47 protein-coding genes (1 of these 47 running past the window's edge) are annotated in these 57,293 nt (G+C 60.2%); 20 read left to right on the forward strand and 27 right to left on the reverse strand.

Annotated elements, in window-relative coordinates; translation table 11 throughout:
* Window positions 1-94: 94 nt before the first annotated feature.
* Window positions 95-1,933 (forward strand): sigma-54-dependent Fis family transcriptional regulator, encoded by a 1,839-nt coding sequence (locus ACQ4OE_RS25385; RefSeq protein ID WP_430948308.1) that lies wholly within the window; start codon window positions 95-97, stop codon window positions 1,931-1,933.
* Window positions 1,934-1,995: 62 nt separating this feature from the next.
* Here the strand turns inward: ACQ4OE_RS25385 and ACQ4OE_RS25390 are convergent, their stop codons facing one another.
* The 3 genes from ACQ4OE_RS25390 to ACQ4OE_RS25400 form a co-directional block, all read right to left on the reverse strand.
* The gene (locus ACQ4OE_RS25390; RefSeq protein ID WP_430948309.1) at window positions 1,996-3,201 is read right to left on the reverse strand and encodes an MFS transporter; all 1,206 of its coding nucleotides are present in this window, start codon (window positions 3,199-3,201) and stop codon (window positions 1,996-1,998) included.
* Window positions 3,202-3,467: 266 nt separating this feature from the next.
* Window positions 3,468-4,850 (reverse strand): cysteine--tRNA ligase, encoded by a 1,383-nt coding sequence (gene cysS, locus ACQ4OE_RS25395; protein WP_430948310.1) that lies wholly within the window; start codon window positions 4,848-4,850, stop codon window positions 3,468-3,470.
* Between the two features lie 22 nt (window positions 4,851-4,872).
* A complete protein-coding gene (locus ACQ4OE_RS25400) occupies window positions 4,873-6,570 on the reverse strand; it encodes a glutamine--tRNA ligase/YqeY domain fusion protein (RefSeq protein ID WP_430948311.1) in 1,698 nt (565 codons plus the stop codon).
* A gap of 248 nt (window positions 6,571-6,818) precedes the next feature.
* Here ACQ4OE_RS25400 and ACQ4OE_RS25405 point away from each other — a divergent pair, with 248 nt between their 5' ends.
* Window positions 6,819-7,325 (forward strand): peptidylprolyl isomerase, encoded by a 507-nt coding sequence (locus tag ACQ4OE_RS25405; protein ID WP_430948312.1) that lies wholly within the window; start codon window positions 6,819-6,821, stop codon window positions 7,323-7,325.
* The gene (lpxH, locus tag ACQ4OE_RS25410; RefSeq protein WP_430948313.1) at window positions 7,322-8,074 is read left to right on the forward strand and encodes a UDP-2,3-diacylglucosamine diphosphatase; all 753 of its coding nucleotides are present in this window, start codon (window positions 7,322-7,324) and stop codon (window positions 8,072-8,074) included. Before ACQ4OE_RS25405 ends, lpxH begins: the two co-directional genes overlap by 4 nt.
* A gap of 117 nt (window positions 8,075-8,191) precedes the next feature.
* On the opposite strand, the gene ACQ4OE_RS25415 is transcribed toward lpxH, so the two are convergent.
* The 8 genes from ACQ4OE_RS25415 to ACQ4OE_RS25450 form a co-directional block, all read right to left on the reverse strand.
* Entirely contained in the window at window positions 8,192-9,721 is a 1,530-nt protein-coding gene (locus ACQ4OE_RS25415; protein WP_122590326.1) for a DHA2 family efflux MFS transporter permease subunit, read from the reverse strand.
* Window positions 9,722-9,887: 166 nt separating this feature from the next.
* Window positions 9,888-11,090: an efflux RND transporter periplasmic adaptor subunit gene (locus tag ACQ4OE_RS25420; protein WP_122590328.1), complete on the reverse strand. Its 1,203-nt coding sequence runs from the start codon at window positions 11,088-11,090 to the stop codon at window positions 9,888-9,890.
* 14 nt (window positions 11,091-11,104) lie between these two features.
* Complete coding sequence (locus ACQ4OE_RS25425; protein WP_430948314.1) at window positions 11,105-12,574, reverse strand: efflux transporter outer membrane subunit; 1,470 nt, start codon at window positions 12,572-12,574, stop codon at window positions 11,105-11,107.
* Entirely contained in the window at window positions 12,564-13,046 is a 483-nt protein-coding gene (locus ACQ4OE_RS25430) for a MarR family transcriptional regulator (protein WP_122590332.1), read from the reverse strand. The genes ACQ4OE_RS25425 and ACQ4OE_RS25430 overlap by 11 nt, the downstream gene beginning before the upstream one ends.
* A gap of 255 nt (window positions 13,047-13,301) precedes the next feature.
* Entirely contained in the window at window positions 13,302-14,621 is a 1,320-nt protein-coding gene (locus ACQ4OE_RS25435) for an HdeD family acid-resistance protein (protein WP_430948315.1), read from the reverse strand.
* 118 nt (window positions 14,622-14,739) lie between these two features.
* On the reverse strand, window positions 14,740-18,414 hold the full coding sequence (locus ACQ4OE_RS25440) for a translocation/assembly module TamB domain-containing protein (RefSeq protein ID WP_430948316.1): 3,675 nt from the start codon (window positions 18,412-18,414) through the stop codon (window positions 14,740-14,742).
* Window positions 18,411-20,138, reverse strand: coding sequence for an autotransporter assembly complex protein TamA (locus ACQ4OE_RS25445; RefSeq protein WP_430948317.1), 1,728 nt, complete (start codon window positions 20,136-20,138; stop codon window positions 18,411-18,413). Before ACQ4OE_RS25445 ends, ACQ4OE_RS25440 begins: the two co-directional genes overlap by 4 nt.
* A 66-nt stretch (window positions 20,139-20,204) precedes the next feature.
* The gene (locus ACQ4OE_RS25450; RefSeq protein WP_122590338.1) at window positions 20,205-20,855 is read right to left on the reverse strand and encodes a GNAT family N-acetyltransferase; all 651 of its coding nucleotides are present in this window, start codon (window positions 20,853-20,855) and stop codon (window positions 20,205-20,207) included.
* Between the two features lie 250 nt (window positions 20,856-21,105).
* Here ACQ4OE_RS25450 and xthA point away from each other — a divergent pair, with 250 nt between their 5' ends.
* Window positions 21,106-21,918: an exodeoxyribonuclease III gene (xthA, locus tag ACQ4OE_RS25455; protein WP_430948318.1), complete on the forward strand. Its 813-nt coding sequence runs from the start codon at window positions 21,106-21,108 to the stop codon at window positions 21,916-21,918.
* Window positions 21,919-22,108: 190 nt separating this feature from the next.
* Window positions 22,109-23,443, forward strand: a complete 1,335-nt coding sequence (locus tag ACQ4OE_RS25460) for a substrate-binding domain-containing protein (protein WP_430948319.1) — start codon at window positions 22,109-22,111, stop codon at window positions 23,441-23,443.
* A 131-nt stretch (window positions 23,444-23,574) separates the two neighbouring features.
* Here the strand turns inward: ACQ4OE_RS25460 and ACQ4OE_RS25465 are convergent, their stop codons facing one another.
* A complete protein-coding gene (locus ACQ4OE_RS25465) occupies window positions 23,575-24,804 on the reverse strand; it encodes an acyl-CoA dehydrogenase (protein ID WP_122590342.1) in 1,230 nt (409 codons plus the stop codon).
* Window positions 24,805-24,973: 169 nt separating this feature from the next.
* Here ACQ4OE_RS25465 and ACQ4OE_RS25470 point away from each other — a divergent pair, with 169 nt between their 5' ends.
* The 3 genes from ACQ4OE_RS25470 (at window position 24,974) to ACQ4OE_RS25480 (ending at window position 27,541) form a co-directional block, all read left to right on the forward strand.
* On the forward strand, window positions 24,974-25,903 hold the full coding sequence (locus tag ACQ4OE_RS25470) for a LysR family transcriptional regulator (protein WP_016986544.1): 930 nt from the start codon (window positions 24,974-24,976) through the stop codon (window positions 25,901-25,903).
* A gap of 196 nt (window positions 25,904-26,099) precedes the next feature.
* A complete protein-coding gene (locus ACQ4OE_RS25475; protein ID WP_093434160.1) occupies window positions 26,100-26,501 on the forward strand; it encodes a MerR family transcriptional regulator in 402 nt (133 codons plus the stop codon).
* Between the two features lie 140 nt (window positions 26,502-26,641).
* Window positions 26,642-27,541, forward strand: coding sequence for a hydroxymethylglutaryl-CoA lyase (locus ACQ4OE_RS25480; RefSeq protein ID WP_430948320.1), 900 nt, complete (start codon window positions 26,642-26,644; stop codon window positions 27,539-27,541).
* A 669-nt stretch (window positions 27,542-28,210) separates the two neighbouring features.
* Here the strand turns inward: ACQ4OE_RS25480 and ACQ4OE_RS25485 are convergent.
* On the reverse strand, window positions 28,211-29,908 hold the full coding sequence (locus tag ACQ4OE_RS25485; protein WP_430948321.1) for an AMP-binding protein: 1,698 nt from the start codon (window positions 29,906-29,908) through the stop codon (window positions 28,211-28,213).
* Window positions 29,909-30,205: 297 nt separating this feature from the next.
* Here ACQ4OE_RS25485 and ACQ4OE_RS25490 point away from each other — a divergent pair, with 297 nt between their 5' ends.
* Genes ACQ4OE_RS25490 through ACQ4OE_RS25505 form a run of 4 tightly spaced genes read left to right on the forward strand, consistent with a single transcriptional unit; the run spans window position 30,206 to window position 35,767 of the window.
* A complete protein-coding gene (locus ACQ4OE_RS25490; protein WP_007917237.1) occupies window positions 30,206-31,369 on the forward strand; it encodes an isovaleryl-CoA dehydrogenase in 1,164 nt (387 codons plus the stop codon).
* A gap of 12 nt (window positions 31,370-31,381) precedes the next feature.
* Window positions 31,382-32,989, forward strand: a complete 1,608-nt coding sequence (locus ACQ4OE_RS25495) for a carboxyl transferase domain-containing protein (RefSeq protein WP_430948322.1) — start codon at window positions 31,382-31,384, stop codon at window positions 32,987-32,989.
* A gap of 13 nt (window positions 32,990-33,002) precedes the next feature.
* A complete protein-coding gene (locus ACQ4OE_RS25500; RefSeq protein WP_430948323.1) occupies window positions 33,003-33,818 on the forward strand; it encodes a gamma-carboxygeranoyl-CoA hydratase in 816 nt (271 codons plus the stop codon).
* Window positions 33,818-35,767, forward strand: coding sequence for an acetyl/propionyl/methylcrotonyl-CoA carboxylase subunit alpha (locus ACQ4OE_RS25505; protein ID WP_430948324.1), 1,950 nt, complete (start codon window positions 33,818-33,820; stop codon window positions 35,765-35,767). The genes ACQ4OE_RS25500 and ACQ4OE_RS25505 overlap by 1 nt, the downstream gene beginning before the upstream one ends.
* Window positions 35,768-35,806: 39 nt before the next feature.
* Here the strand turns inward: ACQ4OE_RS25505 and ACQ4OE_RS25510 are convergent, their stop codons facing one another.
* The gene (locus tag ACQ4OE_RS25510) at window positions 35,807-36,466 is read right to left on the reverse strand and encodes an XRE family transcriptional regulator (protein ID WP_122590353.1); all 660 of its coding nucleotides are present in this window, start codon (window positions 36,464-36,466) and stop codon (window positions 35,807-35,809) included.
* 130 nt (window positions 36,467-36,596) lie between these two features.
* Between ACQ4OE_RS25510 and ACQ4OE_RS25515 the strand changes: the two genes are divergently transcribed.
* Entirely contained in the window at window positions 36,597-36,935 is a 339-nt protein-coding gene (locus tag ACQ4OE_RS25515) for a DUF6124 family protein (protein ID WP_122590355.1), read from the forward strand.
* Between the two features lie 143 nt (window positions 36,936-37,078).
* Here the strand turns inward: ACQ4OE_RS25515 and ACQ4OE_RS25520 are convergent, their stop codons facing one another.
* Window positions 37,079-37,390, reverse strand: a complete 312-nt coding sequence (locus ACQ4OE_RS25520; RefSeq protein WP_430948325.1) for a hypothetical protein — start codon at window positions 37,388-37,390, stop codon at window positions 37,079-37,081.
* A gap of 24 nt (window positions 37,391-37,414) precedes the next feature.
* On the opposite strand from ACQ4OE_RS25520, the gene ACQ4OE_RS25525 reads away from it, so the two are divergent.
* Window positions 37,415-38,566 carry a M14 family metallopeptidase gene (locus ACQ4OE_RS25525; RefSeq protein ID WP_430948326.1) on the forward strand — a complete coding sequence of 384 codons (1,152 nt, stop codon included), beginning with the start codon at window positions 37,415-37,417 and terminating at the stop codon, window positions 38,564-38,566.
* A gap of 98 nt (window positions 38,567-38,664) precedes the next feature.
* Here the strand turns inward: ACQ4OE_RS25525 and ACQ4OE_RS25530 are convergent, their stop codons facing one another.
* A complete protein-coding gene (locus ACQ4OE_RS25530; protein ID WP_430948327.1) occupies window positions 38,665-39,210 on the reverse strand; it encodes a cytochrome b in 546 nt (181 codons plus the stop codon).
* Complete coding sequence (locus ACQ4OE_RS25535; RefSeq protein WP_430948328.1) at window positions 39,207-40,313, reverse strand: catalase family peroxidase; 1,107 nt, start codon at window positions 40,311-40,313, stop codon at window positions 39,207-39,209. The genes ACQ4OE_RS25530 and ACQ4OE_RS25535 overlap by 4 nt, the downstream gene beginning before the upstream one ends.
* Window positions 40,314-40,470: 157 nt before the next feature.
* Between ACQ4OE_RS25535 and ACQ4OE_RS25540 the strand changes: the two genes are divergently transcribed.
* Both ACQ4OE_RS25540 and ACQ4OE_RS25545 read left to right on the forward strand, forming a co-directional pair.
* Window positions 40,471-40,977, forward strand: coding sequence for a sigma-70 family RNA polymerase sigma factor (locus ACQ4OE_RS25540; protein ID WP_430948329.1), 507 nt, complete (start codon window positions 40,471-40,473; stop codon window positions 40,975-40,977).
* The gene (locus ACQ4OE_RS25545) at window positions 40,974-41,711 is read left to right on the forward strand and encodes an anti-sigma factor family protein (protein ID WP_430948330.1); all 738 of its coding nucleotides are present in this window, start codon (window positions 40,974-40,976) and stop codon (window positions 41,709-41,711) included. Before ACQ4OE_RS25540 ends, ACQ4OE_RS25545 begins: the two co-directional genes overlap by 4 nt.
* A gap of 43 nt (window positions 41,712-41,754) precedes the next feature.
* Here ACQ4OE_RS25545 and ACQ4OE_RS25550 read toward each other — a convergent pair whose 3' ends face one another.
* The 7 genes from ACQ4OE_RS25550 to ACQ4OE_RS25580 all read right to left on the reverse strand — a co-directional run bounded on the left by ACQ4OE_RS25550 (window position 41,755) and on the right by ACQ4OE_RS25580 (window position 48,155).
* Window positions 41,755-42,690 carry a Csu type fimbrial protein gene (locus ACQ4OE_RS25550; protein ID WP_430948331.1) on the reverse strand — a complete coding sequence of 312 codons (936 nt, stop codon included), beginning with the start codon at window positions 42,688-42,690 and terminating at the stop codon, window positions 41,755-41,757.
* A gap of 26 nt (window positions 42,691-42,716) precedes the next feature.
* Complete coding sequence (locus tag ACQ4OE_RS25555) at window positions 42,717-45,077, reverse strand: fimbria/pilus outer membrane usher protein (RefSeq protein ID WP_430948332.1); 2,361 nt, start codon at window positions 45,075-45,077, stop codon at window positions 42,717-42,719.
* Between the two features lie 52 nt (window positions 45,078-45,129).
* Entirely contained in the window at window positions 45,130-45,918 is a 789-nt protein-coding gene (locus ACQ4OE_RS25560; RefSeq protein WP_430948333.1) for a fimbrial biogenesis chaperone, read from the reverse strand.
* A gap of 34 nt (window positions 45,919-45,952) precedes the next feature.
* Window positions 45,953-46,453, reverse strand: a complete 501-nt coding sequence (locus ACQ4OE_RS25565; RefSeq protein WP_430948334.1) for a Csu type fimbrial protein — start codon at window positions 46,451-46,453, stop codon at window positions 45,953-45,955.
* A gap of 4 nt (window positions 46,454-46,457) precedes the next feature.
* Entirely contained in the window at window positions 46,458-46,994 is a 537-nt protein-coding gene (locus ACQ4OE_RS25570; protein WP_430948335.1) for a Csu type fimbrial protein, read from the reverse strand.
* A gap of 18 nt (window positions 46,995-47,012) precedes the next feature.
* Window positions 47,013-47,546: a Csu type fimbrial protein gene (locus ACQ4OE_RS25575; RefSeq protein WP_122590375.1), complete on the reverse strand. Its 534-nt coding sequence runs from the start codon at window positions 47,544-47,546 to the stop codon at window positions 47,013-47,015.
* Between the two features lie 105 nt (window positions 47,547-47,651).
* Entirely contained in the window at window positions 47,652-48,155 is a 504-nt protein-coding gene (locus ACQ4OE_RS25580) for a Csu type fimbrial protein (RefSeq protein WP_122590376.1), read from the reverse strand.
* A 288-nt stretch (window positions 48,156-48,443) separates the two neighbouring features.
* On the opposite strand from ACQ4OE_RS25580, the gene zapE reads away from it, so the two are divergent.
* Window positions 48,444-49,574 (forward strand): cell division protein ZapE, encoded by a 1,131-nt coding sequence (gene zapE / locus ACQ4OE_RS25585; protein WP_430948336.1) that lies wholly within the window; start codon window positions 48,444-48,446, stop codon window positions 49,572-49,574.
* A gap of 92 nt (window positions 49,575-49,666) precedes the next feature.
* On the forward strand, window positions 49,667-50,980 hold the full coding sequence (locus ACQ4OE_RS25590) for a leucine-rich repeat-containing protein kinase family protein (RefSeq protein WP_430948337.1): 1,314 nt from the start codon (window positions 49,667-49,669) through the stop codon (window positions 50,978-50,980).
* 161 nt (window positions 50,981-51,141) lie between these two features.
* On the opposite strand, the gene ACQ4OE_RS25595 is transcribed toward ACQ4OE_RS25590, so the two are convergent.
* Entirely contained in the window at window positions 51,142-51,846 is a 705-nt protein-coding gene (locus ACQ4OE_RS25595) for a YebC/PmpR family DNA-binding transcriptional regulator (RefSeq protein WP_122590381.1), read from the reverse strand.
* 219 nt (window positions 51,847-52,065) lie between these two features.
* Here ACQ4OE_RS25595 and ACQ4OE_RS25600 point away from each other — a divergent pair, with 219 nt between their 5' ends.
* The gene (locus ACQ4OE_RS25600; protein ID WP_430948338.1) at window positions 52,066-53,466 is read left to right on the forward strand and encodes a type VI secretion system Vgr family protein; all 1,401 of its coding nucleotides are present in this window, start codon (window positions 52,066-52,068) and stop codon (window positions 53,464-53,466) included.
* Between the two features lie 4 nt (window positions 53,467-53,470).
* Here the strand turns inward: ACQ4OE_RS25600 and ACQ4OE_RS25605 are convergent, their stop codons facing one another.
* A complete protein-coding gene (locus ACQ4OE_RS25605) occupies window positions 53,471-54,862 on the reverse strand; it encodes an FAD-dependent oxidoreductase (protein WP_430948339.1) in 1,392 nt (463 codons plus the stop codon).
* A 73-nt stretch (window positions 54,863-54,935) separates the two neighbouring features.
* A complete protein-coding gene (locus tag ACQ4OE_RS25610; RefSeq protein WP_430948340.1) occupies window positions 54,936-56,261 on the reverse strand; it encodes an MFS transporter in 1,326 nt (441 codons plus the stop codon).
* A 282-nt stretch (window positions 56,262-56,543) separates the two neighbouring features.
* Between ACQ4OE_RS25610 and ACQ4OE_RS25615 the strand changes: the two genes are divergently transcribed.
* On the forward strand, window positions 56,544-57,293 hold the 5' portion of the coding sequence (locus ACQ4OE_RS25615) for a LysR family transcriptional regulator (protein WP_430948341.1). It continues 129 nt past the right edge of the window; only the first 750 of its 879 coding nucleotides appear in the window; the start codon lies at window positions 56,544-56,546; its stop codon lies beyond the right edge, outside the window.

Consider the following 57,293-nt stretch of genomic DNA (forward strand, 5'->3'; position numbering starts at 1 on the left):
GCGAGCAGGCTCGCTCCCACATGGGGATCTGTGTTTTGCTCAGCATTTGGGTTCATAACAACAATAAAAATCGCTGCATCAGAGGCCCACTGCCATGGCCGCACCTGCCCCGCCGCTGTCCCACGACGCGATCATCCAGACTTCCTGGCAACGTTGCCGCGCGTTCGGTCTCGACCATCAAAGCACCCCGGCCTTCGATCAGCTCCCAGCCGCCGGTATTGCGCAGTTGCTCGATAGCCATCATTCACTGGTGCAGACCACGCACCAGGAAGTCCTGCCCTATTACGAAAACATCCTCAGCAACTCCAACTGCCTGATCATGCTCGCTGACAATCAGGGCCGAGTCCTGACCTCGTGGGGCACGCAGCGTTTTATCGAACCGAATCTGGCCCGGGGCTTTCAGGCTGGTGCAAGTTGGGTCGAGCGCACCAGCGGCACCAATGCGATTGGCACGGCGCTGGCCTGCGAACAAGCGGTGCATATCGAACACGATGAACACTTTCTGAAAGCCAACCGCTTCATGACCGGTTCCGCTGCGCCGATTTTTGACGCCGAGCGCAAGGTAATCGCGGTGCTCGATGTGTCCAGCGACAGCTACCTGCCGCCCTCGCATACCTTGGGCATGGTCAAGATGATGAGCCAGACTGTGGAAAACCGGCTGATCCTCAACCTGTTCCACGGCCAACATTTTCAACTGACCTTCAACACCGGGTTGAACAACCTCGACAGTCAGTGGGCCGGGTTGTTGATCTTCGATGAGAGTGGGCAGGTGTTGTCGGCGAATCGCCGCGCGGACAATTTGCTCGGTGTGCGCTTGTCGCGGGTCAGCGTTGAAAGCCTGTTCAAGGTGTCGCTGCTGGAATTGATCAACCAACCGGACGGCTTGCCGTTTGCCTTGCAGACCTCCGGGCGCAACCGCTTTCAGTGTCTGTTGAAGCGGCCGAAACAGGCGCCGATTCAGGCCCGAGTGTTCGTCGCGGAAAACAAACCCGCCGTATCGAACGCGATCAGCCTCAACACTCTTCACTTCGGCGATAGTCGCGTGGAAAAAGCCGTGCGCCAGGCTGAACGGTTGCTGGAGAAAGACATTCCGCTGCTGATCCACGGCGAAACCGGCGTCGGCAAGGAAGTCTTCGTCAAAGCCCTGCATCAGGCCAGCTCGCGCAGCAAGCAGGCATTCATTGCCGTCAACTGTGCCGCGATCCCCGCCGAACTGGTCGAGTCCGAACTGTTCGGCTACGAGAAAGGCGCGTTCACCGGCGCCAATCAGAAAGGCAGCATCGGCCTGATTCGCAAGGCAGACAAAGGCACGCTGTTCCTCGATGAAATTGGCGATATGCCGTTGCCGACGCAGGCGCGGTTGTTGCGGGTATTGCAGGAGCGCTGCGTGCAACCGGTCGGTAGCAGCGAGTTGTTCCCGGTAGATTTGCGGATTATCTCGGCGACCAACCGTTCGTTGCGCGAACAGGTGCAATTGGGACGGTTTCGTGAGGATTTGTATTACCGCATTGGTGGGTTGACGCTGGAGTTGCCGCCGCTTCGTGAGCGCAGTGATAAAGAGGCGTTGTTTAAACGGCTGTGGGAACAGCATCGAGAACCGACGCAGTGGGCGGGGTTGAGTCAGGAGGTGCTGGAGTTGTTCAGCCGTCATCCGTGGCCGGGTAATTTGCGTCAGGTCAGTAGCGTGATGCAGGTGGCGCTGGCGATGGCTGAGGAGCAGCCGGTGCGGCCTGAACATTTGCCGGATGATTTTTTTGTGGATCTGGAGATGGAGCCGGTGGAGAGCGCGGCGCCGTTGGAGGTTGATTTGGACGATCTGGATGCGTTGAACCGGGAGTTGAAGGCCTCCGGGGGTAATATTTCGCATTTGGCGCGGCGGTTGGGGGTGAGCCGCAATACCCTCTATAAGCGATTACGGCAGTTGGGCGCATAGCAGCCAGGATCAATAGATCGCAGCCTTCGGCAGCTCCGACATGGAAATGCGATCTGTTGACCTTAAATGGCTGGCTCGACCTGCACAGCCGAAGCCGCCTCCAATGTCCGCAACCCCACCAGCACAACGACCACCATCATCAAACCTGCACCAATGGCCACCGCAAATCCCGCGCGCGCGCCAAACGCATCAATGACTGGCCCCGCCAGCATGCCGCCGAGTGCAACCCCCACGCTGATACCGGTAGTCATCCACGTCAGCCCTTCGGTCATCCGCGACGGCGGAATAATGATCGTGCCCATTTTCATGACCACGACCATCGTCGGCGCAAACGAGATACCGGCGATAAACAGCGCCGCGGTCAGCACATAAACGTCCGTTGCAAAAATGGGCAGCACGCCGGTGAACGCTGTGACCAATATTCCGATCAGAAACTGTTTTTCAATCGCCAGGGAAACCCTCATCGCACCAAACGTCAGGCCCGCCACCAGCGAACCGAACGCATAGGCGGCGAGGCAGAAGGTCGCAGCGCCCGGCCAGCCTTGCGCATTGGCGAAGGCGACGACGGCGACATCGATCGCTCCGCCAATGACGCCCATCGCCAACAGCGCCAGAACAATGGTGCGAACGCCGGGGATCAGCAAGGTCGAGCCACCATGGCTAGCGTGGCCCACGACAACCTTGGGTTCAGTCTGGCGTTGCAAGAGGAACGCCGTCACTCCGGCGGCCAGCAACCCGACCGCGACCAGTGGCCCGGCTTCGGCGAAAAAGCTCACACTCAAACCAATCGCCAGGGGCGGGCCGACGATGTAGGCCATTTCGGTGAGGACCGTGTCCAGGGAGAACGCTGTGTGTAATTGCGGCTTGCCCCGGAATAACTGTGTCCATCGGGCGCGAATCATCGACGGCATGCTCGGCATCGTCCCCGCCAGAGCCGCCAGAACAAACAGCAACGTGGCGGGTGCGCGCCAGTGGACGGCAATGATCAGCGCCAGCAGCATGGCAATACTGAACGCCGTGACCACGGGCAGCACGCGGCTTTGGCCATGCTGATCAACCAGTCTGGAGATGGGCGGGCCGAGCAGCGCGTTGGCCAGGGTGAACGTACCGGCGACGGCACCGGCCAGCCAGTAGACACTGGTTTGCTGGACCAGCATGGTGATGATGCCGATGCCGATCATTGCCTGCGGTAATCGGGCGATGGAACTCGCGAGCACTAACCCGGTGGCGCCGGGGGTCTTGAACAGTTCGCGGTAGTGATTTGCCATAATGTTGCCCTTCGATATTCTTCGCCGCTCAGCATCCTGCTAAACGCGTTGCCGACATAAAGACCTGCGCGAACGTCAAAAGCAACCTCGGCTGTGCAGCAGAAAAACAAAAACCCGCACAAGGCGGGTTTTGTTCTGATCGTTCCCACGCTCCGCGTGGGAATGCAGCCCGGGACGGTCTGCGTCCCTGCAAAGCCGAACGCGGAGCGTCCGAAGAGGCGTTCCCACGCAGAGCGTGGGAACGATCATCAAGCTAAACGCGGCAATCAGTCAGCCAGACGCCAGGTAGTCCCACCCTTGCCGTCTTCCAACACAACACCCATGGCGGTGAGCTGATCACGAATTCGATCCGACTCAGCCCAATTCTTCCCGGCCCGTGCCGCCAGACGCGCCGCAATCAGCGCATCAACTTCAGCCGCATCGACACGCCCTTCAGCGCCCGCCTGCAGGAAGTCATCGGCTTCAAGCTGCAACACACCCAGCACACTCGCCAGTTCTTTCAGACGCGCCGCCAGACCCGCCGCTGCATCGAGATCGCTCTCACGCAGACGGTTGATCTCACGCACCATCTCGAACAGCACCGCGCAGGCTTCCGGCGTGCCGAAGTCGTCGTTCATCACGGTGGTGAAGCGTTCAACAAACGCTTCGCCGCCAGCAGGCGCGACGGTCGGCAGGCCTTTCAACGCGTGGTAGAAACGCTCGAGTGCGCCCTTTGCGTCCTTGAGGTTGTCTTCCGAGTAGTTGATCGCGCTGCGGTAGTGGCTCGACACCAGCAGGTAACGCACGACTTCCGGGTGGTACTTTTCCAGCACGTCGCGGATGGTGAAGAAGTTGTTCAACGACTTGGACATCTTCTCGCCATTGATGCGAATCATGCCGCAATGCATCCACGCGTTGGCGTAGGTCTTGCCGGTGGCCGCTTCGCTCTGGGCGATTTCGTTTTCGTGGTGCGGGAACTCGAGGTCGCTGCCGCCGCCATGAATATCGAAGGTCTCACCGAGGCAGCAGGTGGACATCACCGAGCACTCGATGTGCCAGCCCGGACGCCCGGCGCCCCACGGCGATTCCCAGCTCGGCTCGCCCGGCTTGGTGGCTTTCCACAGCACGAAGTCCAGCGGATCCTGCTTGGCTTCGTCGACTTCGATGCGCGCGCCGATGCGCAGGTCTTCGATCTTCTTGCGCGACAGCTTGCCGTAGCCCATGAATTTGGCGACGCGGTAGTACACGTCGCCATTGCCCGGCGCGTAGGCGTAACCCTTGTCGATCAAGGTCTGGATCATGCTCAGCATGCCCGGAATGTGATCGGTGGCACGCGGTTCCATGTCCGGCTTGAGGATGTTGAGGCGCGCCTCGTCCTCGTGCATCGCGGTGATCATGCGCTCGGTCAGTGCGTCGTACGGCTCACCGTTTTCGCGGGCACGATTGATGATCTTGTCTTCAATATCGGTGATGTTGCGCACGTAGGTCAGGTTGTAACCGCTGAACCGCAACCAGCGGGTCACCAGGTCGAACGCGACCATGCTGCGGCCGTGGCCAATGTGGCAGTAGTCGTACACGGTCATCCCGCAGACGTACATGCGCACATTGTTGCCATCGAGCGGCTTGAAGACTTCTTTGCTCTTGGTGAGCGTGTTGTAAATCGTCAGCACTTTTAATTTCCTTGACGCTGAATCACTGGCCCCACGAATCACGCAGGGTCACGGTACGGTTGAATACCGGCTGACCTGGTTTCGAGTCCTTCAAATCGGCAACGAAGTAGCCTTCGCGCTCGAACTGGAAACGGTCTTCCGGCTGTGCATTGCCAAGCGATGGCTCCGCACGACAACCGGTGAGTACCTGCAGCGAATCACGGTTGATGTTGTCGAGGAAACTCGCGCTGTCTTCAGCCTTCTCAGGATTGGCCGAGCGGAACAGACGATCGTACAGACGCACTTCGCACTCGACGCTGGCCGCAGCCGGTACCCAGTGGATCACGCCTTTGACCTTGCGGCCTTCAGGGTTCTTGCCGAGGGTTTCCGGGTCGTACGAGCAACGCAGTTCGACGATGTTGCCATCGGCGTCCTTGATCGCTTCGTCGGCACGGATCACGTAGCTGCCGCGCAGACGCACTTCACCGGCTGGCTCCAGGCGCTTGTAGCCCTTCGGCGGCTCTTCCATGAAGTCGTCACGGTCGATGTAGATTTCCCGGGCGAACGGCAGAGCGCGCACGCCCATGTCTTCTTTCGGGTGGCGCGGCAGTTCGAGGTTTTCGACCTGGCCTTCCGGGTAGTTGGTGATGACGACTTTCAGTGGACGCAGCACGCACATGGCGCGCGGCGCAGTGTGGTCGAGGTCGTCACGGATGCTGAATTCAAGCATGCCGAAGTCGACTACGCCGTCGGAACGGTTGGTGCCGATCATTTCGCAGAAGTTGCGGATCGATTTTGGCGTGTAGCCACGGCGGCGGAAGCCCGACAGCGTGGACATGCGCGGATCGTCCCAGCCGTTGACGTGCTTTTCATCGACCAGTTGCTTGAGCTTGCGCTTGCTGGTGATGGTGTAGTTGAGGTTCAGACGGCTGAACTCGTACTGACGCGGGTGCGCCGGCACTGGCAGGGCGTCGAGGAACCACTCGTACAGCGGACGATGGCTCTCGAATTCCAGGGTGCAGATCGAGTGGGTGATGCCTTCGATGGCATCCGACTGACCGTGGGTGAAGTCGTAGTTCGGGTAGATGCACCACTTGTCGCCGGTCTGGTGGTGATGGGCGTGGCGGATGCGGTACATGATCGGGTCGCGCAGGTTCATGTTCGGCGAGGCCATGTCGATCTTCGCGCGCAGCACGCGGGCGCCGTCCGGGAACTCACCGGCACGCATGCGCGCAAACCAGTCGAGGTTCTCTTCAACCGAACGGTCGCGGAACGGGCTGTTCTTGCCCGGCTCGGTCAGGCTGCCACGGTATTCCTTGGCCTGCTCCGGGGTCAGGTCGTCGACGTAGGCTTTGCCGGCCTTGATCAGCTCGACGGCCCAGTCGTGCAACTGGTCGAAATACTGCGAGGCATAGCGCACTTCGCCGGACCATTCGAAGCCCAGCCATTTGACGTCGCTTTCGATCGCGTCGATGTATTCCTGGTCTTCCTTGGCCGGGTTGGTGTCGTCAAAGCGCAGATGCGTGACGCCGCCGAACTCCTGGGCCAGGCCGAAGTTCACACAGATCGACTTGGCGTGGCCGATGTGCAGGTAGCCGTTGGGCTCAGGCGGGAAACGGGTGACGATCTGCGTGTGCTTGCCCGAGTCCAGGTCTGCCTGGATGATCGGCCGCAGGAAATTGACCGGCACGGCAGGGCCGGACTTGGCATTCGAGGTAGGGTCGACAGTGGGCTTGCTCATAGGATCCTTGACTTACAGGTGCGCGGCCGCAGAGGGGCCAGACAAAACAAAGCCGCTATCATAGCCGATGCTGTCAAGGGGCTGACAGAGCGCGGCCTATAAAGGAGCGCATTTAATCGCCGGGAATTGAAAAACAGCCTCGAAATTCGCGCCTGTCACGCTAAACTGCGCACCTTGGCCCACGCTGGCTGAACCGGTTTGGGGGCTCGATGTCCCAAAACCACGAATTCCTCTAAAGAGTAGCGATCATGACTCAAGTTAAATTGACCACCAATCATGGCGACATCGTCATCGAACTGAACGCTGAAAAGGCGCCGATCACCGTCGCCAACTTCATCGAGTACGTCAACGCCGGTCACTACGAAAACACCGTTTTCCACCGCGTCATAGGCAACTTCATGATCCAGGGCGGCGGTTTCGAGCCAGGCATGAAGGAAAAGAAAGACAAGCGTCCAAGCATCCAGAACGAAGCTGACAACGGTCTTTCCAACGAGAAGTACACCGTTGCCATGGCTCGCACCATGGAGCCGCATTCGGCTTCCGCGCAGTTCTTCATCAACGTTGCCGACAACACCTTCCTCAACCACAGCGGCAAGAACACTCAGGGCTGGGGCTACGCGGTATTCGGTAAAGTCACCGCCGGCACTGACGTTGTCGACAAGATCAAAGGTGTTTCGACCACTTCCAAGGCCGGCCACCAGGACGTACCAGCAGAAGACGTGATCATCGAGAAAGCCGAGATCATCGAAGCGTGATATTGCTGATTTCAGACTTGCATCTGGAAGAGGAGCGCCCGGACATTACCCGGGCGTTTCTGGATTTGCTCGCCGGACGTGCCCGCTCGGCGAGTGCGTTGTACATTCTCGGCGACTTCTTCGAAGCGTGGATTGGCGACGACGCCATGACGCCTTTCCAGCGTTCCATCTGCCAGGCCCTGCGCCAATTGAGCGACAGCGGCACGGCGATTTTTCTGATGCACGGCAATCGCGACTTCATGCTCGGCAAGGCCTTCTGCAAGCAGGCCGGCTGTACGTTGTTGAAGGATCCGAGTGTCGTGCAGTTTTATGGCGAGCCCGTGCTGTTGATGCACGGTGACAGCCTCTGCACCCGCGACGTTGGCTATATGAAGCTGCGGCGTTATCTGCGCAACCCGATCACGCTGTTTATCCTGCGAAACCTGCCGCTGAGCAGCCGCCACAAACTGGCGCGCAAACTGCGCAGCGAGAGCAAGGCGCAGACGCGGATGAAGGCCAATGACATTGTCGATGTCACGGCTGAAGAGGTTCCGCGGATCATGCAGGCATATGGCGTGAAAACCCTGATCCACGGGCACACCCATCGGCCGGCGATTCACAAATTGCAGATTGGTGAACAAGCGGCGAAGCGCATTGTGCTGGGGGATTGGGATCGACAGGGTTGGGCGTTGCAGGTGGATGAAAGCGGGTATGCCTTGGCACCGTTCGATTTCGCCCCGCCGCCCGCCCTGCCCGCCCCGAGCGCATGATCGTTCCCACGCTCCGCGTGGGAATGCAGCCCGGGACGCTCCGCGTCCCATCCAGAGCCGAACGCAGAGCGTCCGCTGAGGCATTCCCACGCAGAGCGTGGGAACGATCTTGCGGGATCAGTGACCGCTGGCGGCCGGCCCTGCCTTGGCGGCAAACGGCGGTTTGGCCAGCCACACAATCAGAATCAAGCCCATAAAACCCCAGCCCAGCAACGTGAAGTAATCCACGGTGGAGAGCATGTACGCCTGGCTCGTCAGAATCTGATCCATCTGCGCATAAGCCGATTGGCTCGCGCCGCCTAAATGATTCAAGGTTTCGCGCGTGGCCGGTTCGAAGGTGCTGATGCTTTCGCTCATGTACGCATGATGCTGGTCGGCCCGGCGAATCCAGATCCATGTGGTCAGCGACGCCGCAAAGCTACCGCCCAAAGTCCGCAGGAACGTCGCAAGACCGGCGCCGTCAGCAATCTGGTTCGGCGGCAAGTCCGACATCAGAATGCTCAGGGTCGGCATGAAGAACAGCGCCACGCCAATGCCCATGAACAGTTGCACCAGCGCGATGTGCTGGAAGTCGACTTCATTGGTAAACCCGGCGCGCATGAAGCAGCTCAGACCAATCGCCAGAAATGCCAGACCGGCCAGTAACCGCAGGTCGAACTTGTTCGCATACTTGCCGACAAACGGCGACAGCAGCACCGGCAGAATGCCGATCGGCGCCACGGCCAGACCGGCCCATGTCGCGGTGTAGCCCATTTGCGTCTGCAACCACTGCGGCAGGATCAGATTGATGCCGAAGAACCCGGCGTAACCCAACACCAGCACCAGCGTACCGATGCGGAAGTTGCGATAAGCGAACAGGCGCAGATTCACCACGGGGTGCTTGTCGGTCATTTCCCAGATCACGAATACCGCCAGCGCCACCACCGAAATCGCCGCGCCAATAATGATGAAGTTCGATTCGAACCAGTCGAGGTCGTTGCCCTTGTCGAGGATCACCTGCAACGCACCGACGCCAATGATCAGCGTGATCAGACCGACGTAATCCATCGGCTGACGGCTGGTTTCCACCGGACGTTTGGCCAGTTGCGAACGCACGACCATCACCGCAAAGATGCCGATCGGCACGTTGATGAAGAAGATCCACGGCCAGCTATAACTGTCGGTAATCCAGCCACCGAGAATGGGACCTGCAATCGGCGCAACCACCGTAACCATCGCCAGTAACGCGAGGGCCATCCCTCGCTTCGCGGGCGGATAGACCGCGATCAACAGGGTTTGCGTCATCGGGTACAACGGCCCGGCGACCAGACCTTGCAGCACGCGGAAGCCGATCAGTTCCGGCATCGAGGTGGAAATACCGCAGAGAAACGAGGCCAACACGAACAGAATGGTGGCCCAGAGAAAAAGCTTCACCTCGCCGAAACGGCGGCTGAGCCAACCGGTGAGCGGCAACGCAATCGCGTTGCTCACGGCGAACGAGGTGATCACCCAGGTGCCCTGCTCCGAACTCACCCCGAGGTTGCCGGAAATCGTCGGCAGCGCCACGTTGGCAATGGTGGTGTCGAGCACTTGCATGAAGGTCGCCAGCGACAGGCCAATGGTGCTGAGCAACAGGCTGGGCGGCGTGAAAGAAGCGTTATTGCTCATTGTGAATCCTATGAAACCAGGTTGACGCCGCGTGCTGATGAACACCGCCCCCCCTGTGGGAGCGAGCTTGCTCGCGAAGGCGGTGTACCAGACAAATCAACGGCGAATGACACTCCGCTTTCGCGAGCAAGCTCGCTCCCACAATGGGCAGTGCCAAAGTCTCGATTCAGCGTTGCGCGGTTTTGCTCACCGCTGCGCTGTTGTCGTGGATCAGCTGCGCAATCATCGCGTCGGCTTCGGCCAGTTGGCGGTCGTAGACATTGGTGCTGAACGAGGCTTTCTGCGGTGGCTGTTGCGCCAACACCGGGCCGCTCTGGTCGTGCAGATTCACTTCAACGTTGGTCGACAGACCGACGCGCAGCGGGTGCTTGGCCAGTTCTTCGGCATTGATGTGAATCCGCACCGGCACACGCTGAACGATCTTGATCCAGTTACCGGTGGCGTTCTGCGCCGGCAGCAGAGCAAACGCGCTGCCGGTGCCAGCGCCGAGGCTGTCGACGGTGCCGCTGTATTTCACGTCGCTGCCATAGATGTCGGATTCGATATCGACCGGCTGACCGATGCGCATGTCACGCAGTTGGGTTTCCTTGAAGTTGGCATCGATCCACAGCTGATCCAGCGGAATCACCGCCATCAACGCCGTGCCCGGTTGCACACGCTGACCGAGTTGCACGGTGCGCTTGGCGACGTAACCGGTGACCGGCGCGATCAAGGTGCTGCGCGCATTGGTCAGGTACGCCTGACGCAGATCGGCTGCGGCCGACATCACGTCCGGATGCGACGACACCACGGTGTCATCAACCAGGGCGCTGGTGGTTTTCAGTTGCTGCTTCGCATTGGCCAAGGCGTTTTGCGCCGAGGTCAGGTCGTCGCGAGCGTGGGACAGTTCTTCCTGGGAAATCGCCCCGCCCTGCGCCAGGTTTTTCCGGCGGTTGTAATTGTCCTGGGCCTTCTGCACTTCGGCCTGTTGCGCGTTGACCTGGGCTTTCATGCCGTCAACGTTGCTGTACAGACCGCGCACCTGACGCACGGTGCGCGCCAGTTTTGCCTGCGCACTTTGCAGACCGACTTCGGCGTCGTTCGGGTCGAAGTTGATCAGCACCTGACCTTCGTGAACCAGATCACCATCGTCTGCGCCAATGCTGACCACGGTGCCGGTCACCAGCGGGGTGATTTCGACGACGTTACCGTTGACGTAGGCGTCGTCAGTGCTCTCGTTAAAGCGTCCGATGAATTCGTGATACGCCCAGACGCCAGCGCAGGCGAGCAGGACGACAACGGCCAGCACCAGCAGCATCACTTTGCGTTTGCGCGGGTTGCCGTTGTCGGGCGTGTTGTCTTGAGCTTGAGTGTTTTCGGCAGTGGCCATGACAAATACCTGAATTAGTTGTGCGGCGTGGCTGGGGTGGCGTTGGCTGCGGTCAGGGTCTGCCCCTGAAAGCCGCCGCCCAGCGCTTGCATCAGTTGAATCGACAGGTCGATCTGCTCGGCATTGAGGTTGGCCAACTGACGCTGGGCCTGCAGCAATTGCTGCTCGATGCTGAGCACGTCCAGGTAGTTGCCGATGCCGGAACCGTAACGCTGGACGACGGTGTTGTAAGAGTCCTGAGCAATCTCGGTGGCGTGTTGCTGCGCACCGATCTGCCGGCCGATGTCACGCAACTGGTTGATCGTGTCGCTGACATCGCCCAGTGCTTTCACCAGGCTTTCGTTGTACTGCGCCACCGCCAGATCGTAATCAGCGTCGCGCGCATCGAGGTTGGCGCGCAGGCGTCCGCCGTCGAAGATCGGCACCGAAATGGTCGGGGCAATGTTGAAGAAGCGACTGGCCGAGCCGAACATCGCGTCACCCAACAACGATTCGGCACCGGCGGAAGCCGACAGGTTCAAGTTGGGATAGAACTGGGTTTTCGCCGAGTCGATGTCTTTGCTCGCGGCCTCTACACGCCAGCGCGCAGCAACCAGATCCGGACGACGACCGAGCAGTTCCGCCGGCAATACCGATGGCACGGCGACAGCGCTAGCCTGAAGCACTTTCGGTCGGGCGATTTCATTGCCGCGATCCGGGCCTTTGCCGAGTAGCACAGCCAAGGCAATCCTGGCGCTGTTCAGACGTTTTTCCGCGTCGATCAGGCTGGCCTCGGAACTGGCTTCCAGACTTTGCGTTTGCTGGAACTGGTACTGGCTGTCGATCCCGGAACTCAGGCGACGCTGGCTCAGGTCGAGCATCTGCTTGGTGCGTTTCAGGTCGTCGTTGGCCAGGTCGTAGACGATGTGCGCCTGACCGAGATCGCTGTAGGCACGAGCGACGTCCGCGGCGAGGGTCAGCTGAGCAGCCTGACGATCAACTTCAGCGGCACGGGCCTGACCGAGTGCAGCTTCCCAGGCATCACGCTGGCCGCCCCACAGGTCAAAGTTGTAATTGAAACCGGCACTGACATTACGCACGGTGGCATAGGCATCGCCCTGCCCCAGCGGATCCTGATCCTTGGCCAGACGCGAACGGCTGATGCCGGCGCTGGCGTCGAGGGTCGGATAGCGTGCGGCGTCGGCGGCATACGCCGCGGCGCTGGCCTGATGGGCGCGCGCTTCGGCAATCTGCATGTCCGGGCTGTCCTGCAGGGCCTCGCGGATCAAGCCGTCGAGTTGCGGATCGCCGAGGCTGGTCCACCAGTCGCTTTTCGGCCACGCGGCCGACGACAGGGTCACGCCGTTGAGGGATTGGCCGGCCTTCAGGCTTTTCGCATCGAGGCTCTGGCCTTGGGTGTCGAGGCCGCTGTAGTTGGCGCAACCGGCGAGGATCATCGCCGACAGCACCAACGTCAGGCTGCTGCGCAAGGTTTTACCGCTCATTGTGTTCACCTAACCGCTGGATAGTGATCGGGTCACCGGCTGCCAGCAGGATTTTCTTGAGAATGTATTCCAGGGTTTTCAACTCGTCCGGGGTGACGGCGCCCGCCAGTTCATTCATTGCATCGGCGCCGATGTGCGGCAGGCGATCGGCCAGTTGCTGGCCTTGTTCGGTCAGTTTCAGTTGCACCTGACGGCGATCGCCTTCGCTGCGTTGGCGAGCCAGGAAACCTTTCTGCTCCAGACGATCAAGCATGCGCGTCATCGAACCGCTGTCGAGCGACAGATGCCGGCACAGTTCGGCCGGGGTATCGACGCCGTACTGGGCCATGATGATCAACACCTTGAACTGCGCGGCGGTGATGCCGTGAGGTTCCATGTGGGTGTCGATGATCCGGTCCTTGAGCAACGCCGCACGGCCAAGCAACAGGCCGAGATGGCAATGTTTGAATTCGTCCGGGGTGAAATGCTTCATGTACTCACCTAATAACTGCCTAGGCAGTGAATGTATGTCGAGATGTTACTGCCTAGGCAGCGAATGTCAACGCAATAGTTAGGTTGCTTTGTAATTAGTTGACCAATGGAGTGGGATTTGTTGCGCACGCACTGACGCCTTCGCGAGCAGGCTCGCTCCCACAGGGATCTCCATCAGGCACAAACTCTGTGCTGATCAGAGATCCAATGTGGGAGCGAGCCTGCTCGCGAGGGGCGCGACTCGGTACAGGATCAATCAGGATTCGTCGGAAGGACGGGCAGATGGCGGTTGCACCGGATGCACCTCCCGCCCACGCAAGGCAGTCGCCACATACCCACAGGCGCGTTTGCTCACCGCGTAAATACTGTGCCAGCCCGGCGGTGCCGGCTCGACCGCAGCATGCAGCGCCCGCGCATAATCGAGCACCAGCCCGGGCGTCCAGGCCATCACCTCGGCGCGCTTGCGCACTTGCGCCGCGACCCAGAACTCGCGGCTGATGATGACTCGGGCGAAGTCGAGCATGCTCGAATGGCCGCGGTTCATCGCCCCTTCAAGGGCCGCTTCGAGGCTATGGGCGACAGCGCTGGAACAGTTGCGACTGGTCAGGTTGTATGTGCTGTTCTGCCGATACTCCGTCCAGAACGCATGGAGGCGCCGGGCGTCGTAGTGGGCAAAACTGACCTGCACCGAAGACGGGCACCAGTCAGCCACCTCGCCGGCATAATCCGGCAGAAACCTGCCGGCGACATCGTTGTTCGGTGTCGCCCGCAGCAAACGCACGAAATCCCCCGCCGAACGATCGATGTCGTTCAACGGGTAATGGCTGATGTAAATGTCCGGGCCACATTCCAGTGCCGCATGGCCGGCGGAGATCACGCCGTTGATGTCGACCGCCGCGATGTATCGATTGAGCAGGCGATTGCGCACCAAGGTGTCGTCCACGGTGCCGCTCGGGGTCCAGACATGAATCACCAGCGCGTTGCTGCTGGCCGGCGCACTGACCGCAGCCGGGCTTGTCAGCGGCGGCTGGTTTTTGAAGCGCACCGCTTGCCGCAACAAGGCGCAACCGGTGAGGAAGAGGCTCATGCCAATGCAAAACGGCACCGTGCCCTTATACAGCGTCGGGTACGGCTCGAGAATAAACACGCCAAAGCCGATTTCGAACAAGCCCGCCAGCAGCGACACTTGCCAACCGACAAAGCGCACGACCACCGCAGCCGCCAGCCGAAAGACCCCATCGATTATAAAAGCCCCGCCAAACAGCACCGCCAGAATCAGCCCGGCCGCATGTTGCCTGTCGACGATCAGCAGCCCCAGGACGAGAAACGCCAGACCTCGCGCTTTGCGCAGAGCCGCTGCGGTCCCGGCTTGTGGGGCCGGCACCAGCAGAAGGATCAGCGCTTCGAGCAACAACAGATAGCCGAAAAGATGCAGCGGGAAATACAAAACACCGTCCAGCGCATCAATGAAAATGCCCACACCCGCCGCGCCCCAGACAACGCCCGTCAGCGCCAGCGCGGACCAACGCTTGCGGACAAATTCGTGACCGAGCAAGACCATACTCAAGCGGACCATAGGCGTCTCTGTTCTTTTCGGGCAGCCGCCAACCGCGCAGCGTTCGGGCTGCGATGAGTCTAATACATTCTGGAAAAGCCGGATCGCAGGGACGCGACCCGGCTATTGGCAACACGACCTAGAAATCGCGCTTATAGAAGATATCCAGCGAGCTCGCGACACCACTGGCCGCTTCGACATACACCTTCTTGCTCAGCTTGTAGCGCAGTGCGATGGTGCTGGCCGGTTCAAACACGCCGACGCCATAACGCAAACTGAGCTTCTCGGTGATATTGCCGCTGGCGACCACGCTGGTGGCATCGCCGCTGCCTTGGGTGTCGAGCTGGAAGTCCTGAATGCCGAGGTCTTTGGCCAGTCCGCTGGTAACCCCGGAGCTGCCCATCAAGCCCAAGCCCAGCGCCGCTTGCGCGAGCATGTTGTTGTCTTCGCCGTTGGTGCTCAGCGGACGGCCCAGAATCAGGTAGGACAGCGCCTGCTCCTGACTCATCGCCGGCTCGGAGAAGATCTGCGTGGTCGGCTGCTCGGCGCTGCCGCTCAGGCGAATACCGGCGATCACGTCGTCGGTCTGGCGAATCGCTTCGATGTCCAGATACGGCTGATCGATCGGGCCGGCGAACAGCAGACGCGCTCGCCGCACTGACAGGCGCTGGCCGTAGGCACTGTAACGGCCATCGTTGAGCCACAGCTCGCCACGGGTATCCATGTTGTCGCCGATGTGCACATGCCCCTGCACGTTGGCGGTCAGACCAAATCCGGCGAAGGCGAGTTTGTCGTCACCGACCACCACGTCGATGTCCATTTTCATGGCCATCGGTGGTTTGCCCTCTTCGGTCTGCGCGCCGACGATGATCGTGTCGTCGGAGACTTTCACCGTCGATGGCGGCAATTCGCGCACGGTGATTTCGCCTCTGGGCACCAGCACTTTGCCGGCAATCTTCAACTCGTCGCCGGCCATGGAAATCTTCAGGTCCGGCGCGACTTCCAGTTTCGCGTACGGCTCAACGGTGACCGGCAATTGCGTGCCCTTGAGCGCCAGATCAACGGCCAGCGCCTGACCCCAGGCGACATTGCCGTTCAAACTGCCCTGCCCGCTCTTGCCGCTTTTCCAGCCGCCGTCGAGGCGCACGGATTCGCCAGCGATCACCGCGGTGAGTTGCAGATTTTGCAGTTCCATCGGCAATTCAGCGCCGGACACTTCGCCGTCGCTCAATTGCACGGTGCCGTTGACCAGCGGCGCCAGCAAGCCACCGGAAATCGTGCCACTGCCGTTAAGGCGCCCGGTGAGTTTCTCGACCATTGGCACAAACGGCCGTGCCACCGACAGATCCAGTCCAGAGAGGCGGAACGAACCGCTCAGCGGTTTGTTTTTCGGCAACGGATTAAGCTGCGCCTGCACCATCAATTCACCGAGTTTGCCGCCGACGAAATTGAGTTCGGTGTCGACGCGTTTCGGCGTCAGTTTGCTGGTGAGTTTCAGCGTCTGGTACGGGAAGTCCAGCCACTGATCCTTGTCCTTCATGCGCAACGTACCGCCGCTGGCGTCAACGCTGACCACGCCGTTCGGGCCGCTGGCCGGCAGATCCAGTTGCAGGTCGGCGTTGAGTTTGCCCTTCCAGGCAAAATCTTTCGGCAACCACTGCGCCAGGCTTTCAATGGGGAACTGCTTGAGGTGGTAACGCAGTTTCGGCTCAGGCATCAGCCGCTGATCTTCACCGCACAAGCTGGCGCCGCCGGACAGCCAGCAATGCGCGCCGAAGTTGATTTTGCCGTCGGCCAGACGTTCGAGTCTGGCCGGATTTTGCAGTTTCCAGTCCTGGCCGCCGGCCTGAATATCACCGCTGGCCAGGCGTCCGCGCCAGTTGCCCTTGTCCAGAGTGCCATCCAGGCCGAGGGCCAGTTTCAGCTGCGGGCCAATCAGGTCGAGGTTGAGTTTCTGGTTCTTGATATCGCCCTGAGCGCTCGCGGTCAGCGTGCCCAGCGAGGTATCGCCGGCCTGAATGCCGCTGCCTTTCAGATCGATCTTCGCCCGTTGCGCACTGTCGAGGGTCGCATCGAGATTGAGGCTTTGCAGGCGATTGTCCTGGAACGCCAATTGCGAGCCTTGCAGGTTGAGTTTGCCCTGCGGCGCCTTCAACGTACCGGCGACATTGACCTGACCATTGACCTGCCCGCGCAGTTGCGGCCAGAGCTGGGCCAGTCGCGACAACTTGATGTCGATCTGCCCGGCGAGTTTTTCGTGCAGGCTGCCCTTGCCGTTGATGCTGTTGTCGCCGAGGCGGATTTGCAGGGCATTCAGGTTCCACTGTTCGCCAGCGCCGTCGGCCTTGGCCTGGAGAATCGCCGGTTGGCCACGCAGTTTGCCTTTAAGGTCGAGATCGGCGGTCAGGCTCAGGCGCTCATTCTTCATTTCGCCCTTGCTTTTCAGAGGCCCGGCCAAAGTGCCCGGCAATTCGGCGACCCAGTACGCCGGGTTCAGCGCCGACAGATCCAGCGCGGTGTCCCAGGCGATGCCATCGGCGAACTGCACATTCACATGACCTTCAGCCTTGCCCTGCCCGGCTTGCATTTTCAACTGCGGCAAAGCGATCTGTTTAAGGCTGCCGCTGAACGGACTGCTCAGGGTAAACGCGCCTGCCGGGCCATCCAGAGCGGCGTCGAAGTTACCGAGGTATTGACCGTCGGTGTAGGAAACTTCGCCAGTGAAGGTACGCAAGGCGACTTGTGGCTCGTCGATTTCGTTGTAGAGCCGATGCCACGGGAAATCCTGCCAGTTGATAGTGGCTTGGGCGGTGAGGCCTTTGCTCCAGTCGACGCTACCGGTGAGTTTGAGGCTTTGTTTGTCGTTGGCCGTCAGATCGAGGCCGGCGATCTGCGCGCCGCTGGCATCGACTTTGCCTTTGAGCAGCAGCGCCACCGGGCCTTGATCGGCGGGGAGTTCGGCATTGCCGTTTAACTGGTAACCGTTTTTCAGATCGCCTTCGCCAGTCAGTCGCAATTTATTCAGTTGCAGCGTGTCGGGCAGATCGGCGCTTGGTTTGAACGCCTCGGAAGTGATGCGCACCTTGGCCGGGAGGTTTTCCGCCAACGGTTGCAGCTCGCCGCTCAACTGGCCGTCGAGGTAACCACGGCTGTCGGCGTGCAAGTTGAGACTTTTCAACAGATCGCCGTCGACCTTCAACGCCAACGTCCACGGCTCAGTGCCCGGCGACGGCAAAGTCAGATCGCCGGCAATGTTCAACGGCCAGTCACCGGTCGGCGTGAGTGTGCCAGACAGGTTCAGGTTGAGTTCGTCGCGCTGCAATTTCACGCTGTCGATCTGCAGGCCTTGGGCGGTCCAGTGCGCCGCCAGTTGCAAGCCCTGCAGCTCTTCACTGCCGTTGAACATCAGACTGCCGACCTTGACGTCGCCCAGCTCAATGGCCAGCGGCAGTTGCAGGTCCGGCAATTTGATCGGGCCACTCTCGGTGGTTTCTTCACTGGGCGGAAATTGCAGGATGACTTGATCAGCCTGAAGCTGTTCGATGCACAGGGTCATGCGCGTCAGGCACAGCGGCGACCAGGCGAAGATTGCCTTGTTCAGCTCGACGCGGCTGCTGTCCTGCTGCCAGACCAGATGATCGGCGCTCCATTGGCCGCCGAGGCGACCGTGGAAATTGTCGACTGTCAGGCCGGGCACGAGTCCCAGCACCCAACGGCTGCCAGCCTGCGTGCCGAGCACGGCGGTGAGGCTCAATACAATCAACAACACCAGCGCCAACAGCGTCAGTGCCGTTATTTTCAAACCACGCTTCACAGCTCAGGCCCCATGGAAAAGTGCAGCCGGATGCCGCCATCGTCGTCGAGTGCATGGGCCAGGTCGAGGCGGATCGGCCCCACCGGCGAGACCCAGCGCACACCAATACCGACCCCGGTCTTGAGGTTCGGCAGTTCGAGTTTGTTGAAGGAGTTGCCCTGATCGACAAAGGTCGCCACGCGCCATTTTTCGGCGATCGAATATTGATACTCGACGCTGCCGGCGACCATGTAGCGCCCGCCGATGCGGTCGCCTTCAGAGTTTTTCGGCGACAGGCTCTGATAATCGTACCCACGCACGCTCTGATCGCCACCGGCGAAGAAACGCAGCGATGGCGGAATCGAGTTGTAGCCGTTGGTGGCGCTGCCGCCGACCTGCACGCGACCAAGGAAGCGGTGTTTGTCGAACACCGTGGTCAGGCCTTTGACCAACGCCGTGCCATATAAAAGGTTGTTGTCCGAACCGAGACCTTCCTTCGCCACTTTGCTTTCGAAGCTCAAGCGGTAGCCGTTGCGCGGGTCGATGCGGTTGTCGCTTTTCAGGTACGAATAACTGATGCCGGGCATCAACAAGGTGCTCAGGCCGGAGTCGTCGCCGAGTTCGTATTCTTCGCGCTGCCACTTCAGCGAAATCACTCGCTGCCAGCCGCTCGGCAACTTGCTGTGCCATTCCGGGCCGAAAGTCAGCAGTTTGCTCAACGTGTCGGAACCGTCGATGTCTTCGAATTGGTAACCGCCGGCCCAACGCAGTTTGTCGGTCAGCGGCGGGTCGAGCGGGATGTCGTAGAACAGCCCGACGTTTTGCCGCGGCGCCGACAGCTCGGCTTCCCAGCCATAACTGTCGCCCTGCGGGTTGACCCAGTGACGGGTCCAGTTGGCTTTGATGCGCGGGCCGACGTCAGTGGAATAACCGAGGCCAAGGCCCATGGTCCGCGGCTTGCGCGTGTCGAGTTTGACCTCGACCGGGATCACGTCGTTTTTCGCGGCGGTCGGTGCGGCGTCGACGCGTACGCCTTCGAAATAGCCGCTCGATTGCAGGTCGCGGTTGAGTTCGGCGATCAGCTCGGAATCGTACGGCTCGCCCTCCTTGAACGGCACCATGCGTTGCAGCAGATCTTCGTCGAACGGCGTATCGCCTTCGAAACTGACTTTGCCCAGCGCATAACGCGGGCCGCTGTCGTAGATCAATTCAATGTCGGCCACCCCGGCGCGCGGGTCGACCAGGAGTTTTTGCCGGGTGAAATGGCCGCTGAAGAAACCGAAGCGCGAGGCCTGATTCTGAATCAGGCGTTTGGCGTCTTCGTAACGGCCATGGTTAAGCACCGCGCCAGACTTGAGCACGTCGCTTTTCGGCACACGAAATGATTTGAGGGAGGCCGCCGGGCCATCAACGCGAATGGTGACGTTGCGCAGACGAATCGGTTCGCCGGGATCGATTTTCAGCACCAGGCGCGGTTTCTCGCCGCCCTTGACGTCACTTTCGATCTGCGGCTGGTAATAACCCAAGGCCTGGGCCGCTTTGCGCGCCTGCTCTTCGGCACCACGACTGAAGCGCAGCAAGGCTTCTTCGTCGCGATCGCCGAGGCTGCCGATATAGCCCTCTATATTGGCCTTCAGTTCATCGTTGGACGGTTTGATCCGTACGTCCAATTCACTTTGCGCCAGCGCCGCGCAGCTGGTTAACAGCAGGAGCACGCCACTGGTAAATCTTCCTGGAAACTTCATAGGCGCGGATGCTATCACGGGCTTGGGAGCGTGATAGAACAGGAAATTTCCCAAGAAGTTCGATTGTTATGCTGTTGCAGTTTGTAACACCTGCGGATTGGCGTGGAAAAATACGTGTTCACGCACCGGTCCGACGGCAACCTCGCCGATCTCCTCGTAACCCTGCCTTTTATAGAATTCCAGGTAACGCGGATTGCCGGTGTCGAGCACCACGCCTTGCGAGGTTTCGTCGACCGCGCACCAGTTGTGTACCGCCGTCAATAATTGCTCGCCAAAGTGCTTGCCCTGAAATTGTGGGTGAATGCCCAGCAGCGGCAACATGTGCACCGAATCGGTCGGCACGCAGGCCGAGACCGCATCGTGGTATTCCAGATAACGCCGGGTGCAGCGGAAACCCGTGCTGAGCACCATGCGCAGGCGCCACGCCCAACTCTCGGTAACGCCCAGGCGTCGTTGCGGCGGCGCGATCAGGGCGATGCCGATCAGGCGATCGTTGACCAGCAGGCCGATGGCCGGCAGATCCTGGAGAAAGTGTTGTTTGACCAGTTCACGCACCGTCGCCCGCACCCGTTGTTCGTAGCCAGGGCGCTCGGCTTCGAACAGGTAACCGAAGGTCGGCTCGTGGCGATAGGCCTGATACAGCAGCGATCGGGCCTCGCGCGAGTAGCCGCGGTCGAGCATATGAATGTCGGCGATGGCGGTCTGGGTTTCAGGCATGACGGTGATTCTCCCCGGGGCGCGTGCAAATGGCCGCGCTCTTGTTGGTACGAACCTTTTGGCGGTGGGACAGTTCCCCACAGGTATAGACCAACTCGGGATCTTCATCGATCTTTGCCGGCCCCTTCGCGAGCAGGCTCGCTCCCACATTCAGATCGCGTACAAATCCCACAGGCCAAAATGATTTCTCCCACACTGGCCCATCTCCCCCATGTCAGCTAGCATCGCCCTTTTGCCAGGACTGCCGACCATGAAGATCGTTTCCTTCAACATCAACGGACTGCGCGCCCGTCCGCATCAGCTGGCAGCGCTGATCGACAAACACCAGCCGGACGTGATCGGTCTGCAGGAAACCAAAGTCCACGACGACCAGTTCCCGCTCGAAGAAGTCCGCGCCCTCGGTTACCACGTGTATTTCCATGGCCAGAAAGGTCACTACGGCGTGGCGATGCTCTCGCGTCAGGAACCGATCGCCATTCATAAAGGGTTTGCCACCGACGAAGAAGACGCCCAGCGCCGCTTTATCTGGGGCACCTTCGCCGACGCCAATGGCGTGCCGGTGACGATCATGAACGGCTATTTCCCACAGGGCGAAAGCCGCGACCACCCGACCAAATTCCCCGCCAAGCAGCGTTTCTACAGCGATCTGCAAGCACTGCTGGAAAGCCAGTTCCACAACGAACAGCCGGTGGTGGTGATGGGCGATGTGAACATTTCCCCGGAAGACTGCGACATCGGCATCGGCCCGGACAACATGAAGCGCTGGCTGAAAACCGGCAAATGCAGCTTCCTGCCGGAGGAACGCGAGTGGATGGCGCGCCTGAAAAATTGGGGCCTGACTGACAGTTATCGCCACCTGAACCCGGACGTGACCGACATGTTCAGCTGGTTCGACTACCGCAGCCGTGGCTTTGAAGATGAGCCAAAGCGCGGGCTGCGGATTGATGTGATTCTGGCGTCGCACGGTTTGTTGCCGCGGGTGAAGGCGGCGGGCGTGGACTACGAATTGCGCGGAATGGAAAAGCCGTCCGACCACGCGCCGATCTGGCTTGAATTGGCCTGATCTTCCTATCACCTGAAATCCCCTGTGGGAGCGAGCCTGCTCGCGAAAGCGGTGTGTCAGTCACCAAAAATGGTTCTGATACACCGCATTCGCGAGCAAGCTCGCTCCCACATTTGGATCACTGTCATCTTCAAGTAACTTTTCTGACTTAATCTCCCCGGCAATCCCCTTGGCTTGATTCGGTGCCGGCATGACCCTGCGTGTTCTGTGCGTCTTTCTATTGAGTGCGTGGCTGACGGCGTCTGCCGCCGGTTTGCCGGTGCCGGACGACGGCCCCGCGCTGCGCATTCAAGGCTCCAACACCATCGGCGCCGAACTCGGGCCGGCGCTGGTGGAAGGCTTGCTGCAGGAACAGGGTCTGCTCAAAGTCCACCGGGAACCCCCTGACACCGCCAACGAACAACGCATCGTCGCTCAGACCGCCCAAGGCAAACGCGTGGTTGTTGAAGTCGCCGCCCACGGTTCCAGCACCGGGTTTGCCGCGTTGAAAAACGCCAGCGCAGATCTCGCCGCCTCCTCCCGCGAGATCAAGGACAGTGAGCTGCAGACCCTTCAATCACTGGGCGATCTGAAAAGCGCCGCCGCCGAACAAGTCATCGCCATCGATGGTCTGGCGATCATTCTTCATCCCGACAATCCGCTACAACAACTCGACACTGAGCAACTGGCGCGAATCTTCTCCGGCGAGGTGAAAACCTGGGAAGACCTCGGCGGGCGTGGCGGTGCGATTCATCTCTATGCGCGAGATGATCAGTCCGGCACGTACGACACGTTTAAGGAACTGGTCCTCAGTCGTCGTGGGAAAACTCTGAGCAGCGCGGCGAAAAGGTTTGAATCCAGCGAGCAATTGTCCGATGCCGTCAGCGGCGACCCGCAGGGTATTGGCTTCATTGGTTTGCCCTACGTGCGCCAGGCCAAAGCCGTGGCCATTGCCGATGGCGCATCGCAACCCATGCTGCCGCTGAGCAGCCTGATCGCCACTGAAGATTATCCGTTGTCGCGGCGGCTGTTCCTTTATCTGCCGCCCGACAGCAGCAACCCGTGGGCCAAGGCATTGGTGGCGTTTGCGCAAAGCCGTGAGGGCCAGTTGATTGTGGCGGCCAACGGTTTTGTCAGCCAGACCGTGCACGCCATGACTGTCGCGCCGAATGCGCTGATGCCCGAGGGGTATCAATCCCTCAGCCGTCACGCCCAACGTCTGACGGTGAACTTCCGTTTCGAGGAAGGCAGCGCCAACCTGGACAACAAGGCGCGTCAGGATCTGGCGCGGGTGCTCGACTATATAAAGCGCCACGAAAAGACCGAACGCGCGGTGACGCTGGTGGGTTTTGGTGATGCCAAGGATGACCCGGCGCGCGCGGATCTGCTGTCGAAGCTGCGGGCGATGGCGGTGCGACGGGAGTTGGTGAAGAACGGCGTGGTGCTGCGCGAGGTGCGCGGCTTTGGCGCGTTGATGCCGGTGGCAGCGAACAATGCGGATGAGGGAAGGATCAAGAATCGGCGAGTTGAGGTTTGGGTGTACTGAGATCCCCTGATCGTTCCCACGCTCCGCGTGGTAAGGCCGCCATGGACGCTCCGCGTCCACTGTGACGCGGACCGTCACGGGATGCATTCCCACGCAGAGCGTGGGAACGATCAGGATCTCTCAGTGCTGGATCAGCGTTCGCTTCGCAGCATCTCTTTTGGCACATACTTGCCAATTTCAAACTTGCCAATCGCCGCGCGGTGCACTTCGTCCGGGCCGTCGGCCAGGCGCAATGTGCGTTGCATCGCATACATATAAGCCAGCGGGAAATCGTTCGACACCCCTGCCCCGCCATGCATCTGGATCGCCCGGTCGATCACCCGCAGCGCGACGTTCGGCGCAACCACCTTGATCTGTGCGATCTCGCTCTTGGCGATTTTGTTACCCACGGTGTCCATCATGTACGCCGCTTTCAATGTCAGCAGGCGGGCCATGTCGATCTCCATCCGCGAATCGGCGATCTTGTCGACGTTACCGCCCAGACGCGCCAGCGGTTTGCCGAAGGCGGTGCGGCTCACCGAGCGCTTGCACATCAATTCCAATGCACGTTCCGCCATGCCGACCGAACGCATGCAGTGGTGAATGCGGCCTGGGCCGAGACGACCCTGAGCAATTTCAAAGCCACGTCCTTCACCCAAAAGGACGTTTTCGTACGGCACGCGCACGTTGTCGAACAGCACTTCGGCATGGCCGTGCGGTGCATCGTCGTAACCGAACACCGGCAACGGACGCACGATTTTTACGCCGGGGGTATCGACCGGTACGAGGATCATCGAGTGCTGAGCGTGGCGCGGTGCATCGGGATTGCTCAGGCCCATGAAGATGAGGATCTTGCAGCGCGGATCGCAGGCGCCGGAGGTCCACCATTTTTTGCCGTTGATCACCCACTCGTCACCATCACGCACGGCGCGGGCGGCCATGTTGGTGGCGTCGGACGAGGCCACGTCCGGTTCAGTCATGGCGAACGCCGAGCGAATTTCGCCGCGCAGCAGCGGTTCGAGCCAGCGCTGTTTCTGTTCTTCGTTGGCGTAGCGCACCAGCACTTCCATGTTGCCGGTGTCCGGCGCCGAGCAGTTGAACGGCTCGGGGCCGAGCAGCGAGCGGCCCATGATTTCCGCCAGTGGCGCGTATTCGAGGTTGGTCAGGCCAGCACCGAGTTCCGACTCCGGCAGAAACAGATTCCACAAACCTTCGGCCTTGGCCTTGGCTTTGAGCTCTTCCATGATCGCCGTCGGCTGCCAGCGATCGCCTTCGGCAACCTGGCGTTCGAACACGGCTTCGGCCGGGTAAACATAAGTGTCCATGAACGCGGTTACGCGCTCACGCAGTTCTTGCACCTTGGGCGAATAAGCGAAATCCATGAGCAATTACCTTCTCTGGCAGAGGTTGTTTAAGTCATGCAATCGATGCTAGAACAGCGTTGATAATTTACCTAGCCTATTCTCGGCGTGTATAAACATTCATCACCGATATATGATCGGCTGATTGCCAGCCGTTAAAACCGCCCTAAATAACAAGAGAAGCCGCGTTATGAATCTGAGTAAGGTCGACCTCAACCTTTTCATCGTCTTCGACGCGATCTACACCGAAGCCAACCTGACCCGCGCCGGGCAGATTGTCGGCATTACCCAGCCAGCGGTGTCCAACGCCTTGGCGCGGTTGCGTGAAACCTTCAACGACCCGCTCTTTGTGCGCACCGCCCAGGGTATGGTGCCGACGCCGATGGCGCAGAACATCATCGGCCCGGTGCGTAACGCGCTGTCGCTGCTGCGCGTGTCGGTTCAGGAAAGCCGCATTTTCAACCCGGCGCAAGCGGTCAAGACCTACCGCATCAGCATGACCGACCTCACCGAGGCAGTGATCCTGCCGCCGCTGTTTCAACGTCTGCGCCGGTTGGCGCCGACCGTCATCATCGAAAGCTTTCTATCGAAACGTCGCGAAACCACCAAGGAACTGGCGGCCGGGCGCCTGGATTTCGCCGTGGATGCGCCGCTCAACACCGACCCGCAGGTGCGTCACGTCAAGCTGATGGAAGACCGCTACGTGTGTGCGATGCGCAAGGGACATCCGATGGCGGGCAAGGAGAAGCTCTCGCTGGATGACTATCTATCGCTGACCCACATCCACATCTCCAGCCGTCGCAGTGGCCTGGGGTATGTCGATCTGGCGCTGGGCAAAATGGGCATTCAGCGCAAGATCGCGCTGCGTTCGCAGCATTATTTGATGGCCTCGCAGGTGATGCAGCAAACCGATATGGTCATGACCGTGCCGGAGCGTTTTGCCCGAAGGCATGAGCTGCAGGCGTTTAACCTGCCGGTGAATGATGTGCCGCCGGTGGAAACGCATCTGTATTGGCATGAGAGCACCGATCAGGACCCGGCGAATCGCTGGATGCGCGAGCAGATGATCGAGTTGTGCCAGCAGGTGACGGCGCAGGAGAAGAAGCTCGATAAGGTGTAGGGCTTTTTACCGCGGCGCTGCCATCGCGAGCAGGCTCGCTCCCACATTCGACCGCGTTTATCCGGCTGAAATGCGATTCGATGTGGGAGCGAGCCTGCTCGCGAAGGAGCCATGAAATACAACCCAAATCATCCCGCTTGACGTAAACGTCAACTCACCATTAGCTTAGCGCCAAGACCTTTTTCCGAGCGCTTCCATGAGCAGCCAGACCTACAGCATTTCCGACCTCGCCCGCGAGCTGGACATCACCACCCGGGCGATCCGTTTCTATGAAGAGCAAGGCCTGCTCAGCCCTGAGCGCCGTGGCCAGGAGCGCATCTATTCACCGCGCGACAAGGTCAGTCTGAAGCTGATCCTGCGTGGCAAGCGCATCGGTTTTTCCCTGGCCGAATGCCGCGAGCTGATCGAGCTTTACGACCCGTCGAGCGGTAACACCAAACAGCTCAACAGCATGCTGGCGAAAATCACCGAGCGCCGGGAACAGCTTGAGCAGCAGTTGCTGGATATCGAACAGATGAAGCTCGAACTCGATACCGCTGAAGAACGCTGCGTGCAAGCGCTGGAGCAAACGCTCAAGAGCCAGCAGGCCATTCAGTAACAATCCCATTCCCTGTGGGAGCGAGCCTGCTCGCGAATGCAATTTGTCATTCGACATCTAGGGTGATTGACCCGGCGCTTTCGCGAGCAAGCTCGCTCCCACAGGGTTCTTCACGAATTCAAAAGAGCAGGTCAACCGCCATGTCCCTCCCCTCCCAAGTACGCCTGATCGAAGTCGGCCCGCGCGATGGCCTGCAGAACGAAGCCCAGCCCATCAGCGTCGCCGACAAGGTGCGACTGGTCGACGCGCTCAGCGCCGCTGGTCTTGGCTATATAGAAGTCGGCAGTTTCGTTTCGCCCAAATGGGTGCCGCAAATGGCCGGCTCCGCCGAGGTATTCGCGCAGATCCAGCGCAAACCCGGCGTAACCTACGGCGCATTGGCGCCGAACCTGCGCGGCTTCGAAGATGCGATTGCCGCCGGGGTCAAGGAAGTCGCGGTATTCGCTGCTGCTTCCGAGGCCTTCTCGCAGCGCAACATCAATTGCTCGATCAGCGAGAGCCTGGCGCGCTTCGCGCCGATCATGGAAGCGGCGCAACAACACGGCGTTACCGTGCGTGGTTACGTGTCGTGCGTGCTCGGTTGCCCGTACGAAGGCACGGTCGCGCCGGAGCAAGTGGCAATGGTTGCGCGCGAGTTGTATGCGATGGGCTGCTACGAAGTGTCGCTGGGCGACACCATCGGCACCGGCACCGCTGGCGACACTCGTCGTTTATTCGAGGTGGTTTCAGCGCAAGTGCCACGGGAAAAACTGGCCGGGCATTTCCACGACACCTATGGCCAGGCCATGGCCAACATCTACGCCAGTCTGCTCGAAGGCATTTCGGTGTTCGACAGCTCTATCGCGGGCCTCGGCGGCTGTCCGTACGCCAAAGGTGCGAGCGGTAACGTTGCCACCGAAGACGTTGTTTACCTGCTTAACGGCCTCGGCATCGACACCGGTATCGACCTGGACGCCTTGATTGCCGCGGGTCAGCAGATCAGCGCCGTGCTCGGTCGCCCGAGTGGTTCGCGCGTGGCCAAGGCACGTAGCGCGCAGTGAGGGCCAAAGGTGTTACCGCGGAGTCTGGAATGTGGGATGAAGCGAGTAACACGGAAACAAATTGTCTGGTTTCGCCTGAACGAAAAAACCTACAAAAATTTAAATCATTGATTTAAAAGGGTTTTTTAAAGTTGGCACGGCATCTGCTATCTCTATCGCATAACAAGAATAAAAAGCAGCAAACCAATAAAAATAAGACGTACCGACTCTGACATAACAAAAACAACACGGCAGAGACGCAGCTAACAGATTTTTTTGGAGAAGGTGTGCTTTTCAGGGTGCTCTCAGGAGTGACCCGCAACCGGGCAGAGAACAATAAAACTACCTTCAGGTAGCTCCCGAATCGGTTGGATCGCTCAGCGAGAAAGTAGATCAGCGCTCAAAAAAATACGTTTGCTCTTGACCCCGGATGGGGGTCGCCAAAAACAGCGGTAAAGGGCCACGGTTGCCAAAAACAACAACAGACCGACCCTCAATAATAAAAAAGAGCACGCGACGACAAAATTAAAGGGGAGCCTCGGCTCCCCTTTGTGCTTTCTGTGATTTCTTTTTGCAACACCGCTTATCCCCTGTGGGAGCGAGCCTGCTCGCGAAAGCGGTGTGTCATCAACAAAGATATTGGCTGACCTGACGCCTTCGCGAGCAGGCTCGCTCCCACAGTGGTTGCGGTTAACGCTCGATGGTTTTCAATTCTTCGATACTTATTTCCCGCATCCTGAATTTCTGAATCTTGCCCGTCACCGTCATCGGAAACTCCTCCACGAACCTGAAGTGCCGTGGCGTCTTGAAGTGCGCGATGCGTTCCTTGCACCAGGTTTGCAGCTCCAGCTCCGAGGCGCTATGGCCCGGGTGAAACTTGATCCAGGCGACAATCTCCTCACCGTAGCGCGAGCACGGAATGCCGATCACCTGCACGTCCGCCACCGCCGGGTGGGTGAAGAAAAATTCTTCCAGCTCACGCGGATAAATGTTCTCGCCACCACGGATGATCATGTCCTTGTTGCGCCCGGCGATATTGACGTAACCCTCCTCGTTCATGCTCGCCAGGTCGCCGGTGTGCATCCAGCCCGCTTCATCGATGGCTTCAGCCGTGGCTTGCGGATTGCTCCAGTAGCCGAGCATCACGCTGTAACCGCGCGTGCACAGCTCGCCGATGGTGCCGCGTGGTACGAGGTTGCCGGCCTCGTCGATGATCTTGCTTTCCAGTTGCGGCTGAGTGCGGCCGACGGTGGTCACGCGCAATTCCAGTTCATCGTTGGGGCCGGTTTGCAGCGACACCGGACTGGTTTCGGTCATGCCGTAAGCGATCTGCACTTCGCTCATGTGCATCTCGCTGATGACCCGGCGCATCACTTCGATCGGGCACGTCGCGCCGGCCATGATCCCGGTGCGCAGGCTCGACAGATCGAATTCGCTGCGCTGCGGCTGATCGAGCATGGCGATGAACATGGTCGGCACGCCGTAGAGGCCGGTGGCTTTTTCCTCGGCGACGGTTTGCAAAGTCAGTAACGGATCGAAGGCGTCGTTGGGGTAAATCATCGTAGTGCCGTGGGTGATGCAGCCGAGATTGCCCATGACCATGCCGAAGCAGTGGTACAGCGGCACCGGAATCACCAGACGGTCGCGCGAGGTCAGGCCAATGCTTTCGCCGACCATGTAACCGTTGTTGAGAATGTTGTAGTGGCTGAGGGTCGCGCCCTTGGGGAAACCGGTGGTGCCGGAGGTGTACTGGATATTGACCGGTTGATCGAAGTGCAAACTTTCGCTGCGCTCACTGAGTTGTTGCGGGGAGATGTTCGCGGCGATATCCGTCAGTTGCGCCCACGGCAGGAATCCTGATGGCGGCTGCGCGTCGAGGCTGATCACACCGCGCAAGCCCGGTAGACGTTCGCTGCGCAGCTGGCCGATGGATTGCTCGGCCAGTTCCGGCAGCAATCCCTGCAACATGCCGTGATAGTTCGACGACTTGAACGCCCCGGCGCAAACCAGCCATTGGCAACCGGATTGCTTGAGCACGTATTCCAGTTCGGAACTGCGGTAGGCCGGGTTGACGTTGACCAGAATCACGCCGATTTTCGCCGTGGCGAATTGGGTGATGCACCACTGCGCGCAGTTCGGCGCCCAGATACCGAGTCGATCACCAGCCTGCAAACCCAGGGCGAGCAGCGCTCTGGCGTGCAAGTCCACGGCGTCGGCCAGTTGTCGCCAGGAATAGCGCAACTGCTGATGACGTACGACCAGCGCTTCGCCGTCAGGGTATTGCGCGACCGTTTGATCGAACTTCTGCCCGATGGTCATCGCCAGCAAGGCTTTTTCCTGTGAGCCACGGGTGTAGCTGCGCTGCGGGTTTACACTGGGTTGATCCATGACGACCCCTATTGTCTTTATTAGTGGGTTTTGCGGATTTGATCCCTGTGGGAGCGAGCTAGCTCGCGAAGAGGCCAGCGGACGCAACATCCCGATTGACCTGATCTGACGCCTTCGCGAGCAAGCTCGCTCCCACAAGGTCTGCTCCGTTTCAATCTTGAACTGCACCTACTCTCGCCCAAGTTGACGTTAACGTAAAGGGTGATTGACAGTCATTCGTCACACGCTTACGTTAACGTAAAGGTGAGAGCTGAATGGCCGCTCTCCCCACCCTACAAAAAAGCCAAAAGGTGCCCCATGAGCTATCCATCCCTGAACTTCGCCCTCGGTGAAACCATCGACATGCTGCGCGATCAGGTTCAGTCCTTTGTCGCCAAAGAGATCGCCCCGCGTGCGGCGCAGATCGACAGCGACAACCTGTTCCCCGCCGACATGTGGCGCAAATTCGGTGACATGGGCCTGCTCGGCATCACCGTGCCGGAAGAGTACGGCGGCGCTGGCCTCGGTTACCTGGCCCACGTTGTCGCAATGGAAGAAATCAGCCGTGGCTCGGCTTCGGTGGCATTGTCCTACGGCGCGCACTCCAACCTCTGCGTCAACCAGATCAACCGCAACGGCAATCACGAACAGAAATCCAAGTATCTGCCGAAGTTGATCAGCGGCGAACACGTCGGCGCGCTGGCCATGAGCGAACCGAACGCCGGTTCCGACGTGGTTTCGATGAAACTGCGCGCCGATAAACGCGGCGACCGCTTCGTCCTCAACGGCAGCAAAACCTGGATTACCAACGGCCCTGACGCCAACACCTACGTGATCTACGCCAAGACCGACCTGGAAAAAGGTCCGCACGGCATCACCGCGTTCATCGTCGAGCGCGACTGGAAAGGCTTCAGCCGCAGCAACAAATTCGACAAGCTCGGCATGCGTGGCTCCAACACCTGCGAACTGTTTTTCGACGACGTCGAAGTGCCGGAAGAAAACATCCTCGGCGTGCTCAACGGCGGCGTGAAGGTGTTGATGAGCGGCCTCGATTACGAGCGCGTGGTTCTCTCCGGCGGCCCGACCGGGATCATGCAGTCGTGCATGGACCTGATCGTGCCGTACATCCACGACCGCAAGCAGTTCGGCCAAAGCATCGGCGAATTCCAGCTGATCCAGGGCAAAGTCGCCGACATGTACACCCAACTCAACGCCAGCCGCGCCTATCTCTATGCGGTTGCGCAGGCTTGCGAACGCGGCGAAACCACCCGCAAAGACGCCGCCGGGGTGATTCTCTACACCGCCGAACGCGCGACACAAATGGCCCTCGACGCGATCCAGATTCTCGGCGGCAACGGTTACATCAACGAATTTCCGGCGGGCCGTTTGCTGCGTGACGCCAAGCTCTACGAAATCGGCGCTGGCACCAGTGAGATCCGTCGCATGCTGATCGGTCGCGAACTGTTCAACGAAACCCGCTAAACGGAGCTGACCATGGCTACCTTGCACACTCAGCTCAATCCTCGTTCAGCGGAGTTCGCCGCCAATAGCGCAGCGATGCTGAAACAGGTCGACGCTCTGCACACCCTGCTCGCCCAAGTGGCGCAGGGCGGCGGCGCGAAAGCTCAGGAACGCCACACTTCACGGGGCAAATTGCTGCCGCGTGAACGCATCAACCGCTTGCTCGATCCGGGCTCACCGTTTCTGGAAATCAGCCAATTGGCCGCCCACGCCGTGTACGGCGAAGACGTGCCGGCCGCCGGTGTGATCGCCGGGATCGGTCGGGTCGAAGGCGTCGAATGCATGATCGTCGCCAACGACGCGACGGTTAAGGGCGGTTCGTACTATCCGCTGACCGTGAAGAAACACCTACGCGCACAGACCATCGCTCAGCAGAACCGTCTGCCGTGCATTTATCTGGTGGATTCCGGCGGCGCCAACCTGCCGCGTCAGGACGAAGTGTTTCCGGACCGTGAGCACTTCGGGCGGATCTTCTTCAATCAGGCCAACATGAGCGCGATGGGTATTCCGCAGATAGCCGTGGTCATGGGCTCGTGCACTGCCGGCGGTGCATACGTGCCGGCGATGGCCGACGAAGCGATCATGGTGCGCAATCAGGCGACGATTTTCCTCGCCGGACCGCCGCTGGTGAAAGCCGCGACCGGTGAAGTAGTCAGCGCTGAGGACCTGGGCGGTGCCGACGTGCACTGCAAGATTTCCGGGGTCGCCGACCATTACGCCGAGAGCGACGAACATGCCCTCGCCCTCGCCCGCCGCAGCGTCGCCAACCTCAACTGGCGCAAGCTCGGCGAGGTGCAGCAACGCACACCGATTGCGCCGCTGTACGCGAGTGATGAGTTGTATGGCGTGGTTTCCGCTGATGCAAAGCAACCGTTCGACGTGCGCGAAGTGATTGCGCGACTGGTCGACGGTTCGGTGTTCGATGAATTCAAAGCGCTGTTCGGCACCACCCTGGTCTGCGGTTTTGCGCATCTGCACGGCTATCCGATCGCGATTCTCGCCAACAACGGCATCCTCTTCGCCGAAGCCGCGCAGAAAGGCGCGCACTTCATCGAGCTGGCCTGCCAGCGCGGGATTGCGCTGCTGTTCCTGCAAAACATCACCGGCTTCATGGTCGGCCAGAAATACGAGGCTGGCGGCATCGCCAAACACGGCGCGAAGCTGGTAACAGCGGTGGCTTGCGCGAAAGTGCCGAAATTCACCGTGATCATCGGCGGCAGCTTCGGCGCTGGTAACTACGGCATGTGCGGGCGTGCTTACGACCCGCGTTTCCTGTGGATGTGGCCGAACGCACGCATCGGCGTGATGGGTGCCGAACAGGCCGCGGGTGTGTTGGTGCAGGTGAAGCGCGAACAGGCTGAACGTGGCGGCCAAAGCTTCAGTGCCGAGCAGGAAGCCGAGATCAAGCAACCGATTCTCGACCAATACGAAGAACAGGGTCACCCCTACTATTCCAGCGCACGACTGTGGGACGACGGCGTCATCGACCCGGCGCAGACCCGCGATGTACTGGCCCTGGCCTTGTCCGCGTCACTGAACGCGCCAGTCGAACCGAGCCGCTTCGGCGTGTTCCGGATGTGATCGGGAGAATCTCATGAGCGATTTCAACACCCTCGAACTGCACAGCGACCCACGGGGTTTTGCGACCCTGTGGCTAAATCGCCCCGAAAAGAACAACGCGTTCAACGCCGAAATGATCCGCGAACTGATCCTCGCCCTCGACAAAGTCGCCAGCGATGCCAGCCTGCGTTTCCTGCTGCTGCGCGGACATGGCAAGCATTTCAGCGCCGGCGCCGATCTGGCGTGGATGCAGCAATCGGCCGAACTCGATTACCACACCAATCTCGACGATGCTCGCGAACTGGCGGAGCTGATGTACAACCTCGCCAAACTGAAAATTCCGACCTTGGCCGTCGTGCAAGGCGCAGCATTTGGCGGCGCTTTAGGGTTGATCAGTTGCTGCGACATGGCGATTGGCGCCGATGACGCGCAGTTCTGTCTGTCGGAAGTGCGTATCGGTCTGGCGCCGGCGGTGATCAGCCCGTTTGTGGTGCAAGCCATCGGCGAACGCGCCGCGCGGCGTTATGCGCTGACCGCTGAGCGTTTTGGCGGTCAACGGGCACGGGAAATCGGCTTGCTGTCCGACAGCTATCCCGCTGCCGAGCTGGATGGGCAAGTCGAGCAGTGGATCAACCACCTGCTGCTCAACAGCCCCGCCGCCATGCGTGCCAGCAAGGATTTGCTGCGTGAAGTCGGCAATGGCGCACTGACGCCGGCGTTGCGCCGCTACACCGAAAACGCCATCGCGCGGATCCGGGTCAGCCCTGAAGGCCAGGAAGGCCTGCGTGCGTTTCTGCAAAAGCGTCCACCGAGCTGGCAAGCCGCAACCACCACCAAGGAGTCGCGTTGATGAGCGCACCTGTTCTCACCACCCTGCTGGTGGCCAACCGCGGCGAGATCGCCTGCCGCGTGATGCGCACCGCCAAAGCTTTGGGCCTGACCACCGTCGCCGTGCACAGCGCCACCGACCGTGAGGCGCGCCACAGCCGGGAAGCGGACATTCGCGTTGACCTGGGCGGCAGCAAAGCCGCCGACAGTTATTTGCAGATCGACAAGTTGATCGCAGCGGCCAAGGCCAGCGGCGCACAGGCCATTCATCCGGGCTATGGCTTCCTGTCGGAGAACGCAGGGTTTGCCCGTGCTATCGAAGCGGCCGGGCTGATTTTCCTCGGTCCGCCCGCCTCGGCCATCGACGCCATGGGCAGCAAATCCGCCGCCAAAGCGCTGATGGAAACCGCTGGCGTGCCGCTGGTGCCGGGCTATCACGGCGAAGCGCAGGATCTCGACACCTTCCGCGATGCCTGCAAACGCATTGGTTATCCGGTGCTGCTCAAAGCCACGGCTGGCGGCGGTGGCAAGGGCATGAAAGTCGTCGAGAATGTCAGCCAGCTAGCCGAAGCCCTCGCCTCGGCCCAGCGAGAAGCGCAGTCATCGTTCGGTGATTCGCGGATGCTCGTGGAGAAATATCTGCTGAAACCGCGTCATGTGGAAATCCAGGTGTTCGCCGATCAGCATGGCAATTGCCTGTATCTCAATGAGCGCGACTGCTCGATCCAGCGTCGTCACCAAAAAGTCGTTGAAGAGGCGCCGGCACCGGGCCTGACGGCGGAGCTGCGGCGGGCAATGGGTGAAGCGGCGGTGCGTTCGGCGCAAGCGATTGGTTATGTCGGCGCCGGCACCGTGGAGTTTTTGCTGGATGCGCGTGGCGAGTTTTTCTTCATGGAGATGAACACGCGCTTGCAGGTTGAGCACCCGATCACCGAGGCCATCACCGGCCTGGATCTGGTGGCCTGGCAAATCCGCGTGGCCCGTGGTGAAGCGCTGCCAATCAGTCAGGAGCAGGTGCCGCTCAACGGCCATGCGATTGAAGTGCGCTTGTATGCCGAAGATCCTTCGAATGATTTTCTGCCGGCAACCGGGCGACTGGATTTGTATCGTGAGTCTGCAGACGGGCCTGGGCGTCGAGTCGATAGCGGGGTTGAAGAAGGCGATGAAATCTCGCCGTTCTACGACCCGATGCTCGGCAAGCTGATTGCCTGGGGCGAGGATCGTGAACAAGCACGCCTGCGTTTGCTGAGCATGCTGGATGAATTCGCGATTGGTGGCTTGAAGACCAACATCAACTTCCTGCGGCGGATCATTGCGCACCCGGCGTTTGCGGCCGCGGAGTTGGATACCGGGTTTATTCCGCGGTATCAGGAGCAATTGCTGCCGGCTCTAGGAGAGCTGAGCGATGGCTTCTGGAATGCGGCGGCGCAGGCGTTTGCGCAGAGTTTGCCTCGGCTTGCACGCACGGATGATCCTGCTTCGCCGTGGTCGCAGAACAGCGGATTGCGCGCTGGTCTTCCCCGGGAAATCAGCCTGCATTTGAGTTGCGAGGGGCAGGATCGAGCGTTGACGTTGAATACTGCTGAAAACGCCAGACTGGCAGGCGAAGAACTCATCGTTGAACACGAAGGCGTACGTCGCACATTCCGTGCTATCCGCCAAGGCAATGCGCTGTATCTGCAATGGGAAGGTGAGTTGCGTCGAATCGAGACGTACGACCCGATCGGCGCCGTCGAAGCCAGTCACAGTCATCAAGGTGGACTGACCGCGCCCATGAACGGCAGCATTGTTCGGGTATTGGTCGAAGCCGGGCAATCAGTCGAGGCCGGCGCGCAGCTGGTGGTGCTCGAGGCGATGAAAATGGAGCACAGCATCCGCGCGCCCCATGCTGGAGTGATCAAAGCGCTGTATTGCCAGGAAGGTGAAATGGTCGGCGAAGGCAGCGCTTTGGTTGAACTGGAAGCAGTGTGAAAGGAGGATCGATCCTACGCCTGGCGAGGATCGATCTGACTAATAACGCGCCGTTGCCTGAACCACCACGCCGATGATTCGACATTCTTCGGTGAACAGGGTTTTCGGCCAGGTCGGGTTGAGCGGCACCAGATAACGCTGGCCGCTCTGCTCGTCGAGCTTGCGGAAAACCGCTTCGTCACTGCCCGGCCACTGGGCAATCACCAGTTTGCCCGGCACGGCTTCCGCCTCTGGATCGACCAGAATCAGCATGCCTTCGGCAACGCTTTGGCCAGTGGGCGCGGTCATCGAATCCCCCGTCACCGTCAACCAGAACGCCGCGCCACGGGCATGGTAATCCGTCAGTTCGAAACGCTGCTTATCCGATGCCGGGGTGTAAGCCGACTGCCCGCTCTCGCGCACCTCGCAGGGTGTACGCCAGTCACTGACCGGGTAGCGGAAGTACGGGTTGTACTTCTGCGCCAACGGCATGTCGTCTTCCGGCACCAGTGGCGGTTCGCGGATCACCAGCACCACTTCGAGGAAATCCATGCCCAGTGCCTGCAGCACGCGGTTCATCTCCGTGATACCGGGTTCGCGACGTTTGTTCAGCCAATGACCGATCCCGCCTTGGGACATGCCGACGCGCTCTCCGAGCTCTGTTTGAGTGATTTTGAGTTCACTCATCTTGGCCTTGACCAACTCAATCCATTTATCCATGTGCGGCACCTTACGCGGACGCCTTCGGCCAGCAAAACACATATTGTAGTATTTAAATTCTGGTCACAACTACGTCTCGTATTATGCTGAGGACACGGATTTTTCATCGCACAAGGAGTGACTTCTCATCATGAATATCAGCAGCAAAGACTTGCCCGATCTGCAAATGGACACCACGTTCACCTCGCCACAAGGCAACGCTGCGGCGCAGCGAGCGCTGGACTATTACTTGAAACCAGCTGTGTCAGAACCCGAGGTTGATGAACGTTTTTTCGACGTCAGAAGCCATCTCAGTGGCGAGGAAGCGCTGGTGCATGCTTCGGATCTGTTGCGCTGTGCGGCTGCCACTGCGTTCAAGGCAGCCGAAAACCTGCAGGGCGCGAGTCGCGACCTGGCGTTTTCTGTGGTGCATATGGTGGATATGGCGCGGGCGATGGTCGACCACTCGCTCGATGGCGAAGAAGCCTGAGGAACGGGAGTTGGCACGGATGGGAAAGATTTCCCCATCGCGCAGATAAAAACATTTGACTTGCAAATGATAATGATTATTATTGCAAGCAGCTGGTCGCGAGATCAGTCGATGGACCAGAGACCTTAGGTCGGTCTTCTGGACTATCTCCTCATCAGGCTAATCACGGTTTTTGACCCGGCTTTTTGCCGGGTCTTTTTTTTGCCCGTTTTTCGGGCTTTTGGCTTCAGGCTAATGAAGTCTTTAGGTGCTGCAAATTCGATGGCGCGGATAATATCAAAAGAATATCGGTTGGCAAGCCGAGCCCGGCTGCATTGGGTCAAACTAATGACAATTAGCACTTGAGAATCAATCGCATAATCTCTAAGCTGCGTCCGCGTCATGGAGGACGCCCCCGCCACAACCCCGCAATTCCCCTCGGTTTCAGCCCATCCAGCGTGTAAAGTAACGGCCATAAAAATCATATTCAGGAAGCGATTATGACCGTGGCCAAATCTTCGTTCGACATCAGCGCCAATTTCGACAGCGGCAACATTCAAGTCATCGATATCAGCAATCCGCTCAATCCGGTTCTGGCCATCCGCCCGGATACGCGCAGCGCCCATTTTCAGTGGTTCCACTTCAAGGCCAGCGGCCTGCATGTTCATCAGGAACACTGGTTTCGTTTGGTCAACGCCAGCCAATCCTCCTACAACAAAGCCTGGACCGGCTATCAAGCGGTCGCTTCCTACGACCACGTCAACTGGTTCCGCATTCCAACCAGTTTTGAGGGTGACAGCCTGCGCTTTTGCCTCGAAGCCGAGCAGACCCACGCCTGGTTTGCCTACTTCGAACCCTACAGCCGTGGCCGGCACGACTGGCTGATCGAGCAGGCGCTGAGCAAGGCCGGCACCGAACTATTGGCCACCGGTAAAAGCGTTGAAGGCCGTGACATTCAACTGCTGCGCAAAGGCACCGGCGCCGAAGGACAACGCAAAATCTGGATCATCGCCCAGCAACACCCGGGCGAGCACATGGCCGAGTGGTTCATGGAAGGCGTCATCGAAAGCCTGGAAAAACACGACGATCCCGTGCTGAACAAACTGCTGGCCAGCGCCGATCTGTACCTAGTGCCCAACATGAACCCGGACGGCGCCTTCCACGGCCACCTGCGCACCAATGCGATGGGTCAGGACTTGAACCGCGCCTGGCAGAACGCCAGTCAGGAAGTCAGCCCCGAGGTACTTTTCGTACAGCAGCAAATGGAAAAGTATGGCGTCGATCTGTTCCTCGACGTACACGGCGACGAGGAAATTCCCCACGTGTTCACCGCCGGTTGCGAAGGCAACCCGGGTTACACGCCGCGCATCGAGAAGCTCGAAGAGCACTTCCGCAGCCACTTGAAACACACCACCAAAGATTTTCAGACCAAGTACGGCTACACCCGCGATGAACCGGGTCAGGCCAACATGACCCTGGCCTGCAACAGCGTCGGCCAGAAATACGACTGCCTGTCGCTGACCCTGGAAATGCCGTTCAAGGATCACGACGACCATCCCGACAAAGAAACCGGCTGGTCGGGCAAACGCTCGAAACAATTGGGCAAGGACGTTTTGACCACCCTCGCCGACATGGTCGATACCCTGCGCTGATCCCCTCCCCCGCGCGCGCAAAAAGATCGCAGCCTGACTGCGATCTTTTGCTTTCTGGCGCCCTCTGCTGACGTTAACCAGCCAGGGCACAGAAGGGATCAGCTGCGATCGCGACCGCGCAACATGCTGTCGAGCACTTCATCGCGGCGAACCCAGCCATGAAACAGCGCCGCCGCCAAATGCAGCAGGACCGTCAGAAACAGCAGATACGCCAGATAGCCATGGGCCTTGCGCAGTAGCGCAAACAGCTGTGCATCCGCTGGCACAATCGACGGCAGTTGCAGTGTAGTGCTGAGCATCACCGGCTCGCCGGAAGCACTGATCATCGCCCAGCCAAGCAGCGGCAACACCAGCATCAACCCATACAACAAAAGATGCGAAGCCTTGGCCGCCAACACTTGCCAGTCCGGCAGATCCGCTGGCAGCGGTGGCTGGCGCGTGGTCAGACGCACCAGCAGACGCACGATCACCAGCACCAGAATGGCGATCCCCAGCGGCTTGTGCAGATGAATCAGCCATTCATGTCGGGACGACACCGACGTCACCATCCCGGCGCCGATAAACAGCATGGCGATAATCATCAACGCCATCAGCCAATGCAGCAGACGCGCCAACAGCGCGAAATGAGTCGGTTGAGTTCTCATGGTCGAGCCTCCTGTTTCGCGGCGGGCAACTGGCTGACTTCGCTGGTGCGACGCAGGTAAGAGTCCGCGTAGCCGGCAGAACGCGCGGCGAGCAACGGATCGTCGGTGCCTTGGATGCCGGCAGGCAGGACCAGCGGATCGTAATTGATGTCGCGGCACTCGCCGCTCAACTGTGGCTGGGTTCTCTCCAGAACCAGCGTACCGGCGTTCAACACTTTGCGCCCGGCAGGCCAGGTTTTACTCGCGTCGTTGACCGGGTCATCGGGGTTGGCCAAGGTGAGGTTCAACTGAAAGCGCAGTGGCGCAGCGGCCAGTCGTTGCACCAGATCTTTCTCGAGAAAATCACCGCCCTCAGGGGCGCTGGCACCGGCGGCATCTTTAGCCAACGGTGTCATGCTCCAACGCACGGCCTGCTTCTTGCCGCTGGCATCGACCAGGTAAAACGCATTGACGCTGTTGTAGGTTTCGGTGGCGTAACTGGCCGAAGGCTTGGCGGTTTTTACCCAAGTCAGAAACGGCACGGCTTCCGGGTGCGAGGCAAAGAATGCCGGCACTTTGCTTGGGTCCGGTTTACCGGTCGCGGGGTCCGGTGACTGCGCCTGCTGCAACTGATAGAACGCCTCGGGCGTACCGACCGGGAACACCGGCATGCTGTTCATCCCGGTGCGCCATTGCTGGCCGTTGGCCTGGGTAAAACGCAGGGCCAGACTGCGGATCGGCACGCTGCTGTCCGGCGCATACGGATTTCCCGCCGGCAAAGCAAAACGTCCGACCACCGGAGTCTGCGGCTCATTGAACACCTGCGCGACCGAGAACGCCCGCGCCTCACCACTGCTTTCAAAATGGCCGATCACGCACACGCCCTTGGCGTGGTTGCGACGAAATCCGGGATGCACGCCGTTGTTCTTTTCCAGCACATCAACCAACGCTTTGGGCGTCAGACGCTGTGGGTCAAAGTTACCGTGAACGTATGCAAACGCCCCGGCTACCGCAGCGACAACCACGGCGATAGCGCCCAGGCGCAGTATCAGGCTCGCAGCACTCAGCGGCGGACGCTGCGGCTGGCCGGGCGGCGCCACATTGGGGGATGAGCGATCAACCATGAAAAACTCCAGGGCCATCGGCCGCAAGTGGGAAGAATCAGCAAGACGCGCCTCGTCGAGGTTTATTCCACGGCCCGGTATTTATTTTTCCGAACGTGGAATAACCTGCCACGGTGGACGTCTCCCTAGTCCACAGCGTAGTGACTAGTAGAATTTCATGAGCGAATTCGACGAACAGTTGAAAGAAATCATTCCCAGATTGCGCCGCTTTGCCGTGTCATTGACGCGCAACAGCAGCAGCGCGGACGATCTGGTGCAGGCGAGCCTTGAACGGGCCCTGTCGAGTTGGGGCGACAAACGCGCCGACGGTGACCTGCGCGCCTGGCTGTTTGCGATCCTGTACCGGCAATTTCTCGATGCCCATCGCCGTTCGCGACGCTATGCGCGGATGCTCGAGTTCTTCACCGGACGTGACGATGCCGAACCTTCGGTGGAGCGCACCGTGATCGCCCAGTCGACCCTGCAAGCCTTTGATCGATTGCCCACCGAACAGCGCGCTCTCCTGTTGATGGTCTCGGTGGAAGGCCTTTCCTATAAAGAGGTCGCCGAGATCCTCGGCGCCCCGATCGGCACCGTGATGTCGCGCCTGTCCCGCGCCCGCCAGGCCTTGCGCCAACTCAGCGACGGCGAAATCAGCAGCCCTTCTTTGCGGATACTCAAATGATCAGCCTGCCTCCCAACGAGCATGACCTGCATGCTTACGTCGACCACCAGCTCAGCGACGCCGACCGGCGTGTGCTGGAAACCTGGCTGGCCAGCCATCCCGACGCAGCCGCACAAGTGCGCGCCTGGCAACAGGATGCGCAGCAATTGCGCGCTGCACTCAGCGGCGCCTTGCAGCAACCGGCCAATCCGGCGCTGGATCCGACGTTGATTCGTCAGCGCCGCCAGCGCCAGTCACGCCGCCATCTGGCCAGTGCGGCGGTGTTGCTGATCGCTGTCAGCGTCGGCGGTTTCAGTGGTTGGCAAGCGCGCGAGATGACCCTCGTGCGCCCTTCCCTGTTACCGATGACCGATGCGCTGCAGGCCTATCGCCTGATTGCCCAGCAAGGCCTGTTACCGGCCGACTATAAGGTCGACAGTGACGGCAACATGCAGGATTGGCTCGATCGTTATTTCACCCGGGTCAGCCGCTTGCCGGATCTGAAATCGGCCGGGTTTGAGCCGGTGAGCGGGCGTTTGCTGAGTACCGATGAAGGGCCGGCAGCGATGGTCATGTATGAGGATCGCAGTGGGCACAAAGTCAGTTTTTACGTGCGTCCGCCAGGGCCGAAAAATACGTTTTTACCCCGTGGTAGCCGCAGTGATGGAGATTTGCAGGCAGAGTACTGGTCGGCTGGCGGGTATAACTACGCGGTGGTCAGTCCGGTCGAACTCAAACCTTCCCTGCAATTTTGAAAACACTGCGGCCCCCTGTGGGGAACAGGGATTATCAAAACGGTCAGAAACCCACATCCAGCACCACATTGTCCAGATAAGTCCCCGCTGGCGGCGTGGCCTGATCGGTGTAGATCTTCGCGTTGTAATTGAAGATCTGGCTGCCGGTGCCAAGCCCGTTGCCGGGATTGACCTCAGCGTCGCTACTCGCCCGGCGTCCAGTGCCCACGCTGCCCCAGCGCGTCGTACCCGCACTTTTGAAGATGTCGTAAGCCAGATAATTGCTCCCGGAAATCATCCGCCGCCGGCCGCCGACGCTGACCGCGTTCTGCCCGTCGCTCAGGCCCACGGTGTAGGCGCTGCCCTTGGTGCAGGCCAGGTTGATGGTCTGCCCGGTCACCGGGGTGAATGCGCTGACCACCGGCGCACTGCCAAAGGCAATGTTCGGCGCGGTAATCGTGCAGTCGTTGGACACCGTCAGATTCACCGTCAACGAAGTCGTGCCGTTGGCGATATCGCGACCTACGCAAATAGCGCCGATACCGATCCCCGAACAGTAATTCCAGTTCCAGAAAATGCTCAGGGTCTCGGTGTACACCCCGGCGGCGACGTTGCTGCCAATCGTGGTGCCGAGGTACAACGGCACGGTTTTCGGTGTCGTGCCGTTGAGCAGGCCCAAGGCATCAATGATCCCGTTGCGCGCAAAGTCATAGGCGGTGCCACGGGTCAGCGGATAACTGGTGCTGTTATTGGCGTAGATCGTGTAGCCGATGACGTCACCGGTCGGCCCGACCAGACCACTCTGCGTCGATGAAACGGTGCCCCAGAAGTGGTCATTGCTGGTCAGCAACGACAATAACGAACCGGTGCAACTCAACCCGGCATTCAGTGTGGAACTGGGCTGCGCGGTCGTGCGCACGGCAATCGAACTGAGCGCACCGAATGCCGCAGGCGTCGTACTGACAACCGAGCACAACGCGTGCGCTGCTCCCGGCAACATCAGCGTTATCCATAGCAAACCCCTGATCACTGGCACACCAACGGCCCGATCAGTGGCACCTGATTCTGATTCATGTCGACACTGAACTGCGCTCGACAGGTTGCTCCATCGGCGAGCGTCACCAGCAGCGAGTTCTGCGCCGCAAGGTTCTCCAGGTATACCAGACCGTCCCAACCGACCACCGTGTTCGTGCCGCTCTGCTCATGCAACACGCCAGCGCCGAGCGGTAATTCGTGCTGTTGAGCGTCGACCAGAACGATGCTCGCGGCGATCACTTTACTCAGCGGAAACTCCAGCAGATAGCCACTGCCACGGCGCACGGCAATGCGCTGCTCGACGTTAGGGCTGCGCACATTCGGCGGCAGGTTCAGCGGATCGATCTCATATTTGCCGCGGTAATAAGCGCTGCTCCATGGCACGAGCAGATGGCCGTTCTTATCCGTCTGACCAACCTGCTGATTCTCGTAGCGCACAGGAATATCGGCGAAGCCATCAGTGCTGACCACCACAAAGGCGTCGTCGATCCGGTTGGCGGCGAACACTTGCTTATCCATCCACACCAGCGAACCACTGGCGTCGGCCCAGCGGGTTTCGGCGTCGGCCGTGCCGTAAACACCGGCCTGCAATTGCACCGATTGCAAACGCCAGGTCACGTCGGCCTGACGGTAATCGGCGCCGTCACCTTTGGCATAACCCAGATTGAACCCTACACCGCCCTCGCTCGGTACTGCGCGGCTGTAGTTGACCCGCTGCTGGGTTTGTCCACTCTTGCTGCGCTCGCTGCTGATCGCCAGGCTACCGCGCAGATCGAACGGGATCACCAGTTGCGCCTGCACCGCCCAGTTGCTGTCGCCGATCTCGCGGTTGGCCGACAGGTAGAAACTGCTGTTGCGCCACAGCGGTTTGCTCCAGCTCAGATTGAGCAAGCGAGTGCGCGAATCATCCGCTGCGCGCACATCGAAATAACCCGCACCGAGGCTGCCCCAGCGGTCGAGATTGAGACTCAAGGTCGCCTGTTCGCTGCGGCGGCTGAGGCTGATGTACGGAGTGTCGACCACGGTCAGGTCGGCGTATTGATCGTGGCGTTGCAAGCGCTGGTAAGAAAAGCTGAAGCGTTGATTGCTGTACTGATAGCCGAGGCTCAGTTGCTCACCGCCCTCGCCCTCGAAACGGCTCTGGCTGATCGCGCTGTTGAGCACACCGAAGTTGCCCATGCGAAGGTTGCCACCGAGGCCACCGAGGGTCAGCGAGTCGGACGCTTCGGCATGACTTTCGAGGGTGAAGCTGTCGCTGACGCCATAACGCAGACTGCCGGACGTGACTCCCGGGCCATAATTGAAATCCTTCAACCCGTAATCACGGCGCAAGGTCCCGGCGGCTACCGAAAAATCACTCAGGCCCTTTTGCAACAAACTGCTGGTGACGTAGAACGGCACCGTGGTCGACACTTGTCGGCCCAAGGCATCGGTCGTCACCACGACGGCTTCGCCGGCACCGTTGATGAACGGAATGTTGGTCAGTGTGTACGGGCCGGGTTGCAGATCGGCGCTGCTGGACTTGTAGCCATTGATGAACAAGTCTACCGAGGACGGTACCGCCGCTTCGCCTGCAAACTGAGGCAGCGGATAGGTCACCAGGTCCGGGCGCACGGCAAAGTCACGAGAGAACTGCACACCGCCCAAACGTACTGAACTGCTCCACGGCAACGCGCCGCTGATCACATCACCGGCCTCGTAGGTGAGCATTCGCTCATCATCGGAGTAACGCCAAGTGGTGTCGTAACGCAGGTAACCGTTGTTCATCGAATTGAAGGAATCAGCACTGGACAACGTACGTCGATATTGCCCGGTGTTGGACAGCGTGCCCCAACTGTCGAACACCCGCACTTCGTTCCACGCCGCCAGATAGGTGCCGGCATCGTCGGTGTCGTTTAGATAGAGATCATAGTTGAACAGCGCGCCGAAACTGCTGAGCGCCGGGGTGCGCGGATACGCCTGTCGATTGCCGATGAATTGTTCCGGCAGCCAGTCCGCTGGCACTTGCAACAACAGGCGCTGGCCGACACCGTCGTATTCACTGTGCAGCCCCGCCAAGCTGTCGAGATCGACTTCGCTACCGGTGCCATCGGGCAGTTTCATCCCGGTTTCGCGCAACGCCGCCGTCGGCACAAACAAGCGCCCACCACGCTGTTCCACCGCCACCACCCGCCCGGTATTCATCTGGTTGACCACCAGTTCCAGAAACAACTGAGCATCACTGACAGCCTCCATGCCGCTGGGCGGTGGCGGCAGATCGCCGGCCCCGGATGGTTGAACGAACACCAGGCAACACGCGCCGGTCACAAGCCACAACGGATGCTGAAGACGACGAACCCATAACGGGCTCATACACGTTTGACGTCCGTCAATGGACCTGATCCTCCTGAAACCACTGGCTCAATCAGCGTGCCGGGGTAATGCTCTGCACCTGTGCTGCACCGTTGACCCGAACCTGCAGCGCCGAATCACCCGCGAGCGATCCCGGTGCCGGCCAGCGCATCACCGCCCCCGGCAGCACATAACCGAGCAAGCCTTCCGCCAGCGGTTTGTTCTGCGCGCCTTGCTTGATCGCCACATCGGTCAACCGCGCATGCACGGCGCCTTGATTGCGCACTTCCACATACGGTTTGCCGTCCACCGCCACCGTGCGCCAGCTCAGCTGTGGCAAACCCACACCTTTGGGATCGCGTGGACGGGTGCTGTCTTCCTTGCTCCAGAGTCCCGCACCGTAGGCAAACAACGGCACCGAGTAACGCATTTGAAAGCGGATCGCGGCGGCGGTCTTGCCGCCTTCGGCAGAGGCCGGTTGAGCGGAGGGAATTTCATCGATGATGATCCGGTAGGCCAGTTCCTGTCCCGGCGGCACATCCTTGGTCCGGGTCAGACGCACCAGTTGTTTTTGCCCCGGTTCGATCCTGGCCACTGGCGGGCTGCCGATCACATCGCGCTGGTTCTGGTATTGCTCCTCGAAGCCGCTCTGGCTCCAGCCGAACACGCGGATCTGCAGGTTGGCGGTTTCATTGCCGCGATTTTCCAGCCACAACGCGCTGGCCTGTTGATCGGCTTCCAGCACCGGATCAATCGGCCAGATCAGCACCGAACTGGCGGCACAGGCAGTGCCCGTCGCCAGCATGACCAGCGCCAACATCGCACCCTGCACGAGCGAATGCCGTGACATAACTGCCCCCATAAACCTGCTCCTTGTCGACCATTCAACCTTTGCGTTACCACGACAGTTGCACCTGCAACACATCGCTGTACGTCCCTCCGGGCTGATTGCCCGGCAACTGCACCTGACCGTAAATCGGGAGGCGGATGTTGTTCGCATCGCTATAGGCCACCGCCACGCTCTGACCGATACCCAGACTCTGGCTGTAAGCAGCATCGCGAAACAGCGCATACGCCACCCGCGCACTCCCGCTGTTGACCTGCATATGCCGGCCGCTGCTGTTGTACTGGCCGCCATCGACACTCATGTTCAACGTCACCCCCGGTGTGCATTGCAACTGCACACCACCGGTCAGCGCGACCTGCACCGTGCCAGTGGCCAAGGCTGAACGAGTGCCGAAATTCAATCCGCCATAGTTCGACACCCCACCCACCACCAGACACCCCGACGTGACCGTGGCACTGACCTGAAAGCTCTGGCTGGTCGCCGCCGTCAGCGGCAGCGGCGCACTGCCCGCACAGAGCAGGAGCAACGCGGCACACCCCTCGCGACGCATGGCATCAGAACGTCAGTTCAACAGCGACCGTGTCGGTGTAAGTCCCCGCCGGCAAACCCGCCTTGCCCACGGCCTGACCGTAGATGTTCACGGTCTGCGCCACGCCGGTACTGGCGGCGAGGTTGATCGTGCCGTCGATGGCCAGCAGTTGCGAATGCCCGGCGTCGGTGTACAGGTCGTACGGCACGTAATTGGCGACACCGTCGTACAGCGCTCGAGTGCCACCGGGTGACTTACCGTCGTTGGCCCCGGCGCGCACCTTGACCGTCGGCGTGGTGCCGCTGGAGCAGAGGATCGACAACGCACCTCCGCCGCCACCCAGCACTTGCCCGGTCGCGGTGGTAAACAGACTGTTGGCGGTGCCGAAGTTCAAGGCACCGAAGTTCAGCCCGGTCGAGCCACCCGCGCCGTTGACCTGACAACTGCTGGTCAGGATCAGGCTGGAGGTGATCTGGCCAGTCACGGTGGTGGCGGCATGAGCGCTGGAAACCAGTGTCAGGCCAAGCAGCGACATACCTATCCTTGAAGCAATCCTACGCATGGTGTCCGTCCTCTAGGGTTACCAGTCGAGCGTCACCGTCAGCGTGTCGGTGTAGACACCTGCCGGAACCGCGCGGGTATTCGCCACCACCGAGCCAAATACCGGAATGGGTATCTGCGCACCGCTGGTGACAGCGAAATTGTGTTGTTGGCCGATGCTGTAGCTGCGCACGCCAGAGGGATCGACGAACAATTGATAGGGGATGGTCTGGCGGCCATTGCTCAGGCGCCGGGTATTGCCGTCACCGTGAGTGCCGCCGTCGATGGTGACGGTGAAGCCGGTGACCGAGGGGTTGCAGGCAACATTGAGTCTGCCGCTGCTGTCGCTGTCGAGACTGGCCTTGATCGGCGCATTCCAGGTCGGGCCCTGCTGGCCGAAATCGAGGGTTCCAAGTTCACCGACCGGGCTGGCGGGATTGCTGGCGTTAGTGACTTCGCAGCCAGCGATCAGGGTCAGTCGCGCATGGATCTGCCCGTTGACCGCTGCTTGCGCATCATCCGCGATCAACGCCAGCGTCCCTGCCGCTACGACTATCCAGTGCTTGCCTGTCATTGTGTCCGTCCCTACTCCTTCAGTGACTCCAAACCACGCGCTCAGCATTGAACGCCCTTCCTTGCGCAATCCGTATCCAGCGGATTGCCAATCGAAACTCCACGATCACCAGGTCACGGTCACTTTGACCAGGTCCGAATAGCGACTGACCTGCGGCACTTCGGCGAGGCGTTCGATCCTCGCGTACAACGGCAACTCCACTGTGCCGCTGTCGGGCACTCGCCCACTCACGGGCACGTCTACAACCAAAGGTACGCGGCGCGCTGCGTCCTGATACAAGCGATAAGGAATCGGCTTGCTACCCGCCGAACCGGCCATGTAACGAACCTCACCTACCCCGCCGTGCAAACCGCCGTCGACGCGCATCTGATACGGCGTGTCCGGGTTGCATTCCAGCCGCGGCAATCGACTCTGGACCAGCGCCGCACTCAATGGCCCGGCCGGGTCATCAAGCCGTGCCGTACTGCCAAAATCCAGCACGCCCAACTGTTCGATACCGGCGTCACGCTGCTGGCCGATCAACTGGCAGCCCCGCTGCACATCGACCCGCACTTCAACTTGAAGATCCGCTGCGTACACAGGCGCAACCAACACACCCAGCAGGCCCATGACCGCTCTTGCCTTCACTGCCTCTTTCCTTGTGAGGAATCGCTAGCATCGTCGTAGCTGTGTTTCAGGTTAGCAACGCGGGAAGATTCCGCCAGTCGATTGGATCCACAGAACGTCCGACATATGTTTCGAAAGGTTGGCAATACGTGGAAAAATCCTCGTGGTTGCAATGTTGTTCAGTGATCGCCCACTCTCGCGTCATTGCAGTAGAAGGTCGAGGTCGCCACTGGTTAAACTGATGCCCCGCGCTCCCGGGAGCCGGACTGACCCACACGGAGTAAGCCAACAGTGCCCGCCCGATTGCCCCAACGATCTCGCCTGAGCCAACGCTGGTCGGCGCTGCGCCGCGTGTTCGGCAAGGGCATTGCCGCCAGCGCCGGGCATGACGCCAGCGCGCAATCGATCCGCGATTATTTCCGGCACAAGGCCCACCACCTGGGTTACACCCTCAGCCACAGTCAACTGCGAGTTATCGACTGCATGGCGCAGCAGGCCAGTCTGTTGTTCGCTGCCACGGCGCAAACACCGCCGAGCCTGTACCTGTACGGCGGTGTCGGGCGCGGCAAGAGCTGGCTGCTCGATGGCTTCTTTGAAGCGCTGCCGACAGCGCAGAAACAGCGCCTGCATTTCCATGAATTCTTCGCGAAATTGCATCAGGGCATGTTCAGCCATCGCGAACAGGAGGATGCCCTCGCCGCCACTCTCGACGACCTGCTGGACGATTGCCGGGTGCTGTGTTTCGACGAATTTCATGTGCATGACATTGGTGACGCGATGCTCATCACTCGACTGTTCAAAGCGTTGTTCCAACGAAAAATCCTGCTGCTGGTGACGTCCAACTATGCACCGGAAGGGCTGCTTCCCAACCCGCTCTATCACGCGCGATTCAAACCGGTGATCGAGCTGATCAACGCACAAATGCAAGTAATGGAAGTGGGTGGCCCGCATGATTACCGCAGCCAGGCGCGCCACCATGCACATCAAGTGTTCACTCACGGCCACTATGTGTGGCCGGGCACGCCGGCTCAGCGGCAAGCCATGGATCTGCCGCCGCAGGATGCCCCAGCCCTATCACTGGCAGTCGGCACACGACAGTTTCAGGCTCGCCTGTGCGAAGGCCGGCGCGTCGCTTTCACCTTTGCAGACCTGTGTGAACAACCGACGGCGGTGATGGACTATCTGGAACTGTGCAGGCGTTTCGATCAGTGGATCATCGACGATTTACCGCTGCTGGACGACTGCTCGATTGCCGCGCAACAACGCTTCATCAACCTCATCGACGTGCTCTACGATCAGGACAAACACCTGACGCTTCTCGGCCAACGATCGCTAGGCGAAAGCCTGGGTGGCGATGCGATTGACCTGGCGCGCACGCGCAGCCGGTTGGGCCAACTGCAAGTCATCCACGCCCCCGCCTGACACATCCACGCTCCCACAGGGGATTGCGCTGCCGCTATCATGTCGTCCATTCCAGCGCCTTGCGCTTGCCCCTTTCAAAAGCGAATACCCACATGCACACCCTTGCTCAATTGCGCGCCGGCGAGTTGTCAGGCATTACCCGACTGGATCTGTCTTGCGGATTGACCGAATTCCCGCGGGAAATTTTCGAGCTGGCCGAGTCACTGGAAGTGCTCAACCTCAGTGGCAATGCCTTGAGCAGCCTGCCCGATGATCTGCATCGACTGACCCGCCTGCGCGTGCTGTTCTGCTCCGACAACCAATTTACCGAGCTGCCGCAATGCCTCGGCCAATGCACTGCACTGACGATGATCGGCTTCAAGGCCAATCGCATCGTCGAGGTGTCTGGAGCCGCGCTGCCGCCACTGCTGCGCTGGTTGATCCTGACCGACAACTGCATCGAGAGCCTGCCGACACAACTGGGCGAACGCCCCTACCTGCAAAAACTCATGCTGGCCGGCAATCGTCTGAAGGCTTTGCCGCCGTCGCTGAACCAGTGTCATCGGCTGGAGCTGATTCGCATCGCCGCCAACCAACTCAGCGAACTGCCACAGTGGCTGCTGACCCTGCCGAGCCTGACGTGGCTGGCCTATGCCGGTAATCCGCTGGAAACCGAAGCCGATGCCGCCGCGTTGCAAGCGACGCCATTGATCGACTGGGCGGCGCTGCGTCTGGAGCAGCAACTCGGCGAAGGCGCTTCCGGGGTGATCTCCCGGGCAATCTGGCAACGTGCGGACGGCTCACTGAAACCGGTGGCGGTGAAGCTGTACAAAGGCGAAATGACCAGCGACGGCTCGCCGCTGCATGAGATGAATGCCTGTATCACCGCCGGGTTGCACGCCAATCTGATTGGCGTGTTGGGGCGCATTCATGGCCATCCCGAGGATCAGCAAGGATTGGTGATGCAATTGATCGATCCAAGCTTTCGCAACCTCGCCGGCCTGCCCAGCCTGGCTTCCTGCTCGCGGGATGTATACGCCGATGACTGCCGGTTCAGCGCCGACGTGGCGCTGAACATCGCCAGAGGTATCGCCTCGGCGGCCGGGCATCTGCACCAGCAAGGCATCACCCATGGCGATCTTTACGGGCACAACATTCTGTTGAATGAGCGCGGCGAGTGTTTGTTGGGGGATTTTGGCGCGGCGTCGTTCCATGCCGTTGAGGACAGCCCACAGACACGGGCGCTGCAACGCATTGAAGTGCGGGCGTTCGGGATTTTGCTGGGTGAATTGCTGGCGCGGACCGACTCGGGGTTGAGTGATGAACGACGTTGGGCGCTGGAGACGCTGGAGCAGCGTTGCTGTCAGGCGGATGTGCTGGCGCGACCAGGCTTCAGTGAAGTGCTGCGAGACCTTGAAAACCTGTGACCGCTGCGCGGTCAATCGCTAGCAAGGCTAGCCCCCACATTGGAATGCATTTCAATCTGGGAGCCGCAGAGACTGATGCCTCCCACACAGGATCTGTGGTGATCACAAATCCTTGTGGGAGCTAGCCCTGCTAGCGATGGGGCCATCACTGACGCAGCAAATCAGCCCGCCAGACCGACGAACATGTCTTGCACGTCGTCATGGTTGTCGAGGCCTTCGAGGAAGGCTTCGACTTCAGCCATTTGCTCGTCGCTCAAACCGCTGACCGGGTTCTTTGGCTGATAGCCCAGTTTGGCCGACAGCACGGTGAAGCCCTGCTCTGGGAGGGCTTTCTGCACCGAATCCAGGTCGGTCGGATCGGTCAGGAAAAGGGTCGCGCCCTCTTCACCGGCTTCAAAATCCTGCGCGCCGGCTTCGATAGCGGCCATTTCCGGATCGGCGTCCGGGGTGTCTGGCGACGCTTCGATCATGCCGACGTGGTTGAAGTCCCAGGCCACGGAGCCGGAAGCACCCAGTTGACCCTTGCGGAACGCCACACGGATTTCCGCGACGGTGCGATTGATGTTGTCGGTAACGCACTCGACGATCAGCGGCACTTGGTGCGGGGCAAAACCTTCGTAGGTGACGCGATGGTATTGCACGGTTTCGCCCAGCAGGCCAGCGCCCTTCTTGATCGCGCGATCCAGGGTTTCCTTCGGCATCGAGGCTTTCTTGGCCTGTTCGACCACCAGTCGCAGGTGTGCGTTGGTGGCGGTATCGGCACCGTTGCGCGCAGCAATGGTGATTTCTTTCACCAGTTTGCCGAAGATCTTGCCCTTGGCGTTAGATGCCGCTTCTTTGTGTTTAACCTTCCACTGTGCGCCCATTACTCACTCTCTTGATCTGTGGCGCCGAGACATCTATTGGCCGACGCGTGGCGCCAAGTTTATACGGCCTAAAGTTGGCAATCGACCAAAAAATCCAATGGGAAATCGACATCTTCGCCGGCACTTGTAGGGCGATTCTGAAAACACCCTTTGTCGTGACCATTCTGCGCCGCGGTTTCGTACCCTCTGAACCCCGTATTGCCTGACAGAGCCGCTCAAATGCTCAACGACAAGGAAAGTCCGTTCACCCTGACCCTGACCGACAGCGGACTGTGCCTGCCAGTCCTGCGCTTTGACGGTGAGGAAGCGCTCAACCAGCCGTTCCATTTCAACATCGAGTTGATCGGTCTTACACCAGCCGTGGCGCCGGCGACGTGGTTACATCAACCGGCGTTTCTGCGTCTGAATGACCACCACGGGATTCACGGCATCATTCACAGCAGTCGCTGTGAACATCGCGGCACGCACCGGATCGGCTACCGAATGGTCTTGGTACCGCACCTGCAACGCTTGGCGCAACCGCTCAGGCGCCGGGTATTCATCGAGCGCAGCGTGCCGCAGATACTCCAGCAGTTGCTCGACGACAACGCCCTGCTGCCGGAGCATTACCGGCTCGAGATGAGCGTGGGCCTGTATCCGCAGCGGCCGTTCTGCATTCAGTACGAGGAAAGCGATCTGGCGCTGCTGCAACGGCTGTGCGAGGAAGAAGGCATTCACTACCACTTCGACCATCAGGCGGAGGGTCATGTCGTGGTGTTTGCCGATGACAGCCTGAGCCTGCCACAAGTGCCGACGCTGCTGCCGTTCCGGGTTGATAAGCAAACCCCGTCGCCCTCGCTCAGCTTGCTGTATCAGCACCACCACGCCGCCCCCATTGCGATGTTGCCCACCATTCGCAACCGCGGACAGCGAGCGGTCCGGGAAGACGCCGCCAATCAGACTTCGCCGCACCCGGCGCCGCCGGTGGTCGCGCCGATCGAACAGCGCCATGCGCAACAACTCAGTCGCCGACACCTGGAGCGACAGCGTTGCCAGCATCGCTCGATTCAGGGGCGCAGTGACGGCATCGGTTTACTCAGCGGAGGCCTGCTGCAAGTGACCGAGCACCCCATCAGCCATTTCAACGAACAATGGCTGATCACCAAAATGCGTCATCACGGCCAGCATCCGTCGATTCTCGATCCCCTGCCGACGGTCCATCGCTATTACAACGACTTCACCGCCCAGCCGTGGTCGACTGACTTTCGCCCGCCGCTCAAACAGCCACGTCCGAATATCGGCGGCTATCACCTTGCGCAAGTGCTCGGCGTCCCCGGGCAACCTGCGCCTCTGGATGAACAGGGCCGCATTGCGGTGCGGCTTTGGCCTGAGCAGCAAGAGCCTGGCGCTGAAACCGAGGCGATCTGGTTACCGGTGGCCATGGCCCGGGCCACTGGCCGTCTCGCCCCAGAAGAATTGTCCTGTGCCGGCAGCGAGGTGTGGGTGAGTTTCCTCGACAGCGATCCGGACCGCCCGATCCTGTGCCTCGTCAGCCCGCAACATCGGGAACCCCGGAAGAGCGCGCCCGCGCCCGACGAGGGTTTACTGCTCGACTGGCTGGTCAATCGCGCCAGATACTAACGGCTCAGCCCTTGTCGGCCTTGCCCGCCGCGGCGGCGAATTTCGCCAGGCGCACGTCCAGGTGCCGAGGTCGGTGGCCGTGGTCTTCGGCGCGCTCCTTTCGGCGGATGGCGTTGCGCACCATCAACGAGCCGAGATAACGAATCGGCTCCGGCGGAAAATAACCCAGCGGCCCGTTGACCAACGGCGAGCGCGTCCACGGATTGTCCAGCCCCTGCACCAGCGCGGCGAGAATCTGCCCGCCCATGTGACACGGGCCGACGCCGCTGCCGGAATAACCGAAACCGTAGAAGACATTGCCGCTGTTGCTCATCTGCCCGAAGAACGGCAAACCGGTGACCGAACGATCCGAGGGGCCATTCCAGGTGGCGTCGACCTTGACGTCGGCAAACGCCGGGAAAAAATCGGCAAGACTGCGCTTGAGCAATCCCGCGTAAGGCGATGGCTGATCGAACACTGGCAGCATGCGCCCGCCATACGCGAAGGTGTTACCGCCCTTGCCGAGCATGATCCGACCGTCCGGGGTGTTGTGGTAGTAGTGCACGAAAATCCGCGAATCGAGTACGGTGACGCCACTGGTCAAGCCGATTTCCTGAAGCAATTCCGGGCGCGGTTCAGTGATAAGCATGTCGCTGGAAACAATCGCCACGCTGCGCTCGAACTGCGGGAAGGCGCGGGCCATCCAGGCGTTCATCGCCAGCACCACGCGATCAGCGAGCACATTGCCGTTCGCCGTTTGGATGCGCGCCGGACGCCCCTCCTCCAGGCCGGTCATCGCCGTGTTTTCGTGAATGATGACGCCCAGTTGCAGCGCCACCCGGCGCAAGCCGCGCACCAGTTTTCCCGGTTGCACGCTGGCCGCTGCCGGCGAAAACCAGCCTTCAAGATGTTTGTCGGAACCGGCCATGCGCTGCACGTCGGCCAGCGGACGCTGGCTGAACGAGTTGATGCCGTTGCGCTCCAGCGCCGCGATCACCGCGTCCGTCGAGCCGACCTGCGCGCGGTTGGTGGCGGTGTACAAGGTGCCGTCGAGACGGTAATCGGCATCGACGCCGTACTGCTCGCAGAACTCGCCGATGGCATGGATGCTGCGCTCCGATTCCTTGACCAGACGCACCGCTTCCTCGACACCGAATAAACGTTCCAAGGTGAAATACTTGGCCGACCACGACAACGCGCAACCACCGTTACGCCCGCTGGCACCGGCGCCGCAGATGTCCGCTTCGATCAGCCGCACATCAAGTTCGGGGTTCTGCTGTTTGAGCATGATCGCCGTCCACAAACCGGTGTAACCGCCACCGACGATGCACACGTCGGTGCGCACTTCGCCTTGCAGCGGCGGGCAGGTGTCGGACGTATCAGCCTGCAGGGCCTGCTCCAGCCAAAACGGTCTCATGGGTTTTCTCCAGTCAGATGGCCACGGCACAGCCTGCCGCAAACGCCGCAGCAGGCCACGAGGCAAAGGGGTTTCAGGAACGCAGGGGTTTGATCGTCAGCGGGCAATTGGGAATGGAGGCGCGCGGTTCCATTACGCCAACCGGGCGGCTGTTCCAGTGCGGAATCAGCACCAGAGCCGAGAACAAGGCGCAACCGGCGAAGACGATAAACACCGTCACCGTATCGAAATAGCCGGGCAGCAAACCGCCAAGCACTGCGCCGACCGAACCGCAGCCGTTAACGAAACCTGCCGCCGTGGCGCCAGCCTTGGCCTTGCCGAAGTCGATGGCGGCGGCGCCGCTGATCATCGAATCCGGGCCGTAGAGGGTCAGGCCCATGACGAACAACAGCGCCACCACGATGATCACGCTACCGGACTGCAACGCGGCCATGAACAGCGCCAGCGTCACGGTCAGTGCGAGCAAGCTGATCACGCACGCCGGCATACGGCGGGCGCCGAACAGTTTGTCCGAGGCCAGACCGATCATGATCGGCCCGAGCAGACCAGCGAGTTCAAACGAGGTCGGAATGATCGCCGCGCCGACTTTGCCGACACTGGGCATTTGCTCGAAGACAATCACCGGGCCCCACAACAGAATCGCGTAACGCGCCGGTTTCAACATGAAATACGCCAGGCCCAAAACCAGCACCGTGCGGTTGCGCAGGATTTCCTTCAACGGCTCCCAAACGCTGAGTTTACTGTTGGCTTCGGTTTCTTCCGCCGTCAGCTCGGGTTCCGGCTCGACCGCCGGCAGGCCGACGTCTTCCGGTTTATTACGTTGAAAAATAAAGAACACCACCGCCACCACGGCAACCACCACCGCGCTGGAGATAAACGCCGCGTGCCAACTGCCGACCAGCGTATACGCCCACCAGCCAGCGAACGGCGACGCCACCAGACCGCCAAAGGCGTAGCAGGAACTCCATAACCCGAGGACCCGTCCGCGCTGTTGTGCAGGAAAGAAACTGCCGAGGTTTTTACACAACCCCGACCATCCCGTTGATTGCGCCAACCCTTGAATCAACATGCAGGTGGCGAAGATCGGCAGCGTGGCGTAACTGCCCATCACCAGCGCTGCGGCGGCGGAAATCAGCAAACCGCCGAGCACCACGACCCGTGGGCCAAAGCGGTCGGCCAGCATGCCCCAAGTGAATTGGCCGATGGCATACGCCGCCAGATAGATGGCGTCGAGGTTGGCCATGGCCATTTTGTCGAGCATGAAGCTGGGGTCTTCAGCGATGCCGAGTTTGGCCACCGAAAACGCCTTGCGGGTGAAGTAGAAAGCGGCGTACGCGAGCCAGGTGACAGCGAAGATCTGCACGCGCCAACGCGCAATGGTGCCGATGTGCTTGTTCATGGTGGTTCTGACCTCAGGGTGTGAGTGTGCCGGCAGAATCGTTAAGAAAAACGCCTGTGTTTTTATTGTTGAGCACTGCGATATCACCGCTTCCCTAGCGTGATATCGGTCAGATGAGTCCTGCTGTTGCACGCACAGGCTCATCGCCGACCCTGCTGCCCGACCGGACAGTCAGCGATGGCGTGAGCGGATCAAAGCAATTACTGTTTAATAAATAAAATCGATTTATCGTATTTCACACATAAGCTCAGCTTGTTACTGCCCTCATCGCCAGGAGCCGTCATGTCTGTTTCCCACGCCCAACTCAAAGCCTTCCACGCCGTGGCCGTGCATGGAAGCTTCACCAAAGCCGCCGAGCGGCTTTTTCTGACTCAACCGGCGATTTCCGACCAGGTGCGCAAACTCGAAGAGCGTTTTGGTGTGCTGCTGTTCCACCGCAATAAACGTTCCGTACGCCTCACCGATCTGGGCGAGCGCCTGCTGGCGATCACCCAACGGCTATTCGTGATTGAAGCGGAAGCGCAGGAGTTGTTGCAGGAATCTCAGGCGTTGCAGACCGGCAGCCTGATTCTGGCGGTGGATGCGCCGGTGCACGTGCTGCCGCAAATCGCGCGGTTCTGCGAGCGCTATCCGGGCATCAGTGTGAAGATCGAGACCGGCAACACCGATGAATCGCTGTTTCGGCTGTTCAACTATCAGGCGGACCTGGCGTTACTAGGGCGCGATGTCACAGATGAACGCTTGCTGTGCGTTCCGTTGCGTAACGATCCGATGGTGGCGTTCGTGTCACGCCATCATCCATGGGCCGAACGCGAGTCGATCTGCCTGGCGGATCTCGACGACACGCCGCTGGTATTGCGCGAACACGGTTCGGTGACACGACAGACGCTGGAAGAAGAAATGGCCCGCGCCGGGTTTCGCATTCGCCCGGCGATTCAGGTCGAAGGACGGGAAGCGGCGCGCGAAGCGGTGGTGGTGGGAATTGGCGTCGGCGTGGTGTCAGCGGCGGAGTTTGGCGCAGACTCGCGGGTG

The sequence above is a fragment of the Pseudomonas sp. WC2 genome (genome assembly GCF_050586545.1).
Classification (GTDB): Bacteria; Pseudomonadota; Gammaproteobacteria; order Pseudomonadales; family Pseudomonadaceae; genus Aquipseudomonas.

Excerpts from the sequence above, each read along its gene's own strand:
- ACQ4OE_RS25485 (WP_430948321.1), bottom strand. The coding sequence starts at position 29,908 with ATGGATCAACCCAGTGTAAACCCGCAGCGCAGCTACACCCGTGGCTCA.
- ACQ4OE_RS25550 (WP_430948331.1), bottom strand. The coding sequence starts at position 42,690 with ATGTTGCCGGGAGCAGCGCACGCGTTGTGCTCGGTTGTCAGTACGACG.
- ACQ4OE_RS25470 (WP_016986544.1), top strand. The coding sequence starts at position 24,974 with ATGAATCTGAGTAAGGTCGACCTCAACCTTTTCATCGTCTTCGACGCG.
- ACQ4OE_RS25425 (WP_430948314.1), bottom strand. The coding sequence starts at position 12,574 with ATGAGCGGTAAAACCTTGCGCAGCAGCCTGACGTTGGTGCTGTCGGCG.
- ACQ4OE_RS25430 (WP_122590332.1), bottom strand. The coding sequence starts at position 13,046 with ATGAAGCATTTCACCCCGGACGAATTCAAACATTGCCATCTCGGCCTG.
- ACQ4OE_RS25530 (WP_430948327.1), bottom strand. The coding sequence starts at position 39,210 with ATGAGAACTCAACCGACTCATTTCGCGCTGTTGGCGCGTCTGCTGCAT.
- ACQ4OE_RS25400 (WP_430948311.1), bottom strand. The coding sequence starts at position 6,570 with ATGAGCAAGCCCACTGTCGACCCTACCTCGAATGCCAAGTCCGGCCCT.
- ACQ4OE_RS25465 (WP_122590342.1), bottom strand. The coding sequence starts at position 24,804 with ATGGATTTCGCTTATTCGCCCAAGGTGCAAGAACTGCGTGAGCGCGTA.
- ACQ4OE_RS25405 (WP_430948312.1), top strand. The coding sequence starts at position 6,819 with ATGACTCAAGTTAAATTGACCACCAATCATGGCGACATCGTCATCGAA.
- ACQ4OE_RS25445 (WP_430948317.1), bottom strand. The coding sequence starts at position 20,138 with ATGAAGTTTCCAGGAAGATTTACCAGTGGCGTGCTCCTGCTGTTAACC.
- ACQ4OE_RS25490 (WP_007917237.1), top strand. The coding sequence starts at position 30,206 with ATGAGCTATCCATCCCTGAACTTCGCCCTCGGTGAAACCATCGACATG.
- ACQ4OE_RS25600 (WP_430948338.1), top strand. The coding sequence starts at position 52,066 with ATGCTCAACGACAAGGAAAGTCCGTTCACCCTGACCCTGACCGACAGC.
- ACQ4OE_RS25500 (WP_430948323.1), top strand. The coding sequence starts at position 33,003 with ATGAGCGATTTCAACACCCTCGAACTGCACAGCGACCCACGGGGTTTT.
- ACQ4OE_RS25390 (WP_430948309.1), bottom strand. The coding sequence starts at position 3,201 with ATGGCAAATCACTACCGCGAACTGTTCAAGACCCCCGGCGCCACCGGG.
- ACQ4OE_RS25580 (WP_122590376.1), bottom strand. The coding sequence starts at position 48,155 with ATGGGCCTGCTGGGTGTGTTGGTTGCGCCTGTGTACGCAGCGGATCTT.
- ACQ4OE_RS25415 (WP_122590326.1), bottom strand. The coding sequence starts at position 9,721 with ATGAGCAATAACGCTTCTTTCACGCCGCCCAGCCTGTTGCTCAGCACC.
- ACQ4OE_RS25480 (WP_430948320.1), top strand. The coding sequence starts at position 26,642 with ATGTCCCTCCCCTCCCAAGTACGCCTGATCGAAGTCGGCCCGCGCGAT.
- ACQ4OE_RS25570 (WP_430948335.1), bottom strand. The coding sequence starts at position 46,994 with ATGCGTAGGATTGCTTCAAGGATAGGTATGTCGCTGCTTGGCCTGACA.
- ACQ4OE_RS25555 (WP_430948332.1), bottom strand. The coding sequence starts at position 45,077 with ATGAGCCCGTTATGGGTTCGTCGTCTTCAGCATCCGTTGTGGCTTGTG.
- ACQ4OE_RS25565 (WP_430948334.1), bottom strand. The coding sequence starts at position 46,453 with ATGCGTCGCGAGGGGTGTGCCGCGTTGCTCCTGCTCTGTGCGGGCAGT.
- ACQ4OE_RS25525 (WP_430948326.1), top strand. The coding sequence starts at position 37,415 with ATGACCGTGGCCAAATCTTCGTTCGACATCAGCGCCAATTTCGACAGC.
- xthA (WP_430948318.1), top strand. The coding sequence starts at position 21,106 with ATGAAGATCGTTTCCTTCAACATCAACGGACTGCGCGCCCGTCCGCAT.
- ACQ4OE_RS25590 (WP_430948337.1), top strand. The coding sequence starts at position 49,667 with ATGCACACCCTTGCTCAATTGCGCGCCGGCGAGTTGTCAGGCATTACC.
- ACQ4OE_RS25520 (WP_430948325.1), bottom strand. The coding sequence starts at position 37,390 with ATGGCCGTTACTTTACACGCTGGATGGGCTGAAACCGAGGGGAATTGC.
- ACQ4OE_RS25605 (WP_430948339.1), bottom strand. The coding sequence starts at position 54,862 with ATGAGACCGTTTTGGCTGGAGCAGGCCCTGCAGGCTGATACGTCCGAC.
- ACQ4OE_RS25460 (WP_430948319.1), top strand. The coding sequence starts at position 22,109 with ATGACCCTGCGTGTTCTGTGCGTCTTTCTATTGAGTGCGTGGCTGACG.
- ACQ4OE_RS25595 (WP_122590381.1), bottom strand. The coding sequence starts at position 51,846 with ATGGGCGCACAGTGGAAGGTTAAACACAAAGAAGCGGCATCTAACGCC.
- ACQ4OE_RS25385 (WP_430948308.1), top strand. The coding sequence starts at position 95 with ATGGCCGCACCTGCCCCGCCGCTGTCCCACGACGCGATCATCCAGACT.
- ACQ4OE_RS25475 (WP_093434160.1), top strand. The coding sequence starts at position 26,100 with ATGAGCAGCCAGACCTACAGCATTTCCGACCTCGCCCGCGAGCTGGAC.
- ACQ4OE_RS25535 (WP_430948328.1), bottom strand. The coding sequence starts at position 40,313 with ATGGTTGATCGCTCATCCCCCAATGTGGCGCCGCCCGGCCAGCCGCAG.
- ACQ4OE_RS25515 (WP_122590355.1), top strand. The coding sequence starts at position 36,597 with ATGAATATCAGCAGCAAAGACTTGCCCGATCTGCAAATGGACACCACG.
- ACQ4OE_RS25505 (WP_430948324.1), top strand. The coding sequence starts at position 33,818 with ATGAGCGCACCTGTTCTCACCACCCTGCTGGTGGCCAACCGCGGCGAG.
- ACQ4OE_RS25495 (WP_430948322.1), top strand. The coding sequence starts at position 31,382 with ATGGCTACCTTGCACACTCAGCTCAATCCTCGTTCAGCGGAGTTCGCC.
- ACQ4OE_RS25540 (WP_430948329.1), top strand. The coding sequence starts at position 40,471 with ATGAGCGAATTCGACGAACAGTTGAAAGAAATCATTCCCAGATTGCGC.
- ACQ4OE_RS25560 (WP_430948333.1), bottom strand. The coding sequence starts at position 45,918 with ATGGGGGCAGTTATGTCACGGCATTCGCTCGTGCAGGGTGCGATGTTG.
- ACQ4OE_RS25545 (WP_430948330.1), top strand. The coding sequence starts at position 40,974 with ATGATCAGCCTGCCTCCCAACGAGCATGACCTGCATGCTTACGTCGAC.
- ACQ4OE_RS25575 (WP_122590375.1), bottom strand. The coding sequence starts at position 47,546 with ATGACAGGCAAGCACTGGATAGTCGTAGCGGCAGGGACGCTGGCGTTG.
- ACQ4OE_RS25435 (WP_430948315.1), bottom strand. The coding sequence starts at position 14,621 with ATGGTCCGCTTGAGTATGGTCTTGCTCGGTCACGAATTTGTCCGCAAG.
- ACQ4OE_RS25420 (WP_122590328.1), bottom strand. The coding sequence starts at position 11,090 with ATGGCCACTGCCGAAAACACTCAAGCTCAAGACAACACGCCCGACAAC.
- ACQ4OE_RS25610 (WP_430948340.1), bottom strand. The coding sequence starts at position 56,261 with ATGAACAAGCACATCGGCACCATTGCGCGTTGGCGCGTGCAGATCTTC.
- ACQ4OE_RS25510 (WP_122590353.1), bottom strand. The coding sequence starts at position 36,466 with ATGGATAAATGGATTGAGTTGGTCAAGGCCAAGATGAGTGAACTCAAA.
- ACQ4OE_RS25450 (WP_122590338.1), bottom strand. The coding sequence starts at position 20,855 with ATGCCTGAAACCCAGACCGCCATCGCCGACATTCATATGCTCGACCGC.